Raw genomic sequence first — 48027 nt, 5'->3', positions numbered from 1 at the left:
TTGGAAAAGAAGCCTGCCCCGGCAGAAGACAATAGCCGCTCATAGGCGGTATGCCGCGTTAGCGATGGAAGCGGCATCCTTTTGCGGGACACCTAAAAGCCTCTTTCGCCATTATCCTTCCCCCGCAAAAGATACAGCGGACAGCGCGGCCCGCAGGGAAACGCCATAAGCATCTGAATTGTAAAGTCCATAAGTGTTAAATTATAGTCAATTGTTGGCGGTTATAGTCGGCTATTGGAAAGCAGTTTTATTGAATGCTACCTGAAAAGCACTATGATTTGTATGACGAACGAAACTTATTTTTTAGTTTCTAATTATTGTATCATGATATGTTTGGCCTTAATGAATAGTAGAGAGTTCATTTATAAATCTTGAAGTAAACGGTAAGGAAGTATGGAGTAAAAGAAAAGGGCAAAAATGTTATTGATTAACATTTTTGCCCTTTTTTATTGGGTGCTTTTAGATTTGTTTTACTATTAAAAGTTCAGAGTCATTCGCTTTGATTTTTTTTGATAGTAAATAAAAATCAAAAAAATTAAATTTTGCTTTCGTCCGCAACAGCATCTTGCCATTTATCCCAAACTTTTACTCCTGCATCATATCCGTCATAACCAAAATTTTGACTTAATTGACCTTTGATATTAGGTTCTATTGCAAGTTTGTAGGGAATTGGCCAATAATTATTTCGCTTATCCATAGAATAAAATTTTACTCCTGGTTTAATAGCAATACCTGCTGGATATTTATTGTAAAGAGTATAATGAACAATACGCTGCCACCAGTAGCTTCCACCAGTTGCATCTTTTCCTGATTGTTTATCCCAAGTGTCTTTATTGTAAGTATTTCCCCATTCATCTGCTTTTCCACTTAGAGCCAGACAGTGCGAAATACGTTTTAACTCTACATTTCTCCATTCTTCCATATAAAGTTCTCTTCCTCTTTCAGCGCAAATATCACCAATAGTTACTGTTGTGTACATTTGAGAAGCTTTAGCTCTTGTTCTCACTACATTTACATCTTGAGCAGCTCCAGAAACATTGCCTTGATAAAAACGTGCTTCGGCGCGCAATAAATACGTTTCGGCTAAGCGATAAATATACATATGAGCACTTGCACCTGCAGTAGCTCCCTGGAAATCATTTGCTGCTGGATTTGCTTCGGCTACAACATCGTGATAGAAGATTTTGTAATGAGGGAAATCATACCAATCACGAATTGAATCTTGTGCTAATAATTTACCTGTAGCATCCTTCATTCTGAAGTTTTGCCCAGCCCATGTTGCACTTCCGCCAGCCCCAGGAGCATATTTAAGGTCTTCCATATTTACCCAGTTACCAACTGTACTATTATGTCTAAGATCTACTTTGTCTTCAACACCATTAACAACCCACATTGGATGCTGTGAATAATACGAGCCACTGATGGTACCAATACCGCGTCCGATTGCTCTTTGGTAATCATATTTTACATTATAGTTTGTTTTATCATTCGATGGAAAACGAGGCGCTGCTGTTTTACCATCTGGAGTAATTAAGTTGGCATCATTCCAGTTTGGCCCAAAAATTCTCATTGAAGAAAATGCTAAAAATGATTGTGCTCCTCCATTTGGAGCTATTAAAATAGCTTCAGTGTTTGCAGCAATTACTTTATTCTCCGGTCTGTGCAAGTCCCAGATTACATTTCTTGTAATAGGCCATGCAGTAGGATTTCCTCCTGGATCAAAAATTCCTAAATTGCCTTGTACCAAAGTATAACCAGATTGATTAATCAAAATATTAGCTTGTGCTTCAGCATCAGCAAATCTTCCAGATGCCAAATAGCATTTAATTAATAACTGACGGCAAGCACCTTTGCTAATCATTCCAACATATCCAATTTTTGCCTGTTCTGGAACCCATTCCACAGCTTTTTCCATATCTGCCGTAATCATTTCGATAATAGCTTCTTTTTTAGTAGAATAATAGCTCTGTTTTGGAACTTCTAAAATTTTAGTAATCAAAGGAATGTCTCCAAATTGGTATACTAAGTTAAGATAACGGTATGCTCTATGAAAATAAGCTTGCCCGATATATTTACGTTTAACATCTTCTGTTAAAGTTGTCACTTTGTCAATATAGGTTAATACAGTATTTGCATTTTTAATACCCGTATAAGCTTCAGTCCAAAGGAACCCAAGATAAATATGTTCTCCACCTGCATCTCTTCTATAATCTCCTGTAGGAACAATAGTATTAGCATAATCAGCAATATTACTTCCTGTATCTGTTTTTCCATATTGTGCCATGTCAGAGAAAAGATACTCTGTACCAATTGGCACACTAACACCAGAATAGCCAAAGTGAATATAGTTATTGCGCAATTGTTTATCGCACAATGCTAAAGTTGCCTGTAAGCCCGCTTCTGTAGAAAATGTAGTTTCTGGTTCGTAGAATGAAAGCGGATCTGCTTCGAGAAAATCTTTTGAACAAGAACTAGAAAGCGCTGCCAATAATACAAAAGGCACTAGTCTTGAAATGCTATTTTTTATATATTTTTTCATTGTTGAATAATTTTAAAGTTGGAAATTAAAACCTAAATTAAACTGTCTCGTAGCTAATCCTCCTGTTTCTGGATCTCCATAATATTTCCATTCTTTAGATGCAGCCCAAGTTGCTACGTTTTGAACTGAAGCATAGATTTTTATACTTTTAATATGCACTTTGTCCATAAGATCTCTTGGAAGAGTATAGGCTAAAGAAATATTGTCTAGACGAATAAAACTACGGTCGTATAGTCTTCCTGGCGCAGCAGGAGTTCCAGCAGGTCCTTTAGCATCAAGACGTGCCCACTCATTTGTTGGGTTATCAAGTGTCCAATATGGATTTAAATATGGATTGAAGTTGAATTTATACAAACTTGAATCATTGAAAGTGTTCATGTAATTTGAATCAAGTGATTTGCCACCCATATTAGAATACATGCTGATACCCAAATCCCAATTTTTATAAATTTTAAAATCATTACGTAGCATCCATTGTACCGGAGGGTTTGAATTTCCTAAAAATTGTTTGTCTTTTTCATTATAAACTGCTTTTTTATAAGGCTGTCCATCTGCATCAACCGCATCTACATCATCTCCTGTATAGCTGTTTGCCACTTTTGGATCTCCAGGACGCTGTCCGTACTTTTGAGCTTCTTTCCATTCATCTTTCTGCCAGATTCCGGTTACTCTGTAATCCCAAATTAAAGTGATTGGCTTACCTATAAACCATCCATTAGCAGAATCATCTCCTTCTTTTTTCCCGATGACATTACCGTTAGCATCTTTAGTATCTACCATGTTACCATACAATGACACAATTTTATTCTCGTTATAAGAAATTCCAAATGTAGTACGCCACTCAAAGTTTGGCTTTTTCATGTTAAGAGTGTTAAGGCTCAACTCAACACCGCGGTTTTGTACCTCTCCAAGATTAGTAGCAATCGATGAAAAACCGGTAAATCCTGGTAAAGATTGGTTCATAATCATATCACGAGTAGATGACCTGTACACGTCTAAAGTAGCAGTAATACGATCCTGTAAGAAGCCTATGTCAAGACCAATATTTGTTGCGGCTGTTTTTTCCCATTCAAGATGTGGATTCGCCATACGATCAAGAGATAAATACTTAATTTCTAGCGCTTTTCCTGAAGCATCTAGATATCCCATTGTTCCCGTATTTACCAAGTTTGCCAATGATATGTATGGATTCTCAAGCGCTCTGTTTCCATTCTTTCCCCAAGATATACGCAATTTACCAGTACTCATTGCATCCCAGTTAAACCATTTTTCATTTTTAAAACTCCATGAAACTCCAAAAGATGGGAAAACTGCATAAGGTTTTGCAGCACCAAATGCCGAATATCCGTCACGACGTATGGTGGCTGTAAGCATATAACGGTTATCAAAAGAATAGAAAAGTCTAGCCATTAATGCATCTGCTGTTTCATGTGTGTCATTTGATCTAATAGCACTATTGGCCATTGTTGCCGTATTCACGTAGTGAAATCCTAAAGCATCTGAAGGCTGAATATTATATGCATCTGTCTCATCTGACCAATAACGTCGTTCTTCAGCTTCCTGAACAAAAGTGGCGATAAAGTGATGTTTTTCAGCAATTGTATAATCCCATGTTATGGTATTATTCAGGTTATAATCAAATCTTGTCGCATTGTTTCTGTTTACCCCATTGGTAGCTGCAGGAAAGTTTGGATTTTGTGTTGATTTGAAATAACGGTCATGAAAAAATTGATAACGAGGAGCAATATTAAATGAATATGTAATACCTAATGGTAAAGTTACCTTTGCATTAAAAATGGTATTTAAGGTTACATATCCTGTCTCTTTATCAATAAATTGGCGCTCGTAGTAATAGTTATAATTTTGTCCAGAAACATTTTTCCCCATTGGCTGTCTCTCGTATTTGCCATTTGCATCTATAAAGGTTCCAAATGGACTGGTTCTCATCATATTATTGAATCCAGAACGAGTGTCTAGGGAAGGCGTAACATCTCCATCTGATCGATCTTGGAAATTTACGTTTAATCCAAGGTCAAGCCAATCTGTAACTTTGGCATCCACTTTCATGTTAGAACGAGCAGATTTATAGTCATTTCCAACAATTGCTCCTTCTGAAGTTAAATAGCCAAAAGACATATAATAATTTACTCTATCGCTTGCTCCAGAAATGCTCAAATTGTTATCATGATTAATTCCTGTTCTAAAAGAACTATCCCTCCAATCGTGTGTTTTGTCTGCTAAAAAATTTGCCATCAATGAAGGATCAAAATTTAACCCTAAGCGATTTCCCCATACCTCTTTGCTGCTTTTTCCATTTGTTTGAGAAGCCGGCTGATACGCTAACCATTGTGCTTCTGTAATGCCCCATTTGGCTAAATCATTTGGATTTGAAAAATACCCAGGTCTGCCATTTGCAACTGTTCCAGCTATAAAAGCTTCGTATTGTCCTGTAGCAGGATTAACGCCGTAGGTTTGAGCAGTTTCCCAATCTTCGCGGTATTTTAAGTAACCTTCTGGAGAATATACGGTACGATAAGCGCTTTTGTTGCTAATGGTTGTGTTCGTAGTAAAATTAACCATCGGTTTTCCTGTTTTACCTTTTTTGGTTGAAATAAGAATAACCCCTGCTGCCGCTCTCGATCCGTAAACAGATGATGCCGACGCATCTTTTAGAATGTCTAGCTGTGCAATATCGTCAGGATTAATTTCTGATAATTCACCATAAAACTGCATTCCGTCAAGAATAATTAATGGAGCGTTGTGAGGACCACTTTTATCATCCTTATTCGTACTGGCTGTATATATAGAAGTCTGTCCGCGAATTTGTATTTTTCCGCCTCCTTTTGCCGAAGGATCATAAGCTACTCGCACACCTGGAGTTCCTCTTAAGATATCCTGAACGGTCTTTGGATTTTGGTTGACTAATCTATCAGGAGAAACCTGAGTAATTGCTCCAGTTAAATCCTTTTTCTTCATTTTACCGTATCCTACAACCACAACTTCTTCTAGTGAAGCTGTTGCTCTTTGCATTTTTATATTTACGGTAGTTTTTCCTTTTACGGAAACTTCAATATTCTTATAACCCATGAAAGAGAATACTAATACGGCATTTTCATTTTCTACTTTTAAAGAAAATTTCCCGTCAAAATCTGTTAAGACAGCATTTTTACTTCCTTTTTCTAAAATAGTCACACCTGGTAGCGGCATACCAGTTTCATCATTGACCTGTCCGGTAATGTTTTTTTGTTGTTGTACATTTTGCGTTTTCGCCACGCCTTTGGAACTAAGAGCATATCCGTGGATTTGGGATAAAGAAAACAAGACACAGAATAGTATCAATTTTGTTTTCGAACTAAATCCAGATACACCGTTAGGCCCCATTTTAATCCTGTTAAAATTTGTCATTTCGGTTGGTAATTTGGTTAATTGAATAGTTAGTTTTGGAAATTACCTATAACATGGTTTTATATGGAGGTCTTCAGTAATTTCGTGTGCAAAATTGACTAATAATGATTTTTGGAAGGAGAAATAAAATACATTTTTAGGTGTAATAATGTCCTGAAAATATATTTTAGTGACTTTTTAAGAAGTAAAAAATATTTTATGTAAAAAAAGTATGAAAAAAATAAGAATAAATTGTTTTGATAAAAATAGCTTCTAATAATATTTTGTGATTTACAGTAAATTAATCACATAAAGATTAAAACAAGAAGTTTTAAATACTTAAAAGACATTTGTGTCAATTTGAAGAAATGACAATAATATTTTTTTATTATTACTTTGTAATTAAATAACACTATATAATTTAACAGTAATGGAAGATAAAAGAAACATAAAATTGTTTTTAAGACAAGCAGAATTGAATGATGCTAAATTGATTGACGAATTATCTAGTCAATTAGGTTATAAATCTGCAATTGAGAAAACAGAGCATCGTCTTAGCCAAATTTTAAAGAATGATGATAATTGTGTTTTAGTAATTCTCGATAATGAAAATATTATTGGTTGGATTCATGGTTTTTACTCTCTTAGTGTTGAGTCTGATCCTTTTGTAGAAATTGGAGGACTTATAGTAGATGAAAAATATCGTAGAAACGGAATTGGCGAAATTTTGGTTAAAAAACTAATAGAATGGGCTCAATTGAAAAGAAGCCATAAAATACGAGTAAGATGCAATGCTCTTCGCAGAGAAGCCCATTTATTTTATGATAAAATTGGTTTTGTAGAAACGAAAGAGCAAAAAATATTTGATATGGAATTAGATTGATTGTAATAATTTTTCATATCTAAGTTTTGTAACGCAAGATTAAACGTCAATTTCTGCTAATTTGTAAACCCAATAAAAGAGTGTTAAATTTCTGTTATTTGTAAATTTGGAACAGAAAAGTCAAGATTTGTGCTACTCAATTGTGTTTCAACTCCACTAATTTTGCGTGTATAAGGAACAATTCTCTAATAATTGAAATCTTCTCGATGAAGTTAGCTTACATTTTATTCTTACAAATTTGCCTTTTAACTATTTCTAATAGTTATAGCAATTCTATTGTAAAGAAAGCATACAATGATACAGCAACTGAATCAGTAAAAACAGTAACTCCAAATAAGATTATTGTAAATAAAGCGCTTTCAGATTCTGATGAGCTAAAATTTGTTGTACTGGAGAATACTTCTGAAACGGAAAAATGCAGCAGTTCTTTGCCTGCTTCTCCGTTTAATTTAAATTTCAAGAATTTAAAGGATGACTGTTTTGTTTATATAGAAAATATAAAATTGAACAGTCAGGGATTATGGGAACGAAACATAATTCCTTTTAGAAACATGTCACGAAATATCCTATTTCACAGCCTGAAAATCCACATTTAACTTTTTCTTACTAGCTGCTTAATTAAAATTTAGCGCGTTGTATTCATGGTAAAGCATAGATTTTATCATGAGAGGAAAAACGTGCCCATATTTTAACACATGAATGAAGAGACACTTAATCCCACAAGTAGTCATTACATTTTTCAGCAAATAAGACAGGCGCAGATCCTCCTAAAAAAAGATACCACTAGATTTGTCCAAGTAGAATCCTATTTGGAGTGGCAGTTATTGCCATGACTTTAATCCATTTTTATCCATCTAAAGAAATCATTATTGATCTAAAAAAAGAGATCAGTTATGCGGATCTCTATATTCATAACCCAAAATATTTTATTATGCATTTAACACCAAGAGAAGTTGAGAAGCTAATGCTACATGCAGCTGGCGAATTAGCACAAAAAAGAAAAGCCCGTGGCTTAAAATTAAATTATCCTGAAACTATTGCTCTTATCAGCAGTGAATTGATGGAACGTGCACGAGATGGAAAGACCGTAGCCGAATTAATGCAATATGGCGCGACACTGCTTCGTAAAGAAGATGTGATGGAAGGAGTCGCGGAAATGATTCATGATATACAGATTGAAGCTACATTTCCAGATGGAACCAAATTAGTAACAGTGCACAATCCTGTGCGATAACCCTAAAAAAACAGCAATGATTCCAGGAGAGATTATACTAAAAGACAGTCCTATTATTTGTAATGATAGCCGTGAAACGTTAACAATAAAAGTTACAAATACTGGAGACAGACCAATCCAAGTAGGTTCACATTTTCATTTTTTTGAAGTGAACAGAATGATGTCTTTTGACAGAGAAAAAGCATTCGGAATGCGATTAAATATTATTGCCAGTACAGCAGTAAGATTTGAGCCAGGAGAAGAGAAAGAAGTTGAATTAACTCAATTTGGCGGAAACCAGCGACTTTTTGGACACAACAACTTAGTAGACGGAGACTTATCTCCACATAACAAAGCTGTTGCATTAGAACGTTTAAAAGAAGCCGAATTTAAAAATGTGAAATCATGAGTTTAGAAGTAACTAGAAAAAATTATACAAGTATTTTTGGTCCAACTGTAGGTGATCAAATACGTTTAGGAGATACAAATCTTATTATCGAAATTGAAAAAGATTTCTCTTCTTATGGAGACGAAGCAAAATTTGGAGGAGGAAAAACAGTTAGAGATGGAATGTGTCAATCTTCGACTGCTTTACGTGATGAAGGTGTTCTCGATTTTGTAATTACTGGTGCTACAGTTATTGACCACTGGGGAATTGTAAAAGGGGATATTGGTATTAAAGATGGAAAAATTGTTGGCGTTGGTAGAGCTGGAAATCCAGATACTATGGACAATATTACTCCTGGTATGATTATCGGAGCTTCAACAGAAGTTCATGGCGGACATGGGTATATTGTTACAGCCGGCGGGATTGATACACACATTCACTTTATCAGCCCTACTCAAATCGAAACTGCTTTGTATAGTGGTATTACAACCATGATAGGCGGTGGAACTGGCCCTGCTGACGGAACAAATGCAACAACTGTAACACCTGGAAAACACAACATTAAAAGAATGTTGCAAGCTGCAGAAGCATTTCCTGTAAATGTTGGTTTCTTCGGAAAAGGAAATGTTGCTACAGAGGCTCCAATTGAAGAACAAATTGAAGCTGGAGCATTAGGAGTAAAAATCCACGAAGATTGGGGAGCAACTCCTGCTGTGATCGACGCTTCTCTAAAAGCAGCAGACAAATATGATGTGCAAGTAGCAATTCACACCGATACGCTTAACGAAGCTGGGTTTCTTGAAGATACCATGAATGCTATCGCAGGACGTGTTATTCATACATTCCATACCGAGGGAGCAGGTGGAGGACACGCACCAGATATTATTAAGGCCGCAATGTATCCAAATGTATTGCCAGCATCTACAAATCCAACAAGACCTTACACAACAAATACAATTGATGAACATTTAGATATGTTAATGGTTTGTCATCACTTAAGCCCAAAAATACCAGAAGATGTGGCTTTTGCCGATTCACGTATTCGACCAGAAACTATTGCGGCAGAAGATGTACTTCAAGATATGGGAGTATTCAGTATCATGAGTTCAGATTCGCAGGCTATGGGACGTGTAGGTGAAGTAATTACACGTACTTGGCAAACGGCAGATAAGATGAAAATACAAAAAGGCTATTTGGCTGAAGATGCAGCAAACAAAAACGACAACTATCGTGCAAAAAGATATGTGTCTAAATACACAATCAACCCTGCGATTGCGCACGGAATTTCTAATTATGTTGGATCTATAGAAGCAGGTAAAATTGCTGACTTGGTAATTTGGAAACCTTCATTATTTGGAGTTAAGCCAGAAATTATCGTAAAAGGAGGTTTTATTGCCGCAAGCAAAATGGGGGATGCTAATGCTTCTATTCCAACACCACAACCTATTATTATGCGTAATATGTTTGGAGCTTATGGTAAAGCATTAACTAAAACGGTGTTCACCTTTGTTTCTCAAGCTGGTATCGATAATAATATTGCCGAAGAATATGGTTTGGAAAAGAAGTTACTAGCAGTTTCAAATTGCCGAAACATTGGCAAGGCTGATATGATTCACAATAATGCAACTCCAGAGATTATGGTAAATGCTGAAAACTATACCGTAACAATCAATGGAGAAAAAATCACTTGCGAACCAGTGGATAAACTTCCGTTAGCACAACTATACTATTTGTTTTAATCAATAAAAATTCTACTTCTTACTGTGACAATTTATTTTGTCGCAGTAAGATTAGAAACAAAAATCAAAAGAATTTTATGAAAAATTGGAAAATAAATTTGGGTTTAATTCTTCTCTTAGTATGTGCCAGTCTTACAACGGTTCATGCACAGAAGGGATCTTTAATGCTTTATGGTTCTTTAACTTATAATGACAATAATAATACAGGAAGTAGTTTTGGTGCAAACCCAATTGGAGTAGGATATTTTTTTAATGATCACGTTGTTGCAGGGATGAATTTTGCTTTTGATCAAGAGAAAAACGCAGCAGGAAATCTTACCGACTCTAAACATGAAATTGGTCCTTTTTATAGTGATTCTTGGAATATTGGAGATCACTTTGCCATCATTGCTCAGGCTGACGCACATTATGTATGGGGAAATACACTTATGAATACTCCAGGTTCTTATAGCTATAATGGTTATCTAGGAAGAATCTATCCAATTGTTGCCGTATTTCTTGGTCATGGCTGGGCGCTAAAAGCCAAATTCTGTGAATTATCATATGAAAACACGACAGGAAATGACGCAAATAAAACCAGTAATCGAACATTTGTTGCAGGAATAAATGGCTCAACATTAGGGCTTGGCGTTTCAAAGAATATCTCTTTTAAAAGAATGAAATAATGATTATACAACAGATAATAGGTAATTCAAAAACACATTCAACAGAAGGTCTTGAGATTGATCTGCTGGAAATTGAATGGTTTGAAACTACTAAGAGAATTCAGCGCAAGCGAACAAATTCAGGGGTTGAAATTGCGATTAAGTTTATTCAGGAAGGACAGCGATTGAATCAAGATGATATTCTTTATCAAGATGATAAAAAAGCAATTGTTGTAAACATTAAACCTTGCGAAGCGATTGTAATGACACCTTCGTCTTTATTAGAAATGGGGACAATTTGCTATGAAATTGGAAATAAACATCTTCCATTATTTATTCAGAATGATCAGATTATGATGCCTTTTGAAATGCCAATGTTTAGATGGTTGGAAGCGAGTGGTTATGCACCAGAAAAACAAGAGATAAAACTTTTGCATTTGTTAAAATCAAATGTAGCACCTCATGGTCACGGAAATTCGTCTCTTTTTACAAAAATCCTAAACATGGCTTCTTCAAATGACTAATATAGAAAACACCTATTTAGGAAGTCTTCTGCATTTAGCAGATCCTACTTTGCCAATTGGAGGATATACACACTCTAATGGTTTGGAGACTTATGTTCAAGATGAAGCGGTAAATTCTGTGGCTTCGGCAAAAGAGTTTGTATCAAACATGTTAATGTATAACATTAAATACAATGATGCATCTTTCTTGAAATTAGCTTATGTAGCGGCTGCAAATAATGATTTGGAAACGATCATAAAACTAGATCAAGAATGCAGCGCTTTAAAGAGTCCGCGTGAAATACGTGAGGCAAGTCAGAAGTTGGGAATTCGATTAATTAAGATTTTCAGAAGACAGAAAGCTTTTGACCTTATTGATGGTTATGAACGTGCAATAGCAAATAAAGAAGCGACTGCCCACTATTGTATCGCTTTTGGATTGTATGCTCAGTTATTGGAAATTCCGCTTGACGAAGCTTTATTCGCATTCTATTACAATGCCGCTATCGGAATGATTACCAATTCGGTAAAGCTTGTACCTCTGGGACAATTAGATGGACAAGATGTTTTATTCGAATTACAACCGCTGATTAAAAAATTAGCAAAAGAAACACTAACAATCGACAGAGAACTTGTTGGTCTTTGCAGCATTGCGTTTGATATTCGCTGCATGCAGCACGAAAGACTTTATTCAAGATTGTACATGTCGTAACAAAGAGAAAAGAATAAAGAGAAAAGACTTAAAAAAATAAAGAAATAAAGAAAATGGAAACTAGAAAATATGTAAAAGTAGGAGTGGCAGGACCTGTAGGATCAGGAAAAACTGCATTGTTAGAACGTTTAAGCCGAAAAATGCTAAACGATTATAATTTAGGCGTAATCACCAATGACATCTATACTAAAGAAGATGCCGAATTTATGGTAAAAAATAGTCTTTTACCAAAAGAAAAAATCATTGGAGTAGAAACGGGAGGTTGTCCTCACACAGCAATTCGTGAAGATGCAAGTATGAATTTAGAAGCGGTAGATGAATTGGTTTCTCGCTTTCCGGACATCGAATTAATTCTAATTGAAAGCGGTGGAGATAACCTTTCTGCAACTTTTTCACCAGACTTGGCCGATGTTACGATTTTCGTAATTGACGTGGCAGAAGGAGAAAAAATTCCTCGTAAAGGCGGACCTGGTATTACAAGATCTGATTTGCTTTTGATTAATAAAATTGACTTAGCGCCTTACGTTGGAGCAAGTTTAGAAGTGATGGAGAACGATGCACGTAGAATGAGAAAAGGCGCGCCATTTGTATTCTCAAACCTTAGATCTACTGAAGGAATTGATGAAGTTATTGGATGGATCAAGAAATATGCATTGTTAGAAGATATTGAAGAACCAAATTTAGTTCGTTAATCAAATGGTAAGTACCCTAAAAATAGAAGTAGAAGAAAGGGATGGGGAATCATTTTTAAGAGATGCATACGTGACACAGCCCTTCAGGATTATGCCTGTTGGACAGTATAAATCTGATGGAGCTTCGTATTTGATGATTATGAGTTCATCGCCTGGAATTTTAAGCGGTGACGTTTACGATATACAGGTGAATGTAAAAGAAAATGCTCGTTTGCAGTTGCAGTCACAATCTTATCAGCGATTGTTTAATATGGATGGGAGTGCTTCACAGATCATGAATGTCAAAATGGAAAAAGGAACTTCTTTCTCGTATGTTCCTCATCCTGTCGTGCCTCATGAAGATTCAACATTTAAAAGTCATAATAAAATTCAACTTGAAGATGATTGTGACTTGACAATAAGCGAAATTATTACCTGTGGACGTAAGCATCACGGAGAAACTTTTAAGTATGCTCATTTTCAAAACCTTTTAGAAGTTTTTCATCACGATAGACTGGTTTTAAAAGACAATGTTCTATTAAGACCAGATATTATGCCTTTATCGGCTATGGGTTTATTGGAAGGCTTTACACATCAAGGAACTTTTGTTTATCTAAACACAAGGAATGAAGATGTGAAGGAGAATATCGAATTCTTTTTTAAAGAATTGGAAGGATTGGAAAATGTAGCATTTGGAATCAGTGAATTAGAATCAAATGGTTTTGCCATTAGAATTCTAGGACATGGAGGAGAGCAAATGTTTGATTTCTTTAGAAAAGTGCAGGATGTGCTTTGGGAAGAAAAAGCAGTAATACAAATTTAAGCAGATTATGGATTCAAATTTAATAGCATTATCAATTACAGCGATCAGTATCAGCTTTTTTCATACGGCTTCGGGACCTGATCATTATTTGCCATTTATTGTTTTATCCAGATCTCGAAAGTGGAGTATGTCTAAGACCATTATGCTTACAATAGTTTGCGGTTTCGGACATATTCTGAGCTCGGTAGTTTTAGGATTTATTGGAGTTTTCTTAGGATGGCAAATCAATAAAATTACATTTTTCCAAGATTTTAGAGGCAATATTGCAAGCTGGGCGTTGCTGTTATTTGGTGCAATTTATCTTGTCTATGGACTTTGGGCTGCTTACAAAAACAAAGCGCACAAACACTTTGACGTAATGGGAGAAGATGTATTTGTGTTTTCGCATAAACATGGAGAAGTAGTTATGCCCACGAATCGAGTAAAAGTAACGCCTTTGGTTTTGTTTGCCATTTTTGTGATGGGCCCAAGCGAACCGCTAATTCCTTTGCTGTTCTATTCAGGATTGAATCGTTCTGTTGGCGAAATTTCCACAATTATTAGTGTTTTCACATTAAGCACAGTTTTAACTATGCTTGGTATGGTGCTTTTAGGAGTATATGGGTATTCTTTTTTCAAAACAGAAAAGCTCGAACGTTATACGCCAGCAATTAGCGGAGCGGTAGTTTTAGCATGTGGCGTCGGGATGGTCTTTTTAGGCTGGTAATTCAATTAATTTTTATTTCTAGAAGTATACACAAATGAAAAAAATAAAATCAATAGTAGAAACAGTGCTTAAGGGCATTGGACAAATCATGCTTCAAGAAAGTGCTTGGACAGGATTATTATTTTTAATTGCGATATCTTATGATTCGATCCTGATGGGAGTTGCAGCTTTGCTGAGTTCTATAATCGGTACCGCGACAGCAAGAATCTGCAATTTTAGTGATGAAAATATAAAGGCAGGTTTATACGGATTTAATGCAACGCTAGTAGGAGTAGGATTAGTTTTCTTCTTTGAAACAAGTCCGTTAATATGGTTTTTACTTGTTTTAGGATCTGTACTAAGCACATTGCTAATGGAATTTTCTATTCGTAAAAAGATTCCCTTTTTCACCTTTCCTTTTATTGTTATCACGGTAATTGCTGTTTTGAGTATTCAGCACTTTGGATTAGCAGTTGCAAGAATACCTGCAGCTAATGTAGAGATGAAGGAACTTGAAGATTTTGCTGTAGCTGCGCATGCTTATAGTGAAGTAATTTTTCAGGGAACTATCGCTGCAGGTTTACTGTTTTTTATTGGGGTTTTTCTCAATAATCCAACAGCAGCTTTATACGGATTCCTAGCGGCAGTAATTGCAGCAGCAATTGCGCATTTTGATCAAGATTCTGTAAAATTAATAGAAGATGGAATGTTTAGTTTCAATGCTGTTTTATGCGGAATTGCATGCAGCGGAACAAAACCAAGAGATGGATTATATGTATTGCTATCAGTAATCATAGCAACGTACTTTGATATTTTTATGATGCATAACGGATGGATTACACTTACGTTTCCATTTGTATTATCGATGTGGGTAATTGTTTTCCTAAAAAAAATAGTAGGCCGTTTTGAAAATAAAATGGCAATTGTAGAAGAAAATTAATAATAATGAGAAACAAACTTTTTACAGCAATTGTAATAGTATTGTTAGCGGTGCAGAATGGATTTGCTCAAGAAGCAAATAAGCCAGATGCAAAAAAAATAGAAGTAAACAAATCAGAAGCAGATACAATGCATCTGAGCAAAATAGTAATTAGTAATATCGACTTCAGGAAGCATATAATGAAAGTCGATTTAAAAATGTCACCCGTAAATTCTGCACAGGATCTATTGCGAAAAGTTCCCGGACTTTTTATTGCCCAGCATGCTGGCGGAGGTAAAGCAGAACAAATATTTTTGAGAGGTTTTGATAATGATCATGGAACCGACATCAGCGTTATGGCTGACGGAATGCCAGTAAACATAGTTTCGCATGCGCATGGACAAGGATATGCCGATCTGCATTTTCTGATTCCAGAAACAATCAAAGATATCGATTTTGGTAAAGGATCTTATTATGCCGATAAAGGAGATTTTAATACCTCGGGATATGTCAATTTTAGCACTTTTGACAGATTGGATAATAATCTTTTTAAGATTGAAGGTGGTTCGTTTAATACGATGCGAGCGGTGACAATGCTTAATCTTTTAGATAAAAATAATAAAGATAAGAGTTTCTATGTGGCGGGTGAATTCAATTATACCGATGGACCGTTTGATGTCAAACAGGATTTTACACGCGTAAATTTTTTAGCGAAGTACAGCCAATGGATTGATGAAAAACAATATATCTCTATTTTAGGATCTACCTTTTCTTCAAACTGGAATGCTTCGGGACAAATTCCGGAAAGAGCAGTAGAAGAAGGAATTATAAGCCGATGGGGATCTATAGATCCAACTGAGGGGGGAAGGACTTCGAGAACTAATTTGGCATTAAATTATAGATACTTAGCTAGTGAAAATGAAGAGTTTTCGAGCAATTTATTCTATTCTAAATATGATTTCAATCTGTTTTCAAACTTTACATTTTTTCTAAATGATCCTGTTTACGGAGACGAGATTCAGCAAACTGACAATCGTTCTATTTATGGTCTTGAAAATAAGTATATCCGAAGATTTGCATTTGAAAATAGCAACATGACTTGGACATCGGGAGCAGGATTCCGTTTTGATGATATCAAGGACTTACAATTAAATCATGTCTATCAGCGCGATTTATTGTTAGATAGATTATCTGATGGATCTGCTACAGAAGTCAATGTTCACGGTTATACCTCTCTTGATTATAGAGTTGGGAAATGGCTTATTAATCCATCAGCGAGGCTAGACTATTTAACCTTTAGTCTTCACGATCGTCTGGCTAGTTTACCTGCAGCAAAAGAGGCTTCGGCGGCGAGAGTAAGTCCAAAATTGAATATTTCGTATACACAGAACCAAAATGTGCAATGGTATATTAAGTCTGGTTTTGGGTTTCATTCTAATGACGTAAGAGTTGTAGTAGCACAAGATGGAAAAGACATTCTTCCTTATTCTTTTGGAAGTGATTTAGGTGTTATTCTGCGCCCAACAGCCAATATGATTATTCAGCCGGCTATCTGGCACATGTATTTGCAGCAAGAATTTGTATATGTTGGAGACGAGGCTGTGGTAGAACCATCAGGAAAAACACGCCGTTTGGGTTTTGATTTGAGTTTGAGATACCAACCCATTTCTTGGCTTTATTTAGACGGAGACCTAAATTATGCTCATGCCCGTTTTATTGATGAACCAAAAGGAGAAGATTATATTCCATTAGTTCCAACTTTTACGAGCACTGGTGGTGTGGCGGTAAAACTTCCTTCGGGTTTCTCAGCAAATCTTAGATACCGCTATATGGATTCAAGACCTGCTATCGAGGATAATTCAGTAAGAACACGTGGCTATTTCGTTAATGATCTTGTCTTGGCTTATGGAAAAAGAAAGTGGGAAGTAAACATGCAGTTTCAAAACATCTTTAATACCAAATGGAATGAAGCGCAATTTGAAACAGAAACCAGACTTAGAGACGAGACTAGTTCAGTATCAGAATTATGTTTTACTCCTGGTACCCCTTTCGCTGTAAAAGCAGGAATTAGCTACAAATTTTAAACTTTAGAAAATATGAAAAACGTGTCTGCAAAAAGCAAATTGCTATTGGCAGTGGTCATTTTTGTGGTCACATTTAGTAAATCATACGCACAATTAAGTCCACCAGGTTTAGGAGAAGGAAAAAACGCAGCTTGGTTTGCCTTTGGAGTTAGACAGTCTTTAGATTCACTTAAACAGAAAGAATCGACAACTTATGTTGGCTATGGATTAAAGAGCAGTCCAGATGAAAACAATCCGTTTTCTAAAATGGCTATTCTGGTAATCAATGAAGAAATTTCAAATCGCTATAAAAAGAATTGGGAATACTCTTATGCGTTAAGCTACAGACGATCTAACAATTACGACTCTGAGGCACCTTATGCGGAATTGAATCCTGCAATTGAGCAGGAATTTAGATTATACGGACGCTATTCTTATATCACAGAAGGGAACGGATTGAAATGGAAAAATACGATAAGACAAGAGTTTAGGAAATTTTTTAATCCAGATTTCAGTAATGCCGAAGAGAATTTTCAGTTGCGTACTCGCCTCAAAACACAGCTAAGCCTAGATTTAGGTAGCAGTAAAACGCATCATATTATAGGCGGAGCAGAGGCGCTTTTTGCCATAAGCAAAGAAAATGAACCCGAGAAGGAATGGTCAAAATTTGATTATAAAGAAAGCAGGTTCACACTTTACTACTCACTTACACCACATGAAATTCCATTTATTTTCGATGTAGGCTATATGTATAACCTCATTGGTAAAGGATCTGATATTTCAGACGTGAATTATTTGGCCTTAGATATAATTTGGAAAAATCCTTTTGGGGCATGATAAACTAATAGAAAGATTTAGTGCTTAACACATTTTGTAAAATTATTTTAAACACATAGAAACATAGTTTTTGTAAACTCAAAAAAAAGGCGTTTCACTAATTTCAATACACATAGAGCTATGTGTTAAAATTAAATCTTACTCAATATCACTCAACTCATTAGTCCACAAAAAAAAAGTAATAATTAAAACAGAAAAACAAATAAATTATGAGCGAAATTAAAAAGAACTCGAGAAATACTGAAAATGCGCCAAAAAGCCCATTTTCAACGCAAACCGTAGCGTTTTCTCATTACAACAATTTTTCGGCGCAATTGCCTATTGATCCTAAAACGGGAGAAATTGTTAGTGGCGATATTAAAGAGCAGGCAAAACAATGTTTGACAAATATTCAAGCAATTGTAGAAAGCATTGGTCATGTTATGGATGATACAGTAAAACTAACTGTTTTCTTAAAGAGTATTTCTGATTTAGAAGCAGTAGATGAAGTGTACAAAAGATTCTTCAAAAACAATCTTCCAACTCGCACAACTGTTGCTGTAGAAGCTCTTCCACTAGAAGGAGCTTTAATTCAAATCGATGCACTTATTTCAAACGGCGAGGGAACAACTCCGCAAAAAGCTTTAGATCTTATTAAAGTGACCAGAAATACAGAAAACGCACCAAAGAGCATACATGCACATAATGTTGCATTTTCTCACTACAGTAATATTTCTGCACAATTGCCTATCGATCCGCAATCTGGTAAAATTGTTGCAGGTGGCGTAAAAGAACAGACTGAACAGTGTTTAGAAAATATTAAAGCTATTTTAGAAAGCATTGGACACGTTATGAATGATGTGGTTAAAACTACCGTTTTTCTTAAAGACATTTCTGAGGCTGAAGCTGTAAACGAAGTTTTAGCAAAATTCTTCCCAAACTATGTTCCAGCTAGAACAATTGTTAGTGCTTCTGCTTTGCCAATGGATGCTTTGGTGCAGATTGATACTGCAGTCTCACATGGTGACGGAACTCCTCCGCAACTTCCAGAAGATGCACGTTTTTTAGTTATTGAAGCAAATAACACAGAAAACGCACCAAAAGTTCCGTATTCGCATACAGTTGCTTATTCACATTACAATCATATTTCAGGTCAATTGCCTTTGGTTTCAGAAAACAATCAAATAGTTGGAAGCGGAATTAAAGAGCAAGCGGCACAATGCTTAAATAATATCAAAGCAATTGTAGAAAGCATCGACCATAAAATGGATGACATTGTTAAAATAAACATTCAATTAAAAAATATTGAAGACCTTGATGCTGTCAACGAAATTTATACTTCATTTTTCAGCGGAGATTTGCCTGCAAGAACGGTAATTGGAGTTTCGGCAATTCCTGTGGATGCTTTGATCCAAGTTGACGCTGTTGTTTCTAACAGCGAAGGTACGCCAGCTTAATTTATCAGCTAAAATTTATATTTTTTAAGTAGAGTCTTTTTTAGACAAAAAACGCTTATAACAGGATTTTTAAACATCCTGTTTAAGCGTTTTCTTTTTTTATGAATGAGTTGTAAATCTTAATGCTTTAAAAACTGTGTTCGATAGTCAGAAGGTGATTCTCCTGTCACTTTTTTAAACATACGTGAAAAATAAGAAGGCGATTGAAAATGCAGCTCAAATGCGATTTCTGCTATTTCTTTCGAATTATCTTGTAAAAGAATTTGGCTGTGTTGAATCGTAATTTCGTTTATCCATTGTTTTGGGGCCTTTCCAGTAGTCTCTTTAACGCATTTGTTCAAATAATTGTCTGATATTTTTAATAGATTGGAGTAATAATCTATGTTTTTATGTTGAATATGGTTTTTCTGAACCAATTCCCTAAACTGAAAAGAGATAAAACTTGCACGGCTAAGTGATTTATTGTCTGTGTTTTCTGTTCGTATAATTTTTAATAATGCAGATTGAAGAAGAGATGTAGTGATTGCATTAATATGTTCGGTTTGGTTCAATTCTTCTTCCAGTAATTCAAATAAACGGATAAGCCAATTAATTTGGTTAGGATTTAAAATAGAGAAAGGGGAAGTGTAAAAAAAGTTTAGATCACTTGTAGTCAACGCAATTTCAGTGATGACCTCGTTTTCATAAATAACAAAAAATCCTTCAACATCATCTGATAATTCTAAGGTTGCCGTAAAATTCCCCTGTTTAATACTAAGCGCTTGGTTCGCATTAATTTCAAAAACGGAAGTTTCTAGCTGTTGTTTTACAAATCCTTTTGTAACAAAAATTAGAAAGTTGAAAGTGGTTTGATACGGATTAACTGGTATTACAATTTTCCTTAAATAGTTTTCAATTCGGTACAATTGTACGTTAGAATTATTAAAGAGATTGTGAGTGCTTATATCGGGAAGAAAGAACTTCTTGTACTCATAATTACTAATTAACTTAGGGCTATTTTTCATAGAAACCTCATTTTATAATATAGCTCCGGATGTAAAATGTAGAGATTGCGATACGGAATTAAAAATTAGATTTTAAAACTGTTTTTTGCAGTTAAAATCAAGCCACTAAGATAAGCTTTTTTTTCGGTTTTTAATCTTATATTATTTGAATTTATATCATATAATCCTTGTATTCACGGTCTTTTTCTTGCTTTTTTAAGTTAGCCTTGGAATAGTTTTTTGCAATCTTTTACCATCCATGGTTGTAAACTTTCAATAAGGCGTAAAAATGAGATAATCTAAGTTCATATTGCCGTTCTCAACAATATGCAATGTTACAAGCTGTTTGCCTTTTTTTAGCGTTATGTTTCCAATATTTCCCGAAAAGTTCCAATGGTGCCATTGTCTCCATGCTACAGGATCTTTATCGTCGTGAGTTGAAGTAATTTTGATATTTCCTGTGGCATCTTTTCCATTTACATCAAAAGATAGTACGCCGTCTCCATTTGCGGTATATTGAAGACCTATTTTATATCTCCCGGTTTTCTTTACCTCAACAGTGTAGTTAATCCATTCTTTAGGCTGAGTCCAACCAACATAAAGTTGTTTTAGTTTCACGGGAACTTTACTATATGGGGTATCGTCAATACTGTCCGATTTAGTATATGAAATATCAACACCTTCATTAATTCTAAATTCGTTAAGAGGATTTCCATTTACAGGATTAAGTTTTCCGCTTCCATTATTGACACTATCCAAATCAAAGTAAGCGACTCCCTGTCCGCCTAGGTCATAGAATTCACATTCTATTTTTCCTGGAATTTCCTGTACTTTATATGCGTTAGATTCTTTGGAAGGCTGGCCATTAGAAGAAAGAAGATAGCATCCTGCCAAGAGAGATGTAGAAAAACTAAGTGCTAATAATGTTTTTTTCATAGTTTTTATAATTAGGAAAAGAGACTTGTAAGATAATGATATTGAGTAAGACAAAAAAACTGAGTTGCTTTTTATTTTATTGGCAGTAAGTATTTCTTCATCATTGCTTCCATTGAGCTCTTCAGTAGTTATGTTCACGGATACGCTTTTGCCAATGATACTTCAAAATCACCATAAATAAGCAACCGATTGCTGTAATATGATTACTAAGTGGCTTTATTGTGCAATTTTTGCATTATAATTCATTGTTGTCTGTTTTTTATTGTTTTTTAGGACATTATGATACTATAAAACTGATTTTTAGATAAATTTTTATAATAATGCATTTTGTTTTTTCTTTAATTTTCTATGAATGTTTATTTGTTTTTTAAAACATTACGCAACTTTTTATTGATTTATCATTAAATAATTTAAGTATAAAATAGGTATTATGTTTTTTTATTCTATAATTTTTGAATATTAAACAAAAAAATAATTACACAACCGATTGTTTTTTTGAAAAAAGATATATATTTGTTCAAAAACTTACTATTTATTTCTGAATAATAAGTTCAGATCTCTAACTAAACCATAAACCATATTTTAATTATTTAAATCAATTATTATGACTAACTTTTTTGTTGCAAGTCGATCAAAGCTTCTCAAATGCTTTGGTTTTTTGATCTTAATGTCTGTCTTTTCGATTCACTCGAATGCACAGACAACAGTCACAGGAACAGTCTCAGATGATAAAGGACCTATTCCAGGTGCCAATGTAAATGTAAAAGGGACAAAGACTGGTGTCAGTACAGGTTTTGACGGTACTTATTCTATTGCAGTACCTTCTAACGGAGTGCTGGTCTTTAGTTTTTTAGGTTTCACAAGTCGTGAAGTCGGTGTTAATGGACAGAAAACTATTAACGTAAAATTGCAGGAGGATTCCAATAATCTAAAAGAAGTAGTTGTTATTGGGTATGGAGCCCAGCGCAAGGAAGCAGTTACAGGATCGGTAGCCTCAATCAAAGGAAGTGAAATACGTGAGGTTCCTTCTGCTAATATTACTCAGTCTATGCAGGGACGTCTTCCTGGTGTTCAAATTACACAGACCTCTACAAAACCGGGAGCTGCCATGCAGATCCGTATTCGAGGTACACGTTCATTAACAGCAGGCAATGATCCTTTAGTGGTGCTTGATGGTATTCCGTTTTCAGGAACTCTGGCCGATATAAGTCCTGAAGATATCAAAAGTGTAGATATATTAAAAGATGCATCTGCTACTGCTATTTATGGTTCTAGAGGAGCAAATGGGGTTATTTTGGTAACTAGCAACAGAGGAACGAAAGGACAAAGAACATCTATTGCCTATAATACTTATACAGGATATAAAACCGCTGTCAAGTATCCTATGATGGAAGGACCTAAATATGTTGAATTTCGAAAATTGGCAGGTAAAAATCTTGTAAACGGAATAGATGAAGCTGATGATGTGAACACAGACTGGCAAGATTTATTTTATAGAACAGGAATTGTAACGAATCATGATATTGCAGTTACAGGAGGAACAGAAAACGGCAATTATAATGTTGGAGTTAATTACTATAAAGACCAGGCTGTAATACCAGGATCAGAATATAACAGATATTCTATTCGTGCGGCTTTAGATCAGGAAATTGGCATTTTCAAAATTGGTTTTTCTTCTAATAATAATTACAGTATAACAGACGGTGCTAGTTTGGGAATGTACGGAGTTTTAAGTATGTCGCCAATTGCAAATCCTTATAATGAAGACGGTTCGCTAAAAAGAACCGTAAAAATGCCTCAAGATGAAAACTGGGTTTATACTAAAGAAAGTATGAGAAACCTTGGAGATAAGTGGGCTGATACAAACAAAGCTTTCGGTTCTTATAATTCTATTTACGGCGAACTAAAAATACCAGCTGTTGAAGGTTTAAAAGCTCGTGTGAATCTAGGAGGGAACTACAGAACCAGCAATTCAGGCACTTATACAGGAATAGGAGTTTTTAATGCTAATCCAGACAATCCAAATGTAGCATCTATTGGAAACTCGCAGTCTACAAGCTGGACAGTTGAAACAATGCTGACCTATGATCGTACATTTTCTGAAAAACATAAAATAAATGCATTGGCGATGTATTCGTCAGCACAAGATACGTACAACAGTTCTTTAATTTCAAGAAGAAATATAGCAGGAGATAGTTTTCAGTATTTTAATTTAGGTCAGACTTCTACAGGTGATAATGATGATATTACTATAAATAATGGCAATCAGACTTATACTCAAAGTGGTCTTATTTCGTATATGGCTCGTGCAATGTATTCGTATGCAGATCGCTATATGATTAGCGCAACAGTACGTTCTGATGCTTCTTCTCGTCTAGCGCCTTCTAATCAGTGGCACACTTATCCAGCATTTTCAGCGGGTTGGAATATTAGTAAAGAGTCTTTCATGAAGAATGTAAAGTGGGTAAATGCTTTAAAACTTAGAGGAGGATATGGTCAGACTTCAAATCAGTCCGTGGCACCTTATGCAACTTTAGGTTATTTAAGTACAAGACCTTATAATTTTGGAGCAAGTAATGCCACTGGTTATTATGTTTCGACTCTTCCTAATCCTAATTTAGGATGGGAGTATTCTATCACGTCAAATTTCGGATTAGATTTTTCTCTTTTTAATAACAGGCTTTCAGGAACAGCTGAGTACTATACAACAGATACAAAAGATCTTTTGTTGAGCGTTAATCTTCCTGTAACTTCTGGAGTTAGTTCGTATGTAGGTAATGTTGGATCAACTCAGAATAAAGGTTGGGAGTTAAGTCTTAATGGTGTAATTCTAGACAACTATAATGGATGGACTTGGGATGCAGGTGTTAACATCTATAGCAATAAAAACAAATTGGTATCTCTTGCTTCGGGCATGACAGAAGATCAGAATAACTGGTGGTTTGTTGGAAAACCGCTTAATGTAATTTACGATTATAAAAAAATAGGACTCTGGCAGACCGATGCTGAGGCAAAACAATATGAAGGACCTGCAGGTCAAGCTGGAATGGTAAGAGTTGCTTATACTGGAGATTATAATACTGATGGAACACCTAAGAGATTGATTGGAGCAGAAGACAGACAGGTGTTAAATGCAGATCCAGATTTTCAAGGTGGTTTTAATACAAGAGTGGCCTATAAAAATTTTGATATAAGCGTTGTAGGTCTTTTCCAGAGCGGAGGTATTTTAAACAGTACACTTTACGGTTCTAACGGTTATTTAAATATCAATGACGGAAGACGCGGACAAATTGATGTAGATTACTGGACGCCTGAGAATACCGATGCTCAGTTTCCAAAACCAGGAGGTCCTACAGAAAGTAATAATCCTAAATACGGTTCTACTTTAGGGTATTTTGACGGATCATTTGTTAAGTTAAAAACTATTACCCTTGGTTACAGTCTCAATAAGCAATGGATTAAAAGCGCTGGAATGGAAAAGCTGAAACTTTACTGTACTATTCAGAATCCGTGGGTAATTTATTCACCTTATCATAAAGTATCTGGATTAGATCCTGAAACTAATTCTTATGCAAACGACGCTTCAAATATGGCTGTTGCCTATTCAGGAAACTTAAGCCGTTTGTTAACTGTAGGTTATAACACGCCTCAGTCACGCAATCTGATTTTGGGACTTAGTATAATTTTTTAAACAGAAAACAGCAATGAAACATATTCAAGTAAAAAAATATATTATAACAGCATTTGCTTCAATTTTTCTGGCAGGATGTTCAGATAATATATTAGAAGAAAATCCTAGAGCTATTTTTACCCCAGATTATTTTTCTACTCAAGAAGGAGTAATGGGAGGAATAACATCAATGTACGGCCATTTGAGATATATGTATGGTAGCGGTTATTTTTTAAATACAGGACAGATTGCAACCGATGAATCTACATGGGGACAAAACTCAGATGGGAATGTTAAAAATCTTGACTTTTCTGGAGTAGGAGTAATTAATGCTCAAACAAGTAATACTGGTATAGTCTGGGGGAATACTTTTCCTAATATCAATACGGCAAGTGGTGTAATTGAAAACGCTTCCAAAATTGGAACCATTTCTCCAGCTCTGATTGCTGAAGCAAGATTTTTTAGAGCTTTTGACTACTTCTTATTAGTACAGACTTTTGGAGGTGTGCCATTAGATTTGGGAGCAGGAGAATTGAGATTTAATTCTTCTACAGTAAGAACTTCTGTGCGAAATACGGTTCCAGAAGTTTATAGCAAAGCGATATTTCCAGATTTAAGACAAGCGGTTGAAGACTTGCCAGTAACAGGACGTGTGACTGGAGGTCTTACTAAAACAGCTGCACGTTTTTATCTTGCCAAAGCATATCTAACATTTGCATGGTGGCTAGAAAATCCGAATAATATCCCTACTTATCCTTTAGCCGACCGCAAAGATTTAGATGGGCATGATGCAGCTTGGTATTATCAGCAAGCTTATAACGTTGCAGTAGAAGCGATAAATAATCCTGGACCTTTCGGATTAGTGTCTTCTTTTTACGAAGTAAGTGTTGGTAAAAATGACCGCAATAAAGAAATGCTGCTGTATGCAGATCATACAGAGACCAGTTCTCTTTATAACGGAGGTGATATCGGTTATAGTGGCGGAGGTTTTAGCACAGATTATTTTGCTGGATGGTTTGGTCAGTTTAATTATACTGGTGTAAGAAGTTCTTCAAGCAGCACCGGTTGGGCTGCGGTAAGTTCTGTGCAGCGTGAAGCAGAACAGCATTTAGGAAGACCATGGACGATGCTTGCGCCTCCTATTGAAGTGTTTAAAAAGACATTTGCCGATAAAACAAATGATTCTAGATATGACGGAACTTTCACTACAGTATATCGTGGAAACTGGGCGAAAGCAGGAATTAGTTCGCCAGTATTGTATAATGCCAATTATCTTCCTATTTCAAACGGAGATCCAGTTCTTACCTTTTTAAATAATGATACTCCCGGTATTGATTATTCTAATTCTGTATTTAACAGTTCAATTGGTGCAGGAGTTCTTCCTGGAAGAGCAGATTTTGTAATTGAGCCAAGCGTAATCTCTAGAATATGTTATCCAGGAAATTGGAAATTAGGCCCATATCGTACAGATAACGGAACAGGTTTAGGTTCTCCTAACGGAAGCAGTACGCGTCCGTTTCCAATAGCTAAATTCTCTGAGTTGTATTTTATAGCTGCAGAAGCCGCTGTTAAAGGAGCTTCAGTGCAAGGAGGAAAAACAGCAAGAGATTTGATTAATGTTATTCGCGCTCGTGCTGGAAAATGGACTTTTGATAATAATGGCAATAAAGTTAAAACGCAGGACAACAGTGCTGCGATGACGGCTGCTACTCCTTTAATTATTGATATTGATTATATTCTTGCAGAACGTTCTCGTGAATATTTTGGAGAAGGCTATAGATGGTATGATCTCGTACGCACGCAAAAATGGACCCAATACGGAAATTCATTTTCAATTGCGGGAGCTACTAATCCAAACGATTGGAAAGATCATAGCGTTAAGGTGTTTACAAGAACAATTGCTCCTGAGAATTACCTTCGTCCAATACCAACAAGCCAGCTCGACGGGATGCAGATGACGCCTGAAGAAAAAGCAGCCTATCAGAATCCTGGCTATTAATATTTTTTATAATAGGTTAGTTTAAGTTAGTTGAAAATAGATATTTTGAAATTGAAATGTCTATTAAGTAAAAGCATTAACGGCAGTTTGCCGTAAAAGAAGCCGAGAAGGAGTATTGTAAATAGATCTCATTGGCTTTGTGAAAATGCTTTTTAAGCAGGAGCAAAAGTTTATCTTTTGCTCCTTTTTATTTTATGTGAATTTAAAGCAGTTGAATTAGTTCCGCCATGATAAAAGTTTAAATATTAAAAAGTCAAAGAAACTCTCTTTGTAATCATTTTCGTTGCTCCTTATTCTTTCAAATTACTAATTATGCAATTCAATTTAAAATTGTTGTACATTTATGTAAGGTTTCATCTATGTTTTTTATGAGTCACTTATTCTGCATAATAGTATAATATGAACGGATTAATAGCGCCCAATAGATTGTATAGTTTTTTTAAAGCAAGAAAAGGAATCTCTTTCTTACGGGAGAATGATAAAATTATCAGACAGTTTATATTTACCATTTTCTTTATTGGAATTGGAATCTGGTTTATTAAACATGAAAACTCGGAATTAAAAGAAGTAAAAAATGTGCTGGCTGATGCTCAAAGTTTCTGGATTTTATTCGGAATAGCTCTAGCTGTTTTTTATATAATACTTCAGGCCCTAATGTACTTTGCTTCCTTTAAAGCGGTTCAAAGCAAAATATCATTTAAACAAGCGCTAATTTTATTTCTTAAACGAAATTTTATCAGTGTTTTTCTTCCTGCTGGTGGAATTTCTTCTTTGGCATTTTTTACAAAATCTATCAAAAAGAGCGGAGTCAAACCTATTCATATCCATTTTGCCTCATTAATCTATGGTTTTGTTGGAATACTATCAGTAATAATTGTAGCAATACCAGCTTTAATTTACTCTCTCTTTCAAGGAACTTTAGGAGCTGGTATATGGTATGCTTTTGCAGCAGTAGTGGGATTAAGTATTCTTGTTTTTTTTATTTATACTTCAATTATAAATAAAGGAACTATCTATCGTTTTGTAGTGAAGATTTCACCTTCGTCAGAGATATTTATTGAAGATTTCAGAAACAATAAAATAAACAAGAATCAATTTCTGCAAGTTGTTTTTTACTCCCTAATTATTGAATTTGTTGGTATAGCGCATTTGTATGTAGCCATGATTGCATTGGGTTTTACACCCTCGCTGGCTGCTGCCGCAGTAGGCTATATTATTTCAGTTATATTTTTGATTGTTTCTCCTTTTCTTCGTGGACTTGGCGCCATTGAGATTTCAATGAGTTTTATATTGATACAATTTGGTTTTGAGAACGTTAATGCTATTGCCATTACTTTTTTGTATCGTTTTTTTGAATTTTGGGTTCCCCTGCTCGCTGGTGCGGCGCTTTTCTTATTTAGTGCTAATAATATATTGATGAGAATTATACCTTCTTTTCTGCTTTTTATTTTAGGTTTAATAAATATAGTTTCAGTATTAACGCCTGCTATTTCAGAACGTTTGCATGCATTAGAAAATTTTATTCCCATTTCGGCTATTAAAGCATCGAATTACTTTGTCATTACTGCTGGTTTGTTTATGCTTGTAAATGCTACTTTCATGCTTAAAGGATTACGAACAGCTTGGTGGTTTGCCGTTTTCTTGACAAGTATTTCTGCTATTGGACATCTTACTAAGGCAATTGATTATGAAGAGGCCGTAATTGCTTTAATTGTATTGTTGACTTTAATTTTTACCAGAAAAGAATATTATATTAAAAGTGATTCACACTTCCAGAGTATAGGCTTCAAAACCGTTTTAATTAGTATTATCGCTGTTTTGGTATACAGTATTCTAGGATTTTATTTTTTGGATAAAAAACATTTTAATATTGATTTTAATTGGTTTGAATCGATTAAGTACGGACTTCAGAATTATTTCTTAATAGGAAGTTCAGATTTAGTTCCTTTAGATCGTTTTGCAAGACGCTTTTTGCTTTCTATAAAGATATGCGGATTTTTATCATTGGGATTTTTAATTTTTGCCCTAATTAGGCCTTATACAATAAAAAAGAAAGCTGTAGAAAATGATTTTATAATGGCAGATGAAATCATGAAACAATATGGAAATTCAGCTCTCGATTATTTTAAAACATACAATGACAAAGTTATTTTCATAGCTGCCAGTAAAAAAGCTTTTTTAGCATATCGCGTAACAGATAATTTTGCTGTGGTTTTGGAGAGTCCAGTTGCGGAATCGGAAAATGAAATAAAAAAATGCATCCTAGAGTTCGATGATTATTGTTATGAGAACGGATTAAAAAGCATTTATTATCGTGTTTCAGAAGAAAGTATAGTCCTGTTTCATTCACTAAACAAAAAGACTTTGTTTATAGGACAGGAAGGAGTTGTAGATTTAAGCACATTTAGTTTAGAAGGAGGCGCCAAAAAATCACTTCGTAATGCGGTTAGCAAAGTACAAGAAAAAGGATTTATTGCAACGATACATACTGCACCGATTAAGGATGGATTATTACAGAAAATAAAAGCAGTTAGTGATGAATGGCTTGCTGATACAGGAAGGAGTGAAATAATTTTTTCGCAAGGAAGATTTGATTGGGAAGAGCTAAAACAGCAGACTATTATTACTGTAGAAAATACAGAAGAGAAAATAGTAGCATTTCTAAATGTAATTCCGGATTACGCGAAAGATGAAGGTACTTACGATTTGATCCGAAAAACCACTGATGCGCCGAATGGTATTATGGATTTTATTCTTTTGGAGCTTTTTAAGTATTTAAAATCTCAAGGTTGCACAAAAGTAAATTTAGGATTGGCCGCAATGAGCGGATTAGAAGAAGCAGAAACATTTCCTGAAAAATCTATGAAATTTGCCTATGAACGAATTAAGTTCTTTTCACATTATAAAGGACTGCGTGATTTTAAAGAAAAATTTTCACCAGTTTGGTATAATAAATATCTGGTGTATTCTCATGATTATGATTTGGTGCAAGTGCCAATAATCTTAAATAAAGTAGTTAAACCTTAATTGAAAGCGATGGAAGTTACGAATGCGAAGAATTTAAATGAGATCAAAATCGTGGCTTTGTTGTGCATTTTAGTATGCATACTAGATTTTATTGTATTATTTGTTTTAGGCGATTATTATCCAGGTTACAGTCAGTTAAAAAATACAATAAGTTCTTTAGGAGCTTCAGCAAGTCCTGTGTCTGAAATAATTTCAGTATGGTGGATATTTATTGGAATTGTTTTTATTTTTTTCGGATTTCATCTTAAAAGCGCATTTAACCGTCAAACAAAAAATGTCAGTATCGCTTCTTGGCTGATTATTTTGTATGGATTAGGTGAAGGAATTGGTTCAGGTGCATTTAAAGCAGATAGAATAGAAGGGAGAATGACAAGCTCATTTATACTGCATAATATTGCTGGAGGCATCGGAGTTTTGGCAGCATTGCTTTTACCGCTATTTATGAGCAAAGTAATCTCAAAAACCGAAAGCCGTTTTTTTTATCTGTTCTCGTACATAGTGTTTGTTGTTGGGCTTATTACAACGCTTTTGTTTACAATTCGATTTTCTTCAAATGAAAATGATTTCATAGTCCTTTACAAAGGCTTGTGGCAGAGACTTTTTCTTTTAAATCTTTATATCTACTTTATTGCAGTTTCGATTATAATGTTTAATAAAAAAAGTATCGTTTAACACATTGGCTAGCATTATATAATAAGAAAGATGTTTCTATAAATTCAAAATAATTGCGCACAACAGTTAGTTTAATTTCATAATGTAAAAAAGTAATTAAATGAAGAAAATTGTAATTATCATTCTGCACCTTTTTATTTTTAATTTCAATGCATTTGCTTTAGTAGCCGATACTATAAAAGTAGGAGCCTTTGGAAAAGTAATTATTTACAAACCTAAAGTTACGCCTATTGCAGTAGTTTTATTTGTTTCTGGCGATGGAGGTTGGAACAGTGGTGTTGTAGATATGGCAAAAAGTATTGTCGATCAAGGAGCCTTGGTGGCAGGTGTTGATATTCAGCATTACTTTAAAGCAATCAAAAAAGAAAAAACAAAATGCTACTATCCGGCAGGAGATTTTGAAGAGTTGAGTATGATTTTGCAGAAGAAGTTAAAGATGAATCAATATCTAAAACCAATTTTGGTTGGATATTCTTCTGGAGCGACTCTGGTTTATGGAATGCTGGCTCAGGCTCCAGCAAATACTTTTAATGGAGCAATTGCTTTAGGTTTCTGCCCTGATATTGAAACAGACAGAACATTGTGCGACGGTTCTGGTTTGACGTCACATGTTTTAAAAGAAGGAAAAGCTTATTATCTTGAAAAAACGGAAAAATTGACCGCACCCTTTATAGTTTTGCAGGGAACTACAGATCAAGTTTGTAATTATGCAGATACCAAAAAGTATATGGATGGACTGAAACAGGGAAAGTTAGTATCATTGCCAAAAGTAGGTCATGGATTTTCTGTTACAAAAAATTGGTTGCCACAATTTATAGAAGCTTATAAGCAGATATTAAACACACCAAGTTATGCGAAACAAAAATTGGAGCAGAATTCTTTATTAAAAGAACAGCATTTTGAAATGCCAGTAACAGTGATTCCCGCTAAAATTAAAGATGAATCATTGCCAATCGCATTTTTGATTTCTGGTGATGGAGGATGGACGAGCTTTGATCAATCGTTTGGAGAAACTCTGGCAGATAAAGGAGTTGCAGTAATAGGATTAGATGCACAGAAATATTTTTGGAATTCAAAAACTCCTGTAGAAACCGCAAGCGCAATATCAAAAACTGTTGAATATTATTTGCAGCAATGGAACAAAAAGACATTTATACTTGTAGGTTATTCATTTGGAGCATCTGTTGTGCCATTTACGGCCGCAAATATATCTGAAGCTTTAAAAGGAAAACTAATGGGAGTTTATGCTCTATCTCCTGATATAAAAGCTGATTTCGAAATTCATATTGCTGATATGTTAAGTATGGAAAGTTCCAGCGATAATTATGATGTTGTTTCTGAAATGAAGAAAATTAAAATCTACAATCCAGTTTGTTTCTTTGGAAATGAAGAAGATGCTGAAATTCGCAATCATTTCTCAGAAGCGGGGATTAAAATTATCGAAATTCCAGGTTCTCACCATTACGATAATGATTTTTCCAAAATAACTGAAAGTATACTTTATTCGGTAAGAAAGCTTTAGTTGCTAATTAATCTTTATATTTTTTATTAGATAATGGGAAAACTATTGCGATTTTTTAAGAACGCGGTTTAGACAAATTTCTATCGTACATCACAATGGTTCCTGCTACGGCGACATTCAAACTCTTTTCTGATTTGAATTTCACCAAATGATGGCACTTTTCCATTACTTTTTTAGATAAGCCGTGATCTTCTGCACCCAAAATATAAACGCAGCGTCTCGGGTGTTCAAAGGTTTCTAGGTCGGAAGCATTTTCAGATAATTCGACTCCAACTAATCTTGCCCCTTTAGGTAAGTTTTCGAAAAATGCCTCGAAAGTATCGTAATGAAAATAAGGAATTGCTTTAACTGCATCGTGTGTATCACAAGCTTGTTTAGCATATCGATTTCCTATGGTAAATATAAAAGTAGCCCCTAAGTTTTGAGCCGATCTCCACAAAACACCTAAGTTTTCTGGCGTTTTACCATTTTGTATTCCTATACCAAAGTATTCATTTATAAAATTATCATTCATAAGCGCAAAAGTACAAACTGTATGGAGATAAATCAATTTTTTGTTTTGACAGAGGAATAGAAAGACAACAAAGCAAAAGAGTTAAGAAATTCAGACTATCTAAATTATTTTAAAAATCTACTTTCGCTTGATCTAAAGCGCAATGAGATTTAGGCTGCGCCTTTATGGTATTTCTTTTTGTATTCTATAGGTGCAATTCCCGTAATTTTTTTAAATGCATCGCGAAAAGCTTTTATGTCAGAATAACCCACTTCGTACATCACTTCATTTACCGTTTTTCGGTCTGATTCAAAGGCTTTTTTGGCCGCTTCTATTTTTACCCTTTGCTGATATTCGCTCGGAGTATTTCCTGTCGCTCTTATAAATCTTCGGTCAAAATTTCTTCTGCTTACGTTAAACCTGTTAGAAAGATCACTCATAGACAGTTTTTCGCCCAGATTTTGTTCTATAAAAGATTGCGCATGCAATACCATTTCATCTTCATGCTTTTTCTGACCTGAGAAAATAATAAATTGCGATTGCGTACTTCGATTCATTTCAATCTGAAATACTTTTGCGCAATAAATTGCTGTAGTTCTACCGTAATATTTTTCAATAAGATAAATCATCAGATTCAAAAAAGAATAAGCACCACCATTGGTATAAATTCCATTTTCGTCTGTAATTAGTTCGTCAATTCTAAGATTTATTTTTGGAAACATCTTACTGAAATTTTCCTTAACAGACCAGTGCGTAGAACAGCTTTTTCCATCAAGAAGTCCCGATGCGGCGAGCATGAAAGCTCCAGTGCAAATAGTCGCGATTTCGGCACCTTTTCTATACTGTTTTTGTAGCCACAGCACTAATTCTTCATTATGTTCAAGAGCAAGATTATAATTGTGGTTTAATGACGGAATGATAATCAAATCGGTTTTACTAACCTGCGAAATATTTAAATGAGGTTTCACAGTAAAAATTCCCTGATTGAATTCTACTTTCTCAGAAATTCCGGCAAGCTGAATATGAAACAATTCTTTTTTGCCATTTGCTCTATTAAAAGCATTTGCTTTTGTAAAGATTTCGTACGCGCCAGAAATACTCGAAAGATTATTGTCTCCTTCAGGAACTATAATGATAAGTTGTTTCATGATATTTTTATATAAAGATACTAAAAGTCATTGTCCAAATACACCTCTAAGAATGTCTAGTTTTCATATTATAAAGTTCAGTATTTGCTTTTAATTTTACTTTAAGTATTATCTAATCAATATAATAAAACAGTATTATGGCAAAAATGACAGTAATTTACAAAACTCCAAAAGACACTGCTTTTTTTGAAAAACATTATTATGAAGTGCATATTCCTTTGGCAAAAAAACTTCCTGGAATTATAAAATATGAAGTAAGCAATGGATCTGTCTTATCGCTTACAGGACATTTAGATGTATATCTTGTGGCTAATTTATATTTCGATTCTTTAGAAGCCATGATGGAATCTTTTAAGTCAGATATCGGACAGCAATGCGCTGTCGATCGCAGAATTCTAGCCAATGACGATGAGGTACAGATTTATGTGTATGATGTAAAAAATACCTAATTTTTCATTGTTTCATTTTAACGGTTCAAGGTTCATTTTACTATTTCTGGTTTCAGATTATAATCTGAAACCATTTCCAGAGGCTCAGGCAGGAGGATTAAAGTTTTTCATTTTAATTTTAAGTATTATTTATTTCAAAGCAGTTTTTCTATATGCAGAGAAATGAATTGAAATATATACAGTTACTTATAATTGAGTATGTGTATATGAACTTATAAGGTAAAACAAAGTATTAATCTAAATACAATCCAACCTATGGCCGCTATTCCTGACGAATTGTATAATGTTAAGTTTGCAGCATACTTTGATTCAATGAAAGAATTGTATATACTCGACCAAAAATTTAAAGTAATGTGTGATGCTTACTGCGTTAGCACAGCTAAAACAGAGTTATACAAAGATAGGAGCGAAAAAAATTTCAGACGCCGAATGAAGTTTGAGAATCTGTCAAGAGAATTAGAGGAAGAAATACTTTTTTATATTATGCGAAACAGATAATTCTGCCTGAAATTATTTTGTAATTAACCCTCATGTTTAGAAAGGGCTATTTCAGATACGGCTTTCCATTGTTCCATTTTTTCTGCTTTAGTTAAACCCGCGTTTAGTCCACTTGTGGAGGGCAGCGTTGTATAAGTTATTCCTTCCTGCGGTATAGTATGTTTATGAAAGTATTTTGTGGCAGCTTTGCTTTCAAAAAAGACATGTTTTATATTTGGAAACTGTTTGTGCAGGCTCTCAAAATCGTTAAGAATTTCTTCTGTTATTTTAGCGTCGCTACTTCCTTCTCTTTTACAGCTTTTAAGAACATTCCAAAGACCAATATTGTATTTTGTTAGCAATGCTTTTCGATCTTCATAAGAAGTGCTGAATTCTTCATCAAAAATAGCAAACAGAATTTTCCAGAAAAGATTGCCTTTGTTGGCGTAGTATTGCTGCTTCGCAATAGACTGTTCGCCCGCCATAGTGCCCATAATTAGAATAATTGTGGAATTATCTATTAATGGATGAAGGGCTTTTTTATACATGTTTTTGACTTCTTTCTTCTTTGTTCTCGTAAAATTACCAATAAAGATTTGAAATGAGAAGAAGACTTAAAAATCAATAAATGTCTTTAACTTGTATTAGATTTTGTTTTTAAAGAAAAAACTTTTAGATATTTACGCCTTAAAAGAAACTAATGTGGCGCAAAGTCAGTCCCGAAAGCTTTCGGGATTACGCAGCGCTAATTAAGAACATTTTGTGGAGCAGGGGGGGATGGATGAAATAAAAGAACAAAAAGTAAAAAATAATGAAACAAAAATTAAAAAAAGAATTTTATAAAACGATTGGATTTGCAGTGTTTATATTTGTATTGACATTTTTCTTTTTTAAAGAATATGTTCTCCAATCTTCTTCAATTTTAGGAAGTCTTTTTTCTAGTATTATAGGTGTACTTTTAACTTTTGGCCTCACATGGTTCTTAAAAAATAGATCCCTCTTTCAAATGCTTATGGTTATCCTGATTTATATTTTTTTTATTGCGCTCTTTGCTTATTCCCAAAAAAACAATTCAATAACGGATAGCCCTGTTATTAAAACAAATATAAATTCTGTTTGTGGCAACTGGGTTACAAAGGAAAATGGCTTAATTCTTAAACTGAATATTAGCGGTAAGGCACTGAAAATGAATTTTTATCCTAATAATAAACAATTGTTTTTTGAGTATGAAATGAACGATAACGTAATTGATTTTTTTAATGATGATGATGTGTCTAGTTTTCAATGGAAAATTCTGAAGCTAACAAGTGATTCATTAGTTGTACTTGAAAAAAAACAGATTTTAAAATTTAAAAAGGAAAAATAAGGGCAACGTACAACGCTCCCCTGTTCCCGAAGTGTTCAACTGAAAAGGTGCGAAAACGACATTTGCGCAGCAAAGAAAAGTTTTTACAAAAAAACTGCACGATTCTGAAAGCTTTCGAAATTGTGCAGTTTTACGGGCTATAAAGGGTGATAAAAATTTGTTTTAGACTATCGAACAAGCACTTTTATTTTCTTTAACCAAAGGCTTAAGTCCAAGATTTTGAAACATCTGCATATCTTCAGACAATCCTGGATTTGGTGTTACCAATAAAGTTTCGCGTTCCCCAGTAAAAATAGAATTGGCTCCTGCCATAAAACACCAAGCTTGTTCTTCTTCGGTCATTTCGATACGTCCGGCGCTCAAACGAACAATAGAAGCAGGCATCACAATACGCGCTGTAGCTATCATTCGAACCATATCCCAAATAGGCACTTTCGGATTGTTTTCTAGCGGAGTTCCTTTTACTCTGGCCAAGGCATTTACAGGAACAGATTCAGGATGAACAGGCATTGTTGCCAAAGTTAGCAGCATAGAAACTCTATCGGCATTAGATTCTCCAAGACCCCGCTCTCCGAAGAGTTCAACTGAAAAGCTGCGCAAATGTCTCTGACCCCCCGCTCTCCGAAGAGTTCAACTGAAAAGCTGCGCAAATGTCTCTGACTTTGCGCAATTTTTTTTGTAGTTATTAGAATTTTGATACATCACAAAAGTCTCCGACTTTTTCCGTTCATACCTTGTTAGAATTTTTTCATTAGGAATTTTTTTGTTTTAAAGTCAGAGACTTTAAGAACGTGTATGTTTTTAAGTACATTTGTTTGAAAAGCGTAAAGTCGGAGACATTTGCGCAGCGTTAATTAAGAACACTTTGCGGAGCAGGGTTTGTGATTTGCTGATACATTTACAGCTAGAATTACTATAAAAACATTTGATATGACATATGAAGATTTCTTAACAGATTGTTTTGCTGAACTACAAAAAATGCAAGATGATTTAAATAAAGCGTACGATATTAATTCTTTTACAAGTTGGAATTATGACCAGCCGAGTGGCATTATTACACTATCTAAGCCTGATAAAACTATTAATTTCAGATATTATCAAGTTGGCACTTATTCCACAGAATCGAAAACTTGGAAATGGTCTTGGGACAATGAAAATACATCTAAAAACGTAGTCGCTGATATTGAAAAAATTAAAGGTTTTGGAATTGCAAATAGCTATGAGAATCTAATGAATGGGGAATTTCCATCTTATGATGAGATAGGATGGGAATTATCTTCTATCTGCTGTAATTTAATAGGCGGTATTGGCGTGTATAGGCCTGTTGTTGATCACTTAAAAATTCACATTGTATTAACTGAAATGATTGATAATGATTTAGCCGAAAGGGAAAAGACCAAATATGTTGATTGCGAAAATCATGAGAGAAGAAGAAGGGCATTTATCTGCCAGCATTTAAAGGAAGGAAGTAAAAATGGATTTGAAGAATCATTTGAAACATTTGAAGATATGGAATTCGAATATGAGGATGATGATTTTGTGGCTTGGTGTAACGAATGTGAAAAATTGAGAGTCGAAGAAGGTGGTTTGTCAGAAAAATGCTGGGAAGAAGGCAAATTTAAAATTGTTTGCGAAAAATGCTATTTCAAAATTAAAGAAACAAATACCTAAAAATCAGATTACATTCTATTCCCGCTCTCCTAAGAGTTCCTAATGAAAAGCTACGCAAATCTCGAAAGCTTTCGGGACTGACTTTGCGCAATTTATTTGTCTTAGAAATTGTAATCTTGATTAGTTTTTTTATAAAGACATAAAAAAAGAGAGACTTTAGAGTCTCTCTTTTATTGAACTAATATTGTAATAAATATTATTTACCAATTAATTTCTCAAGCCTGGCCATCATTTCATCTTTCTCTTTTAGCATACGTTCAAACAAAGCAATTTTCTCTTCATGAAGTTTTTTGATTTCCTCAATTGGATTGTTATTAAAAACTTCAATTCGGTTATTGAACATTGAATTATCTGAGAAATTACATGAAATTAAATTAACGGCTTGTTCCTCATCAAAATTTTGAAAAGCTTCAACAGGAATTTTTAATATAGCTGAGATTTGTCTAAGCAGACTCTCTTCAATTGTATCTTTTTGTTCCAGCATAGAAATCTTCTTTTGGCTCCAGTCTTCTCCAAGATCATAAGCCAATGCTTCTTGCTTAATGTTAAGCATTTCTCTGAAGCGTTTTATGTTTCTTCCCTGATGAATTTTCTGTTCCATATTGCGTTTTATTTTTCTATTGGCTCAAAGATAAAGCCATTTTGATGAACTTCAAAGATAGAAAAATATCCAATAAAATATTTTTTTTGTCAGATATTATAGCTGCTTTTTAAATCACAGAACAAGCACTTTTGTTTTCTTTAACCAAAGGCTTAAGTCCAAGATTTTGAAACATCTGCATGTCTTCAGATAATCCTGGATTTGGCGTAACCAATAAAGTTTCGCGTTCTCCTGTAAAAATAGAATTGGCACCAGCCATAAAACACCAAGCTTGTTCTTCTTCGGTCATTTCGATACGTCCAGCGCTCAAACGAACAATAGATGCAGGCATCACAATACGCGCTGTAGCTATCATTCGAACCATATCCCAAATAGGCACTTTCGGATTGTTTTCTAACGGAGTTCCTTTTACTCTTGCCAAGGCATTTACAGGAACAGATTCAGGATGAACAGGCATTGTTGCCAAAGTTAGCAGCATAGAAACTCTATCACCATTAGATTCTCCAAGGCCAATTATTCCGCCCGAACAAACCGTGATTCCTGCTTTTCTCACGTTATTAATAGTATCCAAACGTTGGTCAAACTTACGCGTGCTGATTATTTCATCGTAATAACTTTCAGAAGTATCCAAATTATGGTTATAAGCATACAGACCCGCTTCTTGAAGACGAATGGCTTGCTCTTCTGTAAGCATTCCCAAAGTACAGCAAACTTCCAAACCAAGATCGTTTACACCTTTTACCATTTCGATAACACGATCAAAATCTTTGTTGTCACGCACTTCACGCCAAGCGGCCGCCATACAAAAACGAGAAGAACCGCCGTCTTTTGCTTTTTGCGCATGTTCTAATACTTTTTCTGTTGGAAGTAGTGCTTGAACTTTAATATCTGTATGATAACGTGCTGCTTGTCCGCAATACGAACAATCTTCTGGACAACCGCCTGTTTTTACAGAAAGCAACGTACAAACCTGTATTTCTGAAGGTTTATGAAACTCTCGATGTACGGTTGCAGCCTGATAAACCAATTCTAATAAAGGCTGATCGTAAATAGCTTGAATTTCTTCTTTTTTCCAGTCGTGTCTTATTTGCGTGTTCATTTATTTTGATATGCTTTAATGATTTTTGGTCAAATGTATTGTTTTGCTGTATCATCAAAATGTACCACTTTTTATATTTTGAGTAGTCCGGTTACTAATTCTAGATTTAACGTCTTTAAGATTGAGCCAATTTATTTTTTCTTAAAAGAATCGGCATAATGGTCTACTTATACCTAAAAAATTTTGAGGTTACGAGGTTTTTTTTCTAATATAGTATTCTAATTGCAAACCAAATGAATAAGATATTAGTTACTGGCGGAAATGGACATCTAGGAAAATATATTGTTGATATATTATTAGAAAAAGGTTTCAAAACAGCTGTATTAACAACTCAAGCAAATAATTGTGTTCAAAATAACTTAGAGTTTTTTACAGGAGATTTGTTTGAAAATTTTGGTTTGAAAGAAGCAGCAGCTGGAGCAGAAATCGTTATTCACTGTGCAAGTAATCCTAGAGACTTTCAGCAAACTGATATAGAAGGCACCAAAAATTTACTGCAAGCAGTAGATAGAAACTCAATCAAACACTTCATTTATATTTCTATTGTCGGAATTGATAAAAGCGATTATCCTTATTACCAAGGAAAATTGGAAGTTGAAAATAGTATCGCAAATAGTGGCATTCCTTTTACAATCCTTAGAACTACACAATTTCATGATTTTGTGCTTACTATGATAAAGGCATTAGAGAGTCAAAGTGTAGAATGTGATGTAATGACAATTCCATCTGGGCTGAGGTTCCAATCTGTAGCTGTACAAGAAGTCGCTGCATTATTAGCCTCTCTTGCATTCGAATCTCCAAAAGGTTTAATGCGAGATTTTGGAGGTCCAAAGGTGCTTCATTTAGAAGAAATGATTCAAACTTACTTCGAAGTAATTCAGAGCAATAAAAATCTCGCATTAAAAGAGCCAGAAGATATTCGCCATAGATTATTTACTACAGGAATAAATCTGTGTCCAGAAAATAATAGTGGTAAACAGACTTGGGAAGAATATCTAATTAATATCATAAACTAGAGTAAGTTTACATTTATCTACATAAGATAGCTTTATACCATTATGCTAGAGTTTTGTAGTTATACTGGCAGATTTTTCTCAAAAGCAGAACCAAAAGAGAAAAACGAATCGGTGCTTCCAACGCCTTCAATCTGATGCACTTGTTCGTATAAAATTTTACGAAGCTCTTCATTATTTGCAGCGACAATTTTTATGAACAAAGCATATTTTCCCGATACCCAATGACACTCTATCACTTCGGGAATTGCTTTTAGCTTTTCGGCGATTGAGTAAGAAAAGTGAGCTTCTTTAGTAACAATTCCTGTATAGGTAATAGTTTCAAAACCAAGTTCTTTCGGATTTAATTTTACAGTAAAGCTATTAATTACTCCTGCGTCTTGGAGTTTTTTAACCCTTAGATGTACCAGCGAATTAGAAATATTTAATTCTTTAGCCAGATCAGAAAATGGTATTCTCGCATTTTCGCTAAGTTTTTGTATGATTTCTCGATCTAAATAGTCAGTATTTTCATTCTTCTTGACCTTTGCCATAAGTAGTTTTTAATTGATGATTCTATTATTTTGACAATTCTTCTGTTAAAAATGGTTTTTAAAGTGTCAAAATTACAAAAAATAACATAACAAATGTCTAATTATAAATAATCGTGTTATTATACTGTTATTATAACAGTTATATGTATAGATTTGTGTCATAATAACACTATTTTAACATAACTACAAAATGAATAAAGATCAACTACTTACAAAGCTATGGGAGCAATATGTTGAAATTACTCCGTCAGCATTAAAAATTCATGAACTTCTGGAAGACAAGGGAGAAGAAATTAAAAATGATCATATCGCGATTCGTACTTTCAATGATAAGCGTGTGAATATCGAAGTATTAGAGAAACCATTTCTAAATGTGGGTTATGAGGCAAAAGGAGAGTATTATTTTGACACTAAAAAACTCTTTGCTAAACATTATGAGCACGCAACCGATAAAGACGCACCAAGAATTTTTATTTCTGAACTAGAATTGGAAAAATGTTCTGCTGACTTGCAGACTACAGTGGAAAATTTATTAAACAACTGCGATCAAAATGTTTTTAATAATCCAGAATTGGTTTTAAGTGGATCTGTTTGGAATGGAAATTCACAAGCGGTTTATAAATCATTATTGGAAGAGTCTGAATATGCAGCTTGGATGTATGTTTATGGTTTTAGAGCCAATCATTTTACAATCAATACCAATGCTTTAAAAGGATTTAAAACCTTAGAAGAATTGAATAATTTCTTAGAATCTAGCGGATGGGAATTGAATGCATCTGGAGGAAAAATTAAAGGAACTCCAGAACAGCTATTGGAACAATCAAGCACTTTAGCAGATTTGTACAATGTAGATTTTGAAGAAGGAACATTAAAAGTGCCATCATGTTATTATGAATTTGCATTGCGTTATCCGATGTCAAACGGAGAATTGTATCAAGGATTTGTGGCATCATCAGCAGATAAGATATTTGAAAGTACTGATGTAAAGCTTCAAAAAACGCTCTAACATTCATTTAATAGAAAAAGCACAATTAAAAAGTTCATAATGGCAATCGAAGAATTAGAAATTACAATAAAAGAAGCTTTAAAAGAATTAAATATAAAGGACATTAACGAAGGAACTTCAACAGGATTGAATAATTTTTCTAATGGAGAAATCTTAGAAAGCTATTCGCCTGTAGATGGAAAATTGATTGCAAAAATAAAGACATCTACTCCCGTAGATTATGAAAAAGCAATGGAATCGGCAACAGCTGCTTTCAAACAATTCAGATTAATGCCAGCTCCGCAGCGTGGAGAAATTGTACGTCAATTTGGAGAAAAATTGCGCAAAAATAAAGAAGCTTTAGGCAAACTGGTTTCTTATGAAATGGGTAAATCCTTGCAGGAAGGTTATGGCGAAGTACAGGAAATGATAGATATCTGTGATTTTGCGGTTGGACTTTCGCGTCAGCTTCACGGATTAACGATGCATTCAGAAAGACCAGGACATAGAATGTATGAGCAGTACCATTCTCTAGGAGTTGTGGGAATCATTTCGGCATTTAACTTTCCAGTGGCTGTTTGGGCTTGGAATACAGCTTTGGCTTGGGTTTGCGGCGATGTTTGCGTTTGGAAACCATCTGAAAAAACACCACTATGCGCAGTTGCCTGTCAAAATATTATAGCAGAAGTTATAAAAGAAAATAATTTGCCTGAAGGAATTTCGTGTTTAATTACGGGAGATTATAAAATAGGCGAATTGTTAACCAATGATAAACGTATTCCGTTAATCTCGGCTACAGGTTCTACTCGAATGGGTAAAATTGTGGCGCAGGTAGTCGCAGGACGTTTTGGAAAATCATTATTGGAATTAGGTGGCAACAATGCCATTATTGTCACGCCAGATGCAGATATTAAGATGACCGTTATTGGTGCCGTTTTTGGTGCTGTTGGTACAGCAGGACAAAGATGCACTTCTACCAGACGTTTGATTATTCATGAAAGCATTTATGAAAAAGTTAAAGAAGCTCTGATTTCTGCTTATGGACAATTGCGTATCGGAAATCCTTTAGACGAAAAAAATCATGTTGGTCCTCTTATCGACAAGCAAGCAGTTGAATTGTACAATGATGCTTTGAAAAAAGTGGTAGAGCAAGGAGGTAAAATTCTGGTTGAAGGTGGAGTGCTTTCTGGTGATGGATATGAAAGTGGCTGTTACGTAAAACCTGCAATTGCGGAGGCTGATAATTCTTTTGAAATTGTACAGCACGAAACTTTTGCTCCTGTTTTATACTTATTAAAATATTCGGGCACTGTTGAAGCGGCAATTGAAATACAAAATGGTGTAATGCAAGGATTGTCTTCTGCAATTATGACCAACAATCTAAGAGAAGCCGAATTATTTCTATCGGTAACAGGTTCTGATTGCGGTATTGCAAATGTAAATATAGGAACATCTGGAGCTGAAATTGGTGGGGCTTTTGGCGGTGAGAAAGAAACTGGTGGTGGCCGTGAATCTGGATCTGATGCCTGGAAAATTTACATGAGAAGGCAAACCAATACAATCAATTATACTACAAGTCTTCCGTTGGCTCAAGGAATAAAATTTGACTTGTAGAACCTATTTAGGTTAGCTAAAGCTTAGCAAAAAACATCAATTAGAATACTGCATTTTGTTTGGTAATGTTTTAAAGCATTGTCAAACAAGATGTATATACATGCAATACAAAAACTAAATATTAAAAATTAAAAAAAAAGAAACCTAAAAATTTACTAACTAAAACCATTACCAAGATGAACAGAAAACTAATTAGGGTAATTTATTTTATTCCTCTGCTGTTATGCTTGTGGCTGCCAAACATCAGTTTTGCACAAGCACAAAAAACAATTTCAGGAAAAGTGACGGATGACAAAAATAATACGCTGCCTGGGGTAAGTATTTCGATCAAAGATTCTAAATACAATGCTGGGACAGATATTGATGGAAATTACACCTTAGTGTATCCATCGACGTTGGAGAATCCGATTATTGTTTTTTCTTATGTAGGATTTATATCCATAAGTGAGAGCATAAACAATCGTTCAGAATTTAATGTATCTATGCAGGAAGAAACCAATAAATTGAATGAAGTAGTTATTATTGGTTATGGTTCTCAAAAGAAAAGTAATGTTACGGGAGCTATTTCTACAGTTAAGAAAGAAAGCCTAGAAACTCGTGCGACAACAAGTCCATCAGAAGCTCTTCAAGGATTAGTTGCCGGAGTAAATGTGCAAAAAAGCGGTGGTGTTGCAGGTGCTTCAGTAAGCGTGAAAATTCGTGGTGTAAATACCTTTGGAGCAACAGAACCACTTTATATCATTGACGGTTTTCAGGGATCTATTAATACGATAAACCCAACCAATATAGAATCGATGGAGGTTCTTAAAGACGGTGCCGCAGCTGCAATTTACGGATCTGTCGCTGCTAATGGTGTAATTATCGTAACGACTAAAAATGGACAAAAAGAAGGCGTAAAAGTAGATTTCAGTTCTTTTTTAAGCATTACAAATCCATCAAAAACATTAGATATGTTAGATGCTGATGGTTATCGTACTGTCAACAAAAGAATGTATGATGAGTACAATAAATATGCAACTTCACCAAAACCTCTTCCAGCTTATATTACAGCACCATCAGATGTAAATACAGATTGGCAGGACGAAGTTTTCCGTTCTGGTTTTACACAAAACTATGGCTTAGGAATTCAGGGAAGACAAGGAGATTTTAAATTTGCACTTTATGGTAATTTTGTGAAGCAAAAAGGTATTGTAATAGATAACGAATTTGGTCAGCAAACTGGTAGTGCGAGAGTTAGTTTTAAAAAATCAATTTTTGATATCGATGCAAAAATGGCGTACATGGGAACGCAAAATGCATTGCCAAATTTTCAGCTAAAAGAAGTATATACGATGGCTCCTTTGGTTCCTGTTTATGATGAAAATGAAGAATACGGTTACGGACTAGCGAATAAAAATGGTTTGCCAGCAGGAACCAATCCAGTTGCCGAAGAGCATTTTAGAAAAAGCAATGACATCGGACAGGACATAACGGCAAATATTGCTGCAACTGCAAACATTGCTCCATGGTTAAAATACAAACTGGCTTATTCTTACCGTGTAAAGAATAATCAGCAGACTGCACACTTTCCGCCGTATATTGCAAATCCAAAAGAAGTGCATCTTTATCCAATGCAGACAGAGTTGAGAACAACTTGGAATGAACAGATATTAGATAATATTATCACAATCGATAAAACCTTCGGAAAACATGTTTTTGGTTTAATGTTGGGTAATACTTTTAACAGTCAAGCATCAAACTGGAATCAGGTTAGTGTTGAAGGAAAAACAACTGATTATACTGTAGAAAACGGACAATTGGTTTCTATCGACCGTCCTTCAGGATTTCTTGACCCTGGTTTTGAAACCATTGGCGCAGGAAGAGGAGGAACCTATTCTGCTGATGGTTCAAAATTCCAATACAACAGAGTATCTTTTTTTAGCAGGTTAAATTATTCCTATAATGATCGTTACTTACTTCAGGTGACAGTTAGAAAAGATGGTTCTTCTAAATTTGGAGAAGACAGCCGTTGGGGAACTTTCCCATCTATTGCTTTAGGATGGAAAATCGAACAGGAAGATTTCTTTCCAAAAGATATGATTCTTTCTACTTTAAAATTACGTGCCAGCTGGGGACAATTGGGTAACGAAGCTGCTTTAGGATATTATTCTGCAAATACATTGATCAAAACAGGAAATTTTTTAGGCAACGGTTATGTTCAGGGTATAGGAAGCAATCCTTGGCCAGGAAGTATTGCAACAGCATTAGAAAATAGAAACCTGCAATGGGAAACTACAGATTCTAAAAATATTGGTATCGATTATACGCTTTTAAAAGGAAAAATTAGCGGTTCGATGAACTACTATCATAATGTAACAGACAATTTGTTGATTACAAAAAAACTGGCTCCATCTGCAGGAATTGATGATCCAGTTCTTAACGTAGGTAAAATTAGCAACAGCGGATTTGAATTTGAAGTAAATTACCGCGATCAGGTTAATGAGTTTAAATACAACGCAGGGTTGAATCTTACGACGCTTAAAAATAGAGTAGAAGAATTAGCTAATGACGGACAGACTATTTATGGAGAAGGATTAAAATACGGAGATGAGCACTTTCCAACTCAGGCTCGTGTAGGAAGCCCAATTAGCGGATTCTATTTATACAAAACAGATGGTATTTTCCAATCAGCTGAAGAAGTAGCAGCTCACAATAAAAATGGTGTTTTATTACAGCCAAATGCACAGCCTGGAGATATTCGCTTTAAAGATTTGAACGGAGATGGCGTTATAGATGAAAAAGATAAAGCTTATGCAGGAACAGGATTACCAAAACTGGAAGTAAACCTTAGTTTAGGAGCTAGTTATAAAGGATTTGACTTCTCTGCTTTGATAGGAAGTGGCTGGGGCAATAAATTATACAACGGAAACAGATATTTTTATGAGTCTATGAATGCAGGAACCAATATGTTGGCTTCTACATTAAACTCATGGACGCCAGAAAACCACAGTAATATTCCGCGTGCCGTATTGCAGGATCCAAACGGAAACAGCCGTGAATCAGACCGTTTTCTTGAAAGCGGTGATTTTATCAGAATGCGTCAGTTGCAATTTGGATATACTATTCCAAACAAAATGTTAGGCAAAGCAAAAATCGACAAACTTAGATTTTACATCAGCGCAGAAAACTTGTTTACAATCACCAATTATTCAGGGATTGATCCAGAATTTTCACGTGACAAAGTAATTGACACAGGTGTAGACCGTTTTGTTTTTCCATTTACAAGATCATTTGTTTCTGGAGTTCAGTATATATTTTAATTCTACTTAATACGACATTATCATGAAAAAGATATTTTTAATATTATCCGCTATAGGTTTATTCACTTTTACAAGCTGTGATGACTATTTGGATCAACAATCTCCAGATGAACTTACATCAGATAATTTCTGGAGAAATAAAGCTGATGCCGAATCGGCTTTGGCGTCAACTTATTCACAATTAGAATGCGCTGTTGACGAATGGGCTTTCGCTGAAGTAAAATGGCCGGTCGAAGCGTATCGTGAAGACATAAACGAATTAGGAAGCGATGCATTGAACTACCAAAACTGGGTTGAACTTTCGACTTTTACCTACACAAACGGAAACAGCCAGTTTACTAGTTATTGGAGAATTAACTATAGAGGAATTAGTAATGCCAATCAGGTTATTGATAAATTGCCACAGGTTCCTGCATCAAAAATAAGCGATGAAGACCGCAAGCAAATTGAGGCAGAAGCTCGTTTTTTACGTGCATATTACCACATGAAGCTGATTCTAAATTGGGATCAGATCTATATCAGAAATAAATATGTTACAAAAGAAAGTGATCTAAACATTCCGTTGTCAAGTCGTGCAGAAGCTTGGGATTTTATTACAAGCGAATTTAAAGCTGTAGCTGCTATTTTGCCTGCAAAACAATCTGCAGATAAAACAGGACGTGCAACAAGCGGAGCAGCAAATAGTTATTTAGGATTTGCGTATTTGACAAGATCTTATGAAGAAACAGCTCAAAAACAAGCTTTCCTGAATGAAGCGCTTACGGCATTTAGCAAAGTGCAAGGATATGAGCTGGTAAAAGATTATGTTTCTATGTTTGACGGAACAATGAAAAACACTAAAGAATCGATTTTTGAACTTCAGTTTTCAGAAACTACAGCAAACGGAGCGTTCTACCGCAATGCACTTCACTACTGGATGGCAGCGGCTGAGCTTGGCGGATGGGATGAAATTCTTCCAAGTCCAATGCTTGTAAATGAATTCAAAAAAGAAGGAAAAATTGCGACAACAGGAAACTATGATTCACGTTTTT

The 48027-nt window shown here is 34.8% G+C and carries 39 protein-coding genes and 1 pseudogene (1 of these 40 only partly in view); 29 read left to right on the top strand and 11 right to left on the bottom strand.

What is annotated here, in order from left to right; translation table 11 throughout:
• Positions 1–535: 535 nt before the first annotated feature.
• The gene (locus AAYQ05_RS17860) at positions 536–2539 is read right to left on the bottom strand and encodes a RagB/SusD family nutrient uptake outer membrane protein (RefSeq protein ID WP_343544743.1); all 2004 of its coding nucleotides are present in this window, start codon (positions 2537–2539) and stop codon (positions 536–538) included.
• Between the two features lie 12 nt (positions 2540–2551).
• Positions 2552–5944, bottom strand: a complete 3393-nt coding sequence (locus AAYQ05_RS17855; protein ID WP_343544741.1) for a SusC/RagA family TonB-linked outer membrane protein — start codon at positions 5942–5944, stop codon at positions 2552–2554.
• 409 nt (positions 5945–6353) lie between these two features.
• Here AAYQ05_RS17855 and AAYQ05_RS17850 point away from each other — a divergent pair, with 409 nt between their 5' ends.
• The 15 genes from AAYQ05_RS17850 to AAYQ05_RS17780 all read left to right on the top strand — a co-directional run bounded on the left by AAYQ05_RS17850 (position 6354) and on the right by AAYQ05_RS17780 (position 19439).
• Positions 6354–6806, top strand: coding sequence for a GNAT family N-acetyltransferase (locus AAYQ05_RS17850; protein ID WP_343544740.1), 453 nt, complete (start codon positions 6354–6356; stop codon positions 6804–6806).
• 206 nt (positions 6807–7012) lie between these two features.
• A complete protein-coding gene (locus tag AAYQ05_RS17845; RefSeq protein WP_343544739.1) occupies positions 7013–7402 on the top strand; it encodes a hypothetical protein in 390 nt (129 codons plus the stop codon).
• Between the two features lie 335 nt (positions 7403–7737).
• Positions 7738–8040, top strand: a complete 303-nt coding sequence (ureA, locus tag AAYQ05_RS17840; RefSeq protein WP_111376010.1) for an urease subunit gamma — start codon at positions 7738–7740, stop codon at positions 8038–8040.
• 16 nt (positions 8041–8056) lie between these two features.
• Positions 8057–8428 (top strand): urease subunit beta, encoded by a 372-nt coding sequence (gene ureB / locus AAYQ05_RS17835; RefSeq protein ID WP_343544738.1) that lies wholly within the window; start codon positions 8057–8059, stop codon positions 8426–8428.
• Positions 8425–10146, top strand: a complete 1722-nt coding sequence (gene ureC / locus AAYQ05_RS17830) for an urease subunit alpha (protein ID WP_343544737.1) — start codon at positions 8425–8427, stop codon at positions 10144–10146. Before ureB ends, ureC begins: the two co-directional genes overlap by 4 nt.
• Before the next feature lie 77 nt (positions 10147–10223).
• The gene (locus AAYQ05_RS17825) at positions 10224–10811 is read left to right on the top strand and encodes a hypothetical protein (protein ID WP_343544736.1); all 588 of its coding nucleotides are present in this window, start codon (positions 10224–10226) and stop codon (positions 10809–10811) included.
• Entirely contained in the window at positions 10811–11314 is a 504-nt protein-coding gene (ureE, locus tag AAYQ05_RS17820; RefSeq protein WP_343544735.1) for an urease accessory protein UreE, read from the top strand. Before AAYQ05_RS17825 ends, ureE begins: the two co-directional genes overlap by 1 nt.
• A 1-nt stretch (position 11315) precedes the next feature.
• The gene (locus AAYQ05_RS17815; protein WP_343544745.1) at positions 11316–12005 is read left to right on the top strand and encodes an urease accessory protein UreF; all 690 of its coding nucleotides are present in this window, start codon (positions 11316–11318) and stop codon (positions 12003–12005) included.
• Between the two features lie 53 nt (positions 12006–12058).
• The gene (gene ureG, locus AAYQ05_RS17810) at positions 12059–12697 is read left to right on the top strand and encodes an urease accessory protein UreG (RefSeq protein ID WP_144213159.1); all 639 of its coding nucleotides are present in this window, start codon (positions 12059–12061) and stop codon (positions 12695–12697) included.
• Between the two features lie 4 nt (positions 12698–12701).
• Entirely contained in the window at positions 12702–13499 is a 798-nt protein-coding gene (locus AAYQ05_RS17805) for an urease accessory protein UreD (protein WP_343544734.1), read from the top strand.
• Between the two features lie 7 nt (positions 13500–13506).
• Positions 13507–14205 carry a hypothetical protein gene (locus AAYQ05_RS17800; RefSeq protein ID WP_343544733.1) on the top strand — a complete coding sequence of 233 codons (699 nt, stop codon included), beginning with the start codon at positions 13507–13509 and terminating at the stop codon, positions 14203–14205.
• A 34-nt stretch (positions 14206–14239) separates the two neighbouring features.
• Positions 14240–15124 (top strand): urea transporter, encoded by an 885-nt coding sequence (locus AAYQ05_RS17795; protein WP_343544732.1) that lies wholly within the window; start codon positions 14240–14242, stop codon positions 15122–15124.
• 5 nt (positions 15125–15129) lie between these two features.
• Positions 15130–17187 (top strand): TonB-dependent receptor, encoded by a 2058-nt coding sequence (locus tag AAYQ05_RS17790; protein WP_343544731.1) that lies wholly within the window; start codon positions 15130–15132, stop codon positions 17185–17187.
• Between the two features lie 12 nt (positions 17188–17199).
• Positions 17200–18003, top strand: coding sequence for a DUF2490 domain-containing protein (locus AAYQ05_RS17785; protein WP_343544730.1), 804 nt, complete (start codon positions 17200–17202; stop codon positions 18001–18003).
• A gap of 209 nt (positions 18004–18212) precedes the next feature.
• Positions 18213–19439 carry a RidA family protein gene (locus tag AAYQ05_RS17780; protein ID WP_343544729.1) on the top strand — a complete coding sequence of 409 codons (1227 nt, stop codon included), beginning with the start codon at positions 18213–18215 and terminating at the stop codon, positions 19437–19439.
• Positions 19440–19558: 119 nt separating this feature from the next.
• On the opposite strand, the gene AAYQ05_RS17775 is transcribed toward AAYQ05_RS17780, so the two are convergent.
• A complete protein-coding gene (locus tag AAYQ05_RS17775) occupies positions 19559–20443 on the bottom strand; it encodes a helix-turn-helix domain-containing protein (RefSeq protein WP_343544728.1) in 885 nt (294 codons plus the stop codon).
• 252 nt (positions 20444–20695) lie between these two features.
• Positions 20696–21358 carry a delta endotoxin C-terminal domain-containing protein gene (locus AAYQ05_RS17770; RefSeq protein WP_343544727.1) on the bottom strand — a complete coding sequence of 221 codons (663 nt, stop codon included), beginning with the start codon at positions 21356–21358 and terminating at the stop codon, positions 20696–20698.
• Positions 21359–21962: 604 nt separating this feature from the next.
• Between AAYQ05_RS17770 and AAYQ05_RS17765 the strand changes: the two genes are divergently transcribed.
• The 5 genes from AAYQ05_RS17765 to AAYQ05_RS17745 all read left to right on the top strand — a co-directional run bounded on the left by AAYQ05_RS17765 (position 21963) and on the right by AAYQ05_RS17745 (position 32248).
• A complete protein-coding gene (locus tag AAYQ05_RS17765; RefSeq protein ID WP_343544726.1) occupies positions 21963–25049 on the top strand; it encodes a SusC/RagA family TonB-linked outer membrane protein in 3087 nt (1028 codons plus the stop codon).
• 13 nt (positions 25050–25062) lie between these two features.
• Positions 25063–27027 carry a RagB/SusD family nutrient uptake outer membrane protein gene (locus tag AAYQ05_RS17760; protein ID WP_343544725.1) on the top strand — a complete coding sequence of 655 codons (1965 nt, stop codon included), beginning with the start codon at positions 25063–25065 and terminating at the stop codon, positions 27025–27027.
• A 399-nt stretch (positions 27028–27426) separates the two neighbouring features.
• The gene (gene mprF / locus AAYQ05_RS17755; protein WP_343544724.1) at positions 27427–30054 is read left to right on the top strand and encodes a bifunctional lysylphosphatidylglycerol flippase/synthetase MprF; all 2628 of its coding nucleotides are present in this window, start codon (positions 27427–27429) and stop codon (positions 30052–30054) included.
• 9 nt (positions 30055–30063) lie between these two features.
• Positions 30064–30726, top strand: coding sequence for a DUF998 domain-containing protein (locus AAYQ05_RS17750; RefSeq protein ID WP_343544723.1), 663 nt, complete (start codon positions 30064–30066; stop codon positions 30724–30726).
• A 100-nt stretch (positions 30727–30826) separates the two neighbouring features.
• Entirely contained in the window at positions 30827–32248 is a 1422-nt protein-coding gene (locus AAYQ05_RS17745; RefSeq protein WP_343544722.1) for an AcvB/VirJ family lysyl-phosphatidylglycerol hydrolase, read from the top strand.
• A 55-nt stretch (positions 32249–32303) separates the two neighbouring features.
• On the opposite strand, the gene AAYQ05_RS17740 is transcribed toward AAYQ05_RS17745, so the two are convergent.
• Entirely contained in the window at positions 32304–32762 is a 459-nt protein-coding gene (locus AAYQ05_RS17740; RefSeq protein ID WP_281632853.1) for an RNA methyltransferase, read from the bottom strand.
• Positions 32763–32911: 149 nt separating this feature from the next.
• On the bottom strand, positions 32912–33889 hold the full coding sequence (locus tag AAYQ05_RS17735) for a GlxA family transcriptional regulator (RefSeq protein ID WP_343544721.1): 978 nt from the start codon (positions 33887–33889) through the stop codon (positions 32912–32914).
• A gap of 137 nt (positions 33890–34026) precedes the next feature.
• On the opposite strand from AAYQ05_RS17735, the gene AAYQ05_RS17730 reads away from it, so the two are divergent.
• Positions 34027–34338, top strand: a complete 312-nt coding sequence (locus tag AAYQ05_RS17730) for an EthD family reductase (RefSeq protein WP_343544720.1) — start codon at positions 34027–34029, stop codon at positions 34336–34338.
• Between the two features lie 255 nt (positions 34339–34593).
• Entirely contained in the window at positions 34594–34836 is a 243-nt protein-coding gene (locus tag AAYQ05_RS17725; protein WP_343544719.1) for a hypothetical protein, read from the top strand.
• A 23-nt stretch (positions 34837–34859) separates the two neighbouring features.
• Here AAYQ05_RS17725 and AAYQ05_RS17720 read toward each other — a convergent pair whose 3' ends face one another.
• On the bottom strand, positions 34860–35363 hold the full coding sequence (locus AAYQ05_RS17720; RefSeq protein WP_343544718.1) for a DNA-deoxyinosine glycosylase: 504 nt from the start codon (positions 35361–35363) through the stop codon (positions 34860–34862).
• Positions 35364–35626: 263 nt separating this feature from the next.
• Here AAYQ05_RS17720 and AAYQ05_RS17715 point away from each other — a divergent pair, with 263 nt between their 5' ends.
• A complete protein-coding gene (locus tag AAYQ05_RS17715; protein ID WP_343544717.1) occupies positions 35627–36181 on the top strand; it encodes a hypothetical protein in 555 nt (184 codons plus the stop codon).
• A 162-nt stretch (positions 36182–36343) separates the two neighbouring features.
• Here the strand turns inward: AAYQ05_RS17715 and AAYQ05_RS17710 are convergent.
• Positions 36344–36745: pseudogene (locus tag AAYQ05_RS17710) on the bottom strand (biotin synthase BioB); the annotation flags it as partial.
• A gap of 366 nt (positions 36746–37111) precedes the next feature.
• On the opposite strand from AAYQ05_RS17710, the gene AAYQ05_RS17705 reads away from it, so the two are divergent.
• A complete protein-coding gene (locus AAYQ05_RS17705) occupies positions 37112–37852 on the top strand; it encodes a DUF6882 domain-containing protein (protein ID WP_343544716.1) in 741 nt (246 codons plus the stop codon).
• 196 nt (positions 37853–38048) lie between these two features.
• On the opposite strand, the gene AAYQ05_RS17700 is transcribed toward AAYQ05_RS17705, so the two are convergent.
• Entirely contained in the window at positions 38049–38453 is a 405-nt protein-coding gene (locus AAYQ05_RS17700) for a helix-turn-helix transcriptional regulator (RefSeq protein ID WP_343544715.1), read from the bottom strand.
• A gap of 109 nt (positions 38454–38562) precedes the next feature.
• Complete coding sequence (gene bioB / locus AAYQ05_RS17695; RefSeq protein WP_343544714.1) at positions 38563–39552, bottom strand: biotin synthase BioB; 990 nt, start codon at positions 39550–39552, stop codon at positions 38563–38565.
• A 233-nt stretch (positions 39553–39785) separates the two neighbouring features.
• On the opposite strand from bioB, the gene AAYQ05_RS17690 reads away from it, so the two are divergent.
• Entirely contained in the window at positions 39786–40568 is a 783-nt protein-coding gene (locus AAYQ05_RS17690; protein WP_343544713.1) for an SDR family oxidoreductase, read from the top strand.
• A 59-nt stretch (positions 40569–40627) separates the two neighbouring features.
• On the opposite strand, the gene AAYQ05_RS17685 is transcribed toward AAYQ05_RS17690, so the two are convergent.
• Positions 40628–41098: an Lrp/AsnC family transcriptional regulator gene (locus tag AAYQ05_RS17685; protein WP_343544712.1), complete on the bottom strand. Its 471-nt coding sequence runs from the start codon at positions 41096–41098 to the stop codon at positions 40628–40630.
• Positions 41099–41288: 190 nt separating this feature from the next.
• Here AAYQ05_RS17685 and AAYQ05_RS17680 point away from each other — a divergent pair, with 190 nt between their 5' ends.
• The 4 genes from AAYQ05_RS17680 to AAYQ05_RS17665 all read left to right on the top strand — a co-directional run.
• Complete coding sequence (locus tag AAYQ05_RS17680; RefSeq protein ID WP_343544710.1) at positions 41289–42104, top strand: DUF1338 domain-containing protein; 816 nt, start codon at positions 41289–41291, stop codon at positions 42102–42104.
• A 39-nt stretch (positions 42105–42143) separates the two neighbouring features.
• A complete protein-coding gene (gene amaB, locus AAYQ05_RS17675) occupies positions 42144–43697 on the top strand; it encodes an L-piperidine-6-carboxylate dehydrogenase (RefSeq protein WP_343544709.1) in 1554 nt (517 codons plus the stop codon).
• Positions 43698–43873: 176 nt separating this feature from the next.
• Positions 43874–46996: a SusC/RagA family TonB-linked outer membrane protein gene (locus AAYQ05_RS17670; RefSeq protein ID WP_343544708.1), complete on the top strand. Its 3123-nt coding sequence runs from the start codon at positions 43874–43876 to the stop codon at positions 46994–46996.
• A gap of 22 nt (positions 46997–47018) precedes the next feature.
• A protein-coding gene (locus tag AAYQ05_RS17665) for a RagB/SusD family nutrient uptake outer membrane protein (protein ID WP_343544707.1) crosses the window boundary here: on the top strand, positions 47019–48027 show its 5' portion. It continues 491 nt past the right edge of the window; 1009 of the gene's 1500 nt are visible here — the first part of the coding sequence; the start codon lies at positions 47019–47021; the stop codon falls past the right edge of the window.

The organism is Flavobacterium movens, from assembly GCF_039581425.1.
GTDB classification, from domain to species: Bacteria; Bacteroidota; Bacteroidia; order Flavobacteriales; family Flavobacteriaceae; genus Flavobacterium; species Flavobacterium luteolum.
The sequence above is the reverse complement of the archived record's forward strand: the minus strand, read 5'-3'. Positions and strand labels throughout refer to the sequence as shown.

Coding starts and splice junctions, on each gene's coding strand:
- AAYQ05_RS17860 (WP_343544743.1), bottom strand. CDS start 2,539: ATGAAAAAATATATAAAAAATAGCATTTCAAGACTAGTGCCTTTTGTA.
- AAYQ05_RS17855 (WP_343544741.1), bottom strand. CDS start 5,944: ATGACAAATTTTAACAGGATTAAAATGGGGCCTAACGGTGTATCTGGA.
- AAYQ05_RS17850 (WP_343544740.1), top strand. CDS start 6,354: ATGGAAGATAAAAGAAACATAAAATTGTTTTTAAGACAAGCAGAATTG.
- AAYQ05_RS17845 (WP_343544739.1), top strand. CDS start 7,013: ATGAAGTTAGCTTACATTTTATTCTTACAAATTTGCCTTTTAACTATT.
- ureA (WP_111376010.1), top strand. CDS start 7,738: ATGCATTTAACACCAAGAGAAGTTGAGAAGCTAATGCTACATGCAGCT.
- ureB (WP_343544738.1), top strand. CDS start 8,057: ATGATTCCAGGAGAGATTATACTAAAAGACAGTCCTATTATTTGTAAT.
- ureC (WP_343544737.1), top strand. CDS start 8,425: ATGAGTTTAGAAGTAACTAGAAAAAATTATACAAGTATTTTTGGTCCA.
- AAYQ05_RS17825 (WP_343544736.1), top strand. CDS start 10,224: ATGAAAAATTGGAAAATAAATTTGGGTTTAATTCTTCTCTTAGTATGT.
- ureE (WP_343544735.1), top strand. CDS start 10,811: ATGATTATACAACAGATAATAGGTAATTCAAAAACACATTCAACAGAA.
- ureG (WP_144213159.1), top strand. CDS start 12,059: ATGGAAACTAGAAAATATGTAAAAGTAGGAGTGGCAGGACCTGTAGGA.
- AAYQ05_RS17805 (WP_343544734.1), top strand. CDS start 12,702: ATGGTAAGTACCCTAAAAATAGAAGTAGAAGAAAGGGATGGGGAATCA.
- AAYQ05_RS17800 (WP_343544733.1), top strand. CDS start 13,507: ATGGATTCAAATTTAATAGCATTATCAATTACAGCGATCAGTATCAGC.
- AAYQ05_RS17795 (WP_343544732.1), top strand. CDS start 14,240: ATGAAAAAAATAAAATCAATAGTAGAAACAGTGCTTAAGGGCATTGGA.
- AAYQ05_RS17790 (WP_343544731.1), top strand. CDS start 15,130: ATGAGAAACAAACTTTTTACAGCAATTGTAATAGTATTGTTAGCGGTG.
- AAYQ05_RS17785 (WP_343544730.1), top strand. CDS start 17,200: ATGAAAAACGTGTCTGCAAAAAGCAAATTGCTATTGGCAGTGGTCATT.
- AAYQ05_RS17780 (WP_343544729.1), top strand. CDS start 18,213: ATGAGCGAAATTAAAAAGAACTCGAGAAATACTGAAAATGCGCCAAAA.
- AAYQ05_RS17775 (WP_343544728.1), bottom strand. CDS start 20,443: ATGAAAAATAGCCCTAAGTTAATTAGTAATTATGAGTACAAGAAGTTC.
- AAYQ05_RS17770 (WP_343544727.1), bottom strand. CDS start 21,358: ATGAAAAAAACATTATTAGCACTTAGTTTTTCTACATCTCTCTTGGCA.
- AAYQ05_RS17765 (WP_343544726.1), top strand. CDS start 21,963: ATGACTAACTTTTTTGTTGCAAGTCGATCAAAGCTTCTCAAATGCTTT.
- AAYQ05_RS17760 (WP_343544725.1), top strand. CDS start 25,063: ATGAAACATATTCAAGTAAAAAAATATATTATAACAGCATTTGCTTCA.
- mprF (WP_343544724.1), top strand. CDS start 27,427: ATGAACGGATTAATAGCGCCCAATAGATTGTATAGTTTTTTTAAAGCA.
- AAYQ05_RS17750 (WP_343544723.1), top strand. CDS start 30,064: ATGGAAGTTACGAATGCGAAGAATTTAAATGAGATCAAAATCGTGGCT.
- AAYQ05_RS17745 (WP_343544722.1), top strand. CDS start 30,827: ATGAAGAAAATTGTAATTATCATTCTGCACCTTTTTATTTTTAATTTC.
- AAYQ05_RS17740 (WP_281632853.1), bottom strand. CDS start 32,762: ATGAATGATAATTTTATAAATGAATACTTTGGTATAGGAATACAAAAT.
- AAYQ05_RS17735 (WP_343544721.1), bottom strand. CDS start 33,889: ATGAAACAACTTATCATTATAGTTCCTGAAGGAGACAATAATCTTTCG.
- AAYQ05_RS17730 (WP_343544720.1), top strand. CDS start 34,027: ATGGCAAAAATGACAGTAATTTACAAAACTCCAAAAGACACTGCTTTT.
- AAYQ05_RS17725 (WP_343544719.1), top strand. CDS start 34,594: ATGGCCGCTATTCCTGACGAATTGTATAATGTTAAGTTTGCAGCATAC.
- AAYQ05_RS17720 (WP_343544718.1), bottom strand. CDS start 35,363: ATGTATAAAAAAGCCCTTCATCCATTAATAGATAATTCCACAATTATT.
- AAYQ05_RS17715 (WP_343544717.1), top strand. CDS start 35,627: ATGAAACAAAAATTAAAAAAAGAATTTTATAAAACGATTGGATTTGCA.
- AAYQ05_RS17705 (WP_343544716.1), top strand. CDS start 37,112: ATGACATATGAAGATTTCTTAACAGATTGTTTTGCTGAACTACAAAAA.
- AAYQ05_RS17700 (WP_343544715.1), bottom strand. CDS start 38,453: ATGGAACAGAAAATTCATCAGGGAAGAAACATAAAACGCTTCAGAGAA.
- bioB (WP_343544714.1), bottom strand. CDS start 39,552: ATGAACACGCAAATAAGACACGACTGGAAAAAAGAAGAAATTCAAGCT.
- AAYQ05_RS17690 (WP_343544713.1), top strand. CDS start 39,786: ATGAATAAGATATTAGTTACTGGCGGAAATGGACATCTAGGAAAATAT.
- AAYQ05_RS17685 (WP_343544712.1), bottom strand. CDS start 41,098: ATGGCAAAGGTCAAGAAGAATGAAAATACTGACTATTTAGATCGAGAA.
- AAYQ05_RS17680 (WP_343544710.1), top strand. CDS start 41,289: ATGAATAAAGATCAACTACTTACAAAGCTATGGGAGCAATATGTTGAA.
- amaB (WP_343544709.1), top strand. CDS start 42,144: ATGGCAATCGAAGAATTAGAAATTACAATAAAAGAAGCTTTAAAAGAA.
- AAYQ05_RS17670 (WP_343544708.1), top strand. CDS start 43,874: ATGAACAGAAAACTAATTAGGGTAATTTATTTTATTCCTCTGCTGTTA.